The sequence below is a fragment of the Atopomonas hussainii genome, assembly GCF_900109735.1.
Taxonomy (GTDB): domain Bacteria; phylum Pseudomonadota; class Gammaproteobacteria; order Pseudomonadales; family Pseudomonadaceae; genus Atopomonas; species Atopomonas hussainii.
Genome location: NZ_FOAS01000002.1, coordinates 169,474 through 227,144, shown reverse-complemented (window position 1 = coordinate 227,144; position 57,671 = coordinate 169,474). Strand labels below are relative to the sequence as shown.

46 protein-coding genes, 4 tRNA genes, 1 other RNA gene and 1 pseudogene (2 of these 52 only partly in view) are annotated in these 57,671 nt (G+C 58.6%); 19 read left to right on the top strand and 33 right to left on the bottom strand.

Annotated elements, in window-relative coordinates:
• Positions 1-80 carry the 3' portion of a D-alanyl-D-alanine carboxypeptidase/D-alanyl-D-alanine endopeptidase gene (gene dacB, locus BMX80_RS02730; protein WP_074864802.1) on the top strand. 1,363 nt of this gene lie to the left of the window's left edge, so only the last 80 of its 1,443 coding nucleotides appear in the window; the start codon falls outside the window, past its left edge; it ends in the stop codon at positions 78-80.
• Between the two features lie 212 nt (positions 81-292).
• Here dacB and rlmKL read toward each other — a convergent pair whose 3' ends face one another.
• The gene (gene rlmKL, locus BMX80_RS02725; protein ID WP_074864799.1) at positions 293-2,461 is read right to left on the bottom strand and encodes a bifunctional 23S rRNA (guanine(2069)-N(7))-methyltransferase RlmK/23S rRNA (guanine(2445)-N(2))-methyltransferase RlmL; all 2,169 of its coding nucleotides are present in this window, start codon (positions 2,459-2,461) and stop codon (positions 293-295) included.
• A 312-nt stretch (positions 2,462-2,773) separates the two neighbouring features.
• Between rlmKL and rmf the strand changes: the two genes are divergently transcribed.
• Complete coding sequence (gene rmf, locus BMX80_RS02720) at positions 2,774-2,989, top strand: ribosome modulation factor (protein WP_071871118.1); 216 nt, start codon at positions 2,774-2,776, stop codon at positions 2,987-2,989.
• Positions 2,990-3,083: 94 nt separating this feature from the next.
• On the opposite strand, the gene BMX80_RS02715 is transcribed toward rmf, so the two are convergent.
• The 3 genes from BMX80_RS02715 to BMX80_RS02705 form a co-directional block, all read right to left on the bottom strand.
• Complete coding sequence (locus BMX80_RS02715) at positions 3,084-4,103, bottom strand: quinone-dependent dihydroorotate dehydrogenase (RefSeq protein ID WP_074864797.1); 1,020 nt, start codon at positions 4,101-4,103, stop codon at positions 3,084-3,086.
• Between the two features lie 98 nt (positions 4,104-4,201).
• A complete protein-coding gene (locus BMX80_RS02710) occupies positions 4,202-4,426 on the bottom strand; it encodes a DUF2835 domain-containing protein (RefSeq protein ID WP_074864794.1) in 225 nt (74 codons plus the stop codon).
• A 101-nt stretch (positions 4,427-4,527) separates the two neighbouring features.
• Complete coding sequence (locus tag BMX80_RS02705) at positions 4,528-9,393, bottom strand: NAD-glutamate dehydrogenase (RefSeq protein ID WP_074864791.1); 4,866 nt, start codon at positions 9,391-9,393, stop codon at positions 4,528-4,530.
• 161 nt (positions 9,394-9,554) lie between these two features.
• Between BMX80_RS02705 and BMX80_RS02700 the strand changes: the two genes are divergently transcribed.
• Genes BMX80_RS02700 through BMX80_RS02675 form a run of 6 tightly spaced genes read left to right on the top strand, consistent with a single transcriptional unit; the run spans position 9,555 to position 16,420 of the window.
• Positions 9,555-10,514: an AAA family ATPase gene (locus BMX80_RS02700; protein WP_071871114.1), complete on the top strand. Its 960-nt coding sequence runs from the start codon at positions 9,555-9,557 to the stop codon at positions 10,512-10,514.
• Between the two features lie 7 nt (positions 10,515-10,521).
• A complete protein-coding gene (locus BMX80_RS02695) occupies positions 10,522-11,460 on the top strand; it encodes a DUF58 domain-containing protein (protein WP_071871113.1) in 939 nt (312 codons plus the stop codon).
• Positions 11,460-11,960: a DUF4381 domain-containing protein gene (locus BMX80_RS02690; RefSeq protein ID WP_071871112.1), complete on the top strand. Its 501-nt coding sequence runs from the start codon at positions 11,460-11,462 to the stop codon at positions 11,958-11,960. The genes BMX80_RS02695 and BMX80_RS02690 overlap by 1 nt, the downstream gene beginning before the upstream one ends.
• Positions 11,953-12,954 carry a vWA domain-containing protein gene (locus BMX80_RS02685; protein ID WP_074864790.1) on the top strand — a complete coding sequence of 334 codons (1,002 nt, stop codon included), beginning with the start codon at positions 11,953-11,955 and terminating at the stop codon, positions 12,952-12,954. Before BMX80_RS02690 ends, BMX80_RS02685 begins: the two co-directional genes overlap by 8 nt.
• Positions 12,954-14,780, top strand: a complete 1,827-nt coding sequence (locus BMX80_RS02680; RefSeq protein WP_456236474.1) for a VWA domain-containing protein — start codon at positions 12,954-12,956, stop codon at positions 14,778-14,780. The genes BMX80_RS02685 and BMX80_RS02680 overlap by 1 nt, the downstream gene beginning before the upstream one ends.
• On the top strand, positions 14,777-16,420 hold the full coding sequence (locus tag BMX80_RS02675; RefSeq protein WP_235821594.1) for a BatD family protein: 1,644 nt from the start codon (positions 14,777-14,779) through the stop codon (positions 16,418-16,420). The genes BMX80_RS02680 and BMX80_RS02675 overlap by 4 nt, the downstream gene beginning before the upstream one ends.
• Positions 16,421-16,495: 75 nt before the next feature.
• On the opposite strand, the gene BMX80_RS02670 is transcribed toward BMX80_RS02675, so the two are convergent.
• The 6 genes from BMX80_RS02670 to uvrB form a co-directional block, all read right to left on the bottom strand.
• Positions 16,496-16,571, bottom strand: a tRNA-Ala gene (locus BMX80_RS02670).
• A gap of 43 nt (positions 16,572-16,614) precedes the next feature.
• A tRNA-Glu gene (locus BMX80_RS02665) sits at positions 16,615-16,690 on the bottom strand.
• A gap of 56 nt (positions 16,691-16,746) precedes the next feature.
• A tRNA-Ala gene (locus tag BMX80_RS02660) sits at positions 16,747-16,822 on the bottom strand.
• A 164-nt stretch (positions 16,823-16,986) separates the two neighbouring features.
• Positions 16,987-18,468, bottom strand: coding sequence for a glutamate--tRNA ligase (gltX, locus tag BMX80_RS02655; RefSeq protein ID WP_074864786.1), 1,482 nt, complete (start codon positions 18,466-18,468; stop codon positions 16,987-16,989).
• 108 nt (positions 18,469-18,576) lie between these two features.
• Entirely contained in the window at positions 18,577-18,786 is a 210-nt protein-coding gene (locus BMX80_RS02650) for a DUF3079 domain-containing protein (RefSeq protein WP_074864783.1), read from the bottom strand.
• 74 nt (positions 18,787-18,860) lie between these two features.
• Entirely contained in the window at positions 18,861-20,870 is a 2,010-nt protein-coding gene (gene uvrB, locus BMX80_RS02645; RefSeq protein ID WP_071873510.1) for an excinuclease ABC subunit UvrB, read from the bottom strand.
• Between the two features lie 168 nt (positions 20,871-21,038).
• Between uvrB and BMX80_RS02640 the strand changes: the two genes are divergently transcribed.
• From BMX80_RS02640 to BMX80_RS02620, 5 genes and pseudogenes are all read left to right on the top strand, one after another.
• Complete coding sequence (locus tag BMX80_RS02640; protein ID WP_074864780.1) at positions 21,039-22,235, top strand: amino acid aminotransferase; 1,197 nt, start codon at positions 21,039-21,041, stop codon at positions 22,233-22,235.
• A 59-nt stretch (positions 22,236-22,294) separates the two neighbouring features.
• A tRNA-Asn gene (locus BMX80_RS02635) sits at positions 22,295-22,370 on the top strand.
• A gap of 67 nt (positions 22,371-22,437) precedes the next feature.
• Positions 22,438-22,668 (top strand): annotated as a pseudogene (locus BMX80_RS02630) (tyrosine-type recombinase/integrase); the annotation flags it as partial.
• A 61-nt stretch (positions 22,669-22,729) separates the two neighbouring features.
• A complete protein-coding gene (locus tag BMX80_RS02625) occupies positions 22,730-23,002 on the top strand; it encodes a type II toxin-antitoxin system TacA family antitoxin (RefSeq protein ID WP_074864777.1) in 273 nt (90 codons plus the stop codon).
• On the top strand, positions 22,999-23,493 hold the full coding sequence (locus tag BMX80_RS02620) for a GNAT family N-acetyltransferase (protein ID WP_074864774.1): 495 nt from the start codon (positions 22,999-23,001) through the stop codon (positions 23,491-23,493). Before BMX80_RS02625 ends, BMX80_RS02620 begins: the two co-directional genes overlap by 4 nt.
• A 130-nt stretch (positions 23,494-23,623) precedes the next feature.
• Here BMX80_RS02620 and ssrA read toward each other — a convergent pair.
• The 6 genes from ssrA to BMX80_RS02590 all read right to left on the bottom strand — a co-directional run bounded on the left by ssrA (position 23,624) and on the right by BMX80_RS02590 (position 30,004).
• Positions 23,624-23,975: a transfer-messenger RNA gene (gene ssrA, locus BMX80_RS02615) on the bottom strand.
• A gap of 67 nt (positions 23,976-24,042) precedes the next feature.
• The gene (locus BMX80_RS02610) at positions 24,043-24,285 is read right to left on the bottom strand and encodes a hypothetical protein (protein WP_071873500.1); all 243 of its coding nucleotides are present in this window, start codon (positions 24,283-24,285) and stop codon (positions 24,043-24,045) included.
• Positions 24,286-24,367: 82 nt separating this feature from the next.
• The gene (locus tag BMX80_RS02605; RefSeq protein WP_074864772.1) at positions 24,368-24,772 is read right to left on the bottom strand and encodes a phosphate ABC transporter substrate-binding protein; all 405 of its coding nucleotides are present in this window, start codon (positions 24,770-24,772) and stop codon (positions 24,368-24,370) included.
• A gap of 12 nt (positions 24,773-24,784) precedes the next feature.
• Positions 24,785-25,885, bottom strand: a complete 1,101-nt coding sequence (locus tag BMX80_RS02600; protein ID WP_074864769.1) for a porin — start codon at positions 25,883-25,885, stop codon at positions 24,785-24,787.
• A 26-nt stretch (positions 25,886-25,911) separates the two neighbouring features.
• Positions 25,912-27,534, bottom strand: coding sequence for a methyl-accepting chemotaxis protein (locus BMX80_RS02595; RefSeq protein ID WP_071873497.1), 1,623 nt, complete (start codon positions 27,532-27,534; stop codon positions 25,912-25,914).
• Between the two features lie 379 nt (positions 27,535-27,913).
• Positions 27,914-30,004 carry a molybdopterin oxidoreductase family protein gene (locus tag BMX80_RS02590; RefSeq protein ID WP_074864765.1) on the bottom strand — a complete coding sequence of 697 codons (2,091 nt, stop codon included), beginning with the start codon at positions 30,002-30,004 and terminating at the stop codon, positions 27,914-27,916.
• Positions 30,005-30,249: 245 nt separating this feature from the next.
• Between BMX80_RS02590 and argF the strand changes: the two genes are divergently transcribed.
• Both argF and BMX80_RS02580 read left to right on the top strand, forming a co-directional pair.
• Positions 30,250-31,170: an ornithine carbamoyltransferase gene (gene argF, locus BMX80_RS02585; RefSeq protein WP_071873495.1), complete on the top strand. Its 921-nt coding sequence runs from the start codon at positions 30,250-30,252 to the stop codon at positions 31,168-31,170.
• Positions 31,167-32,276: an ABC transporter ATP-binding protein gene (locus tag BMX80_RS02580; RefSeq protein ID WP_074864762.1), complete on the top strand. Its 1,110-nt coding sequence runs from the start codon at positions 31,167-31,169 to the stop codon at positions 32,274-32,276. Before argF ends, BMX80_RS02580 begins: the two co-directional genes overlap by 4 nt.
• A 1-nt stretch (position 32,277) precedes the next feature.
• On the opposite strand, the gene BMX80_RS02575 is transcribed toward BMX80_RS02580, so the two are convergent.
• Positions 32,278-33,348: a GGDEF domain-containing protein gene (locus BMX80_RS02575; RefSeq protein ID WP_074864758.1), complete on the bottom strand. Its 1,071-nt coding sequence runs from the start codon at positions 33,346-33,348 to the stop codon at positions 32,278-32,280.
• Between the two features lie 76 nt (positions 33,349-33,424).
• On the bottom strand, positions 33,425-34,210 hold the full coding sequence (locus tag BMX80_RS02570) for a class I SAM-dependent methyltransferase (protein ID WP_074864755.1): 786 nt from the start codon (positions 34,208-34,210) through the stop codon (positions 33,425-33,427).
• A 96-nt stretch (positions 34,211-34,306) separates the two neighbouring features.
• Here BMX80_RS02570 and BMX80_RS02565 point away from each other — a divergent pair, with 96 nt between their 5' ends.
• The gene (locus BMX80_RS02565; RefSeq protein WP_139213998.1) at positions 34,307-35,077 is read left to right on the top strand and encodes a hypothetical protein; all 771 of its coding nucleotides are present in this window, start codon (positions 34,307-34,309) and stop codon (positions 35,075-35,077) included.
• Positions 35,078-35,087: 10 nt separating this feature from the next.
• Here the strand turns inward: BMX80_RS02565 and BMX80_RS02560 are convergent, their stop codons facing one another.
• From BMX80_RS02560 to BMX80_RS02510, 11 genes are all read right to left on the bottom strand, one after another.
• Entirely contained in the window at positions 35,088-35,420 is a 333-nt protein-coding gene (locus BMX80_RS02560) for a hypothetical protein (RefSeq protein WP_074864752.1), read from the bottom strand.
• 64 nt (positions 35,421-35,484) lie between these two features.
• Positions 35,485-35,940 carry a ribosomal protein S18-alanine N-acetyltransferase gene (gene rimI, locus BMX80_RS02555; RefSeq protein ID WP_074864749.1) on the bottom strand — a complete coding sequence of 152 codons (456 nt, stop codon included), beginning with the start codon at positions 35,938-35,940 and terminating at the stop codon, positions 35,485-35,487.
• Complete coding sequence (locus BMX80_RS02550; protein WP_074864747.1) at positions 35,940-36,770, bottom strand: hypothetical protein; 831 nt, start codon at positions 36,768-36,770, stop codon at positions 35,940-35,942. The genes rimI and BMX80_RS02550 overlap by 1 nt, the downstream gene beginning before the upstream one ends.
• A gap of 3 nt (positions 36,771-36,773) precedes the next feature.
• The gene (locus BMX80_RS02545; RefSeq protein ID WP_071872142.1) at positions 36,774-38,318 is read right to left on the bottom strand and encodes a 2-isopropylmalate synthase; all 1,545 of its coding nucleotides are present in this window, start codon (positions 38,316-38,318) and stop codon (positions 36,774-36,776) included.
• 189 nt (positions 38,319-38,507) lie between these two features.
• Positions 38,508-39,749, bottom strand: coding sequence for a saccharopine dehydrogenase family protein (locus BMX80_RS02540; RefSeq protein ID WP_074864744.1), 1,242 nt, complete (start codon positions 39,747-39,749; stop codon positions 38,508-38,510).
• Between the two features lie 21 nt (positions 39,750-39,770).
• On the bottom strand, positions 39,771-40,868 hold the full coding sequence (locus BMX80_RS02535) for a carboxynorspermidine decarboxylase (RefSeq protein ID WP_074864741.1): 1,098 nt from the start codon (positions 40,866-40,868) through the stop codon (positions 39,771-39,773).
• 227 nt (positions 40,869-41,095) lie between these two features.
• Positions 41,096-43,447 carry a DUF6160 family protein gene (locus BMX80_RS02530; RefSeq protein WP_074864738.1) on the bottom strand — a complete coding sequence of 784 codons (2,352 nt, stop codon included), beginning with the start codon at positions 43,445-43,447 and terminating at the stop codon, positions 41,096-41,098.
• A gap of 11 nt (positions 43,448-43,458) precedes the next feature.
• Complete coding sequence (locus tag BMX80_RS02525; RefSeq protein WP_071872138.1) at positions 43,459-44,040, bottom strand: DUF6160 family protein; 582 nt, start codon at positions 44,038-44,040, stop codon at positions 43,459-43,461.
• On the bottom strand, positions 44,030-45,076 hold the full coding sequence (locus BMX80_RS02520; protein WP_074864735.1) for a hypothetical protein: 1,047 nt from the start codon (positions 45,074-45,076) through the stop codon (positions 44,030-44,032). The genes BMX80_RS02525 and BMX80_RS02520 overlap by 11 nt, the downstream gene beginning before the upstream one ends.
• Before the next feature lie 2 nt (positions 45,077-45,078).
• Complete coding sequence (locus tag BMX80_RS02515; RefSeq protein WP_074864733.1) at positions 45,079-46,110, bottom strand: hypothetical protein; 1,032 nt, start codon at positions 46,108-46,110, stop codon at positions 45,079-45,081.
• A gap of 159 nt (positions 46,111-46,269) precedes the next feature.
• Complete coding sequence (locus tag BMX80_RS02510) at positions 46,270-47,316, bottom strand: hypothetical protein (protein ID WP_074864730.1); 1,047 nt, start codon at positions 47,314-47,316, stop codon at positions 46,270-46,272.
• Between the two features lie 296 nt (positions 47,317-47,612).
• On the opposite strand from BMX80_RS02510, the gene mksB reads away from it, so the two are divergent.
• From mksB to BMX80_RS02495, 3 genes are read left to right on the top strand one after another with little or no spacing between them, the layout of a single operon-like run.
• Positions 47,613-48,863 carry an Mks condensin complex protein MksB gene (gene mksB, locus BMX80_RS02505; RefSeq protein ID WP_074864727.1) on the top strand — a complete coding sequence of 417 codons (1,251 nt, stop codon included), beginning with the start codon at positions 47,613-47,615 and terminating at the stop codon, positions 48,861-48,863.
• Positions 48,853-49,620 (top strand): condensin complex protein MksE, encoded by a 768-nt coding sequence (locus tag BMX80_RS02500; protein WP_074864724.1) that lies wholly within the window; start codon positions 48,853-48,855, stop codon positions 49,618-49,620. The genes mksB and BMX80_RS02500 overlap by 11 nt, the downstream gene beginning before the upstream one ends.
• Positions 49,617-52,451 carry a coiled-coil domain-containing protein gene (locus BMX80_RS02495; RefSeq protein ID WP_074864721.1) on the top strand — a complete coding sequence of 945 codons (2,835 nt, stop codon included), beginning with the start codon at positions 49,617-49,619 and terminating at the stop codon, positions 52,449-52,451. Before BMX80_RS02500 ends, BMX80_RS02495 begins: the two co-directional genes overlap by 4 nt.
• On the opposite strand, the gene BMX80_RS02490 is transcribed toward BMX80_RS02495, so the two are convergent.
• The 4 genes from BMX80_RS02490 to BMX80_RS02475 form a co-directional block, all read right to left on the bottom strand.
• The gene (locus tag BMX80_RS02490; RefSeq protein WP_074864718.1) at positions 52,452-52,961 is read right to left on the bottom strand and encodes a 2'-5' RNA ligase family protein; all 510 of its coding nucleotides are present in this window, start codon (positions 52,959-52,961) and stop codon (positions 52,452-52,454) included.
• 130 nt (positions 52,962-53,091) lie between these two features.
• On the bottom strand, positions 53,092-53,877 hold the full coding sequence (locus tag BMX80_RS02485; protein ID WP_074864715.1) for a hydroxypyruvate isomerase family protein: 786 nt from the start codon (positions 53,875-53,877) through the stop codon (positions 53,092-53,094).
• Between the two features lie 11 nt (positions 53,878-53,888).
• Positions 53,889-54,770 (bottom strand): NAD(P)-dependent oxidoreductase, encoded by an 882-nt coding sequence (locus BMX80_RS02480; protein ID WP_074864713.1) that lies wholly within the window; start codon positions 54,768-54,770, stop codon positions 53,889-53,891.
• Between the two features lie 82 nt (positions 54,771-54,852).
• Positions 54,853-57,671 carry the 3' portion of an efflux RND transporter permease subunit gene (locus BMX80_RS02475; RefSeq protein ID WP_074864712.1) on the bottom strand. 235 nt of this gene lie beyond the right edge of the window, so the window shows 2,819 of its 3,054 coding nt (coding positions 236-3,054); its start codon lies beyond the right edge, outside the window; its stop codon occupies positions 54,853-54,855.

Below are 57,671 nucleotides of genomic sequence, written 5' to 3'. Positions count from 1 at the left end.
TCATCAACCACCCGCGCCCGTGGGGTGCTAGCCAAATTTTGGATACTGTGGTGGAAGAAGTGCACCGTCAGGCACGTTAGGAAGCCCTGATTTAATGGCTGCACACCTCAATCACTTACGTTGCGCGGTGCTCGCAAGTTCGCCTACCCAACGGTATGTCTCACTTGCTGCGCTCCGTGCGCCTTGTGCTTGAGGCGTTCGCCGATCAAGTCAGCGCTTCCTTAAGCCGCCCTGCCGCACAAAAAAGGCCGTGAGCGTTACGCTTCACGGCCTTTGTGTTTCAACCCACTGTTTAAGCGGGACGGGTGAAACGCCAAGCGCGATGGATTTTCGGATTGCGCTTAAAGTCTTCGTCCAAGGTTTGCGCGCTGATGTCTTGCACCACATAGCGCTGGCTTAACGCGTCATCCAACTGGAACTTGCGGAAGTTGTTGGAGAAATACAGCACACCGCCTTTGGCCAAGCGGGCCATGGCCAGCTCTAGCAAGCGGGCGTGATCGCGCTGCACATCGAACACACCTTGCATGCGCTTAGAGTTAGAAAAGGTCGGCGGATCGATAAAGATCAAATCGTACTCGCCACGATCTTGCTCCAAGAACTGCACCACATCGCTTTGCACCAGCTTGTGCTTATCGGAGAAACCGTTCAGCGCCAGATTGCGCCGCGCCCAATCCAGATAGGTGCCGGACAAATCCACGCTGGTGGTGTTGCGCGCGCCGCCCACTGCCGCATGCACAGTGGCGGTGCCGGTGTAACAGAACAGGTTTAAGAACTGCTTACCGGCCGCCTCGCGGGCAATGCGCAAGCGCATGGGGCGGTGATCGAGGAACAAACCCGTATCGAGGTAATCGGTCAGATTAATCAGCAAGCGCGCTTGGCCTTCCTGCACCTCAATAAAATTGCCGCTGCTGTCTTGCTTCTCGTACTGGCGCTTACCGCTTTGCCGCTCACGGCGCTTCATGTACACCTTATTAGGGTTAACCCCTAAGGTCGGCGGAATGGCGGTGAGCGCATCGGTTAAGCGCTGCTGCGCTTTGGCTTCATCCACGCTCTTAGGCGCGGCATATTCCTGCACATGGATTTGCTCGCCATACACGTCCACCGCCAGTGCGTATTCCGGCATGTCGGCGTCATACAGGCGGTAGCAGCTGATGTTTTCGCGCTTGGCCCACTTGCCCAAAGTGCGCTGGTTCTTTTTCAGGCGGTTGGCGAACATCTGCGCGCCTTCGCTCAGGGCTGCGGCGGTCGGCGCTTCGGCGCTGCTGCTGTCGGCTTTGCGCTCGAGCACATAACGCTCGGGGGTTAAGTCCATCAGCACCAACTTGCACGGCAGCGGGCCGTTAAACAGCGCGTACTGCTTATGGCTGCGAATGCCCATGCGCTTACACAGCTCTGGCGCGCCGGTGAAAATCGCCGCCTGCCAGCCCTCGCATCCAGCGCGCAGGCGCTCGCCTAAGTGTTGGTACAAGTACACGAGGCTCGCGGTATCGCCCAAGCGCTCGCCATAGGGCGGGTTACACACCACCAAGCCGGTTTGGTTTTTATCCGGACTGGGCGCAAAGCTGGCAAGTTCGCCTTGGTAGACCTTGATCCAATCCACTAAGCCGGCGCGCTCGATGTTGGCGCGGGCGGGGCCAATCAAGCGTGGATCGGCTTCGTAGCCACGAATCCACAGCGGCTCTTGTAAGCGACCGGCTTGCGCACGAGCTTGGGCCTCTTCATGCAAACGCTGCCACAGCGCCGGCACATGGCCGAGCCAGCCAGAAAAACCCCAATGGGTGCGTTTTAAGTTGGGCGCCATGTCGGCCGCCATCATGGCTGCCTCAATCAAGAAGGTGGCCGAGCCGCACATGGGGTCGACCAGTGCTTTGCCCTCTTTGGCCATCGCCGGCCAGTTGCTGCGCAGCAAAATAGCCGCGGCGAGGTTTTCTTTCAGCGGCGCGGCACCCTGCTGCAAACGATAGCCGCGCTGATGCAAGCTATGCCCGGATAAATCCAACGACACCGAGGCTTGGCCGCGCTCCAAGTGCACATGCACACGCAAATCCGGCTGCTGCTTATTCACCGACGGACGCTTGCCGACTTTGGCGCGGAAGCGATCGACGATGGCGTCTTTAACTTTGAGTGCGCCGAAGTGAGTGTTATCGAAGCCGCTGCCACCGCCGGTGAACTCCACGGCGATGCTGCCGCCGCCATCGACATGCTCTTCCCACGGCATCTCGCGCAGTTGCAGGTACAGGTCTTCTGGATTACTCACACTCAAGCGGTTGAGCACCATCAACACGCGGTTGGCTAGGCGTGACCACAGACACAGTCGATACGCCACTTCCAGCGAGCCCTGCCCCGCCACCCCAGCCAAGCGGCCTTGCGTGGCGCTTAGGCCAAGCTCAGCGGCTTCGGCCTCTAGCAGGTGTTCTAGGCCCTTGGGGCAAGTGAGATACAGCTCGAGAGTGTCTTGCATGGTTACCACGTCAGCGAAAACTTGATGGCCTGACCAACGGTCAGCCCGAGAGAATCAATGGAAACAGCCACAACAGGCGGATGAGCGCTGTCTTATGCCTGAATCAGATAAAAATGACCGTGTTATGACAAATGGATCATTCACAGCCCCGGCCTTCTTGGTTACACCTAAATCCAGCTGCAGGACATGCAGTACAGGCTGCCGGCCATGGCCTGTTCTGAGCCTAGCTCTGGCTCAGATAAACCCCAAGCGCAGGGGTTGCTAAGGATACCAGTTACACCGCGTAGACATGACAAAAGAGGATGCAACTCTATGAAGAGACTCAAGCGCGATCCACAGGAGCGAGCTTTTGTGCGTGGTTACCAAAACGGTTTACAGGGGAAATCCAAAGAACTCTGCCCTTTTGATCAGGGCACCAACCGGCAAGCCTGGATGAACGGCTGGCGCGAGGGACGAAGCGACAACTGGGATGGCTTGGCGGGTGCGTCAGCAGTGCACCGCCTCAATGCAGTGCACGCCGTAGGTTAAAACTCACTTTTACGTTACCCACTTCTAGCACGCCCCAATCGGGCGGCGGGCGCAAGCCCAGGGGCTCCACTACGGAGCCCCTTTTATTTGCGGGTTATTTTTTTAGCGCAGCGATGGCATCGACCGACTCTTTAATCAGCGCAGGTCCTCGGTAGATAAAGCCCGAATACACCTGCACCAGCGAGGCACCGGCGGCAATCAACTCCGCCGCATGCTGCCCTTCGGTGATGCCGCCCACACCGATAATCGGTAAGCGGCCACCGAGCACCTCGGCCAGAACCTTGACCCGTGCCAGCGACTTGTCGCGCACCGGCGCGCCGGACAAACCACCGGCCTCTTCGGCAAACGGTAAGCCTTCAACGCCTTCACGGCCGATGGTGGTGTTGGTAGCAATCACGCAATCCATGCCTGCTTGTTCGATGGTGTTGGCCACCAGCGCGGTTTCTTCATCGTTCATATCAGGGGCAATTTTGATCGCCAGCGGTACACGCTTGCCGTACTCACTGATCAAGCCCTCGCGGCGCTCAGCCAACGCATCCAGCAGACTTTTCAGCTGATCGCCAAACTGCAAAGTGCGCAGGCCCGGGGTATTAGGTGAAGAGATATTCGCGGTGATGTAGTCAGCGTGCTGATAGACCTTCTCAAGGCAAATCAGATAGTCGTCATTGGCGCGCTCAACCGGGGTGTCGAAGTTCTTGCCGATATTGATGCCCAAAACGCCATTAAAACGCGCCTTTTCGACGCGGCTAATCAGGTAATCGACGCCTTTGTTGTTAAAGCCCATACGGTTGATCACCGCCTGCGCCTGCGGCAAGCGGAACAAGCGCGGCTTAGGGTTACCCGGCTGCGGGCGCGGGGTAATAGTGCCGATCTCGACAAAGCCAAAACCCAGCTGACCTAAGCCGTCGATGGCATCGCCGTTTTTATCCAGCCCAGCGGCTAAGCCAAACGGGTTGGCGAAGTTCAAACCCATCACCTGCACTGGCAGCTGCGGGGTGTTGCAGATCAACCCCGGCAAACCTAAACGGCCACCTACACCGAGCATGTCGATGGTCAGTTCGTGAGCGGTTTCTGGGGTGAGTTTGAACAGTAATTCGCGGGCGATGGTGTACATGGCGGGGCTCCTTGATCAGCGGGCGAATTATACGCAGGCGGGCCACATTGCTCTAATCACTAGCAACGCTTTGTTACCGTTGCGCACATAAACAGCGCTTAACGCGCCAGCAGGTTGAGCGAGATCAACTTACCGTCGGCTTGATAGAGCAGCTCGAAACGTCCGTGTACGCCGTCGGCCTGCAAATACGGACGCAATAAGTTAGCCGGCAGGCTAATCCGCTGGCCATCCGCCGCTGTTACCAACACACGACTGGCGGTGCCACGGTAATAGGCGGCAAACGCATCGGCGGACACATCAATCTGCAAAATCACCCGCGGCACTGCTAACTCCTGCAATAAAAAACGCCGGCGCTAGTGTCGCACTAGTGCCGGCGTGCTTGAACGCACATTAGCCTTCTAAGAAGAACTAACGCCGTGCCTGTTTAAGGAATACAAACGCCGTGCTGGCCGCTCTGCGCTAAATCCAATAGCTCCCGATTCGCCACAGCGTACATGGCGTAATCGTCGGTGTTGGCCGCACGTAGCTCGCTGAGCATGCTGCGCCAGCGTTTGACCAAGGGCTTTTGCTGCTCCAGCCACTCGCCCAAGGGCTTGTCGAGGTCATCGCCTTTGCCGGCTTGCATCAGCACCGACACAGTAATGGCCCGCTGCTGCCAATCCAGATCATCGCGATAGGCTTCACGCGCCAACGCCTGCCAGTTGTTTTCCACTTTCAGGTCGTTGATTTGCAAGCCGTACCAGTCCAGATCCAGCTCGTCGGCCACCTTGTAGTACACATGCCCAACACGCTCCGGTGCTTGGCCGCTGGCCTCACCGGCTTCGATGATTGGCAGCAAGGTGTACAAGTGACTGGTGCCAGCCACCACACGGGCGACAGCTTCTGGCACGCCAACGTGGGTGTACTTATCAAAGCGCTTGGCCCAGTCTTGCTTCGCTGCACCGCCGAGCAGTTGCTCTAAGCGACCCGACAGCTCGGCCACGCGCGGGGCAAAGTAAGCCACGTCTTTAGCGGCATCCAGCTCGCTGCGGCGATTGCGCAAGAACCAACGGGTGGCACGACGACCTAAGCGCATCAGCTCTTCCATCAGCGCCAGCTGCAAATCGGCGGGCATTTTGTAATCCAGCGCTTCAATCGCTGCCCACCAGCCGTGCAGGTTGAACACATCACGCGCCACCACATAGGCCTTGGCCACTTGCGCAGCACTGGCCCCGGTGGACTCTTTCAAACGCTGCACGAAGGTACAGCCCATGTGATTGACCAAGTCGTTAGCAATCTGCGTGGCGACAATCTCGCGCTTCAGACGGTGACGCGGCAGCACCTCGGGGAATTTCTTCACCAACTGCGCGGGGAAGGCCGTTTTCATCTCCTGCGCCAGATAGTCGTCATCCGGCACGTTGGACTTGAGCAGCTCTTCTTTGAGGTCGATCTTGCTGTACGACACCAGCACCGACAGCTCTGGGCGGGTTAAGCCCTTGCCTTGTGCGGTGCGCTCATTGAGCTGCTCATCGGTGGGTAAAAACTCCAACGCGCGGTCGAGCTTGCCGGCGCTTTCTAGCGCATTCATTAAGCGGCGGTACTCGCCCAAGCGACCCAAGGCGCCGCGCTGGGCCAGCGACAGGGCTTGAGTTTGCTTGTAGTTATTGCCGAGCACTAAGTGGCCGACGTCATCGGTCATCTTGGCCAGCAAGGTGTTGCGCTGCTTCTCGGTCATGTCGCCGGCCGACAGCACTTCGTTGAGGAGAATCTTAATGTTCACCTCATGGTCGGAGCAGTCTACGCCGCCAGCGTTATCGATAAAGTCGGTATTACCCGCACCGCCTTTTAAGCCAAATTCGACACGGCCCAGCTGGGTCATGCCCAAGTTACCGCCTTCGCCAAACACTTTGGCGCGCAGCTCGTTACCGTTTACGCGCAGGCCATCGTTGGCTTTGTCGCCCACATCGGTGTGGGTTTCGCTGCTGGCTTTAACGTAAGTGCCGATACCGCCGTTCCAAATCAAATCGACCGGTGCTTTAAGCAGCGCATGAATCAACTCAGTGGGGTTAAGTTTGTCGGCTTTGATATCAAAGCGCGCTTTCATTTCTGGGCTAATGGCGATGCTCTTCAAGCTACGCTCGAATACCCCGCCGCCTTTGGAGATCAGCTTGGCGTTGTAATCGGACCAGCTAGAGCGCGGCAGTTCGAACAAGCGCTTACGCTCAGCAAAGCTCGCGGCCACATCGGGGTTGGGGTCGATAAAGATGTGCATGTGGTTAAACGCCGCCACCACGGCGAGTTTTTCCGACAGCAGCATGCCGTTACCGAACACGTCACCGGCCATGTCACCGATACCGATCACGGTCACGGTGTCTTCCTGCACATTAATGCCCTTCTCGCGGAAGTGGCGCTGCACGCTCACCCAGCCGCCTTTAGCGGTGATGCCCATGCCTTTGTGGTCGTAACCGGCTGAGCCGCCCGAGGCGAACGCATCGCCAAGCCAGAAGTTGTAATCCTTAGCGATGCCGTTGGCGATATCCGAGAAGGTCGCTGTGCCTTTGTCCGCCGCGACCACCAAATACGGGTCATCGGGGTCGTGACGCACCACGTTGGTCGGCGGAATCACCGCGCCTTCTTTTAGGTTGTCGGTGATATCCAAAAGGCCCGAGATAAAGATGCGGTAGCAGGCAATCGCCTCCGATTGAATCTCATCGCGCGTTCCGCCCACGGGCAGACGACGCGGAATAAAGCCGCCTTTAGCGCCCACCGGTACGATCACCGCGTTCTTCACCTGCTGGGCTTTCACGAGGCCCAGCACTTCGGTGCGGTAGTCTTCCTCACGGTCTGACCAACGCAAGCCACCGCGCGCTACTTTGCCGCCGCGCAGGTGCACACCTTCCACGCGTGGGCTGTAGACGAAGATTTCGAACATCGGCACCGGACGCGGAATATCCGGAATCGCCCGTGGGGTGAGCTTAAAGCTGAAGTAACGCTTGGGCTCGCCGTTGGCTTGGGTTTGGTAAAAGTTGGTGCGCTGGGTGGCTTTGATCAAGTCCATGTAGCGGCGCAGGATGCGGTCTTCGTTGAGCACGGCGACGTTATCCAGCGCATCGAGAATGGCCTGTTCCAGCTTCTCTTGCTTGTCGGCCATATCTTGCTTGCTCATCTTGCGCGCCAGATAAAAACGCGTTTTGAACAAGCGCACCAGCTCCTTGGCGATGTCCACATGGTTGACCAAGGTATTGGCGATGTAGGCCAGATCAAAACCCAAGCGGATTTGCTTCAAGTAGCGGGCGTAGGCACGCAACAGCGCCACTTCGCGCCACGGCATACCGGCCATGAGTACCAGGCGGTTAAACGCATCGTTCTCCGCTTGGCCGGTGCTGATGTGGATAAAGGCATCCTGATAGACGCTGTTCAGCGCTTGGATATCCACCTCCACGCCTTGCGGCTTGGTGAAGGCGAAATCGTGAATCCAGAACTCTTTGCCATCGGCGCGGCGCAGGCGATAGGGGAATTCACCCACCACGCGCAGGCCTAAGTTTTCCAGAATCGGCAACACGTCCGACAACTGTAACGGCGAGTCCGCGTGATACAGCTTGCAGTGCAACAGGTCGTCGCCCTGTTGCAGCGGCTGGTAGAAGCTCATCACCAGCGGCGTTTCATCGCCTAGGCTCATCAGGTGGCGCATATCCACCACGGCCGAGTGCGGCATAAAGCGCTCGCGATAGCCCGCCGGGAAGCCATTGGGGAAGTCAGCGAGCAACTCCGTGCCTTTGGCCTCACCGAAGTTTTCCACGGTTAAGCCGGCGAAGTCGTCTTGCCAGCTGCGGCAAGCCTGCACCACTTCGCGCTCCAACTGGGCCACATCGACGGTCATCGGCTTGTCGCTGTCCAAGCGCAGAATAAACTGCACCCGCGCCAGCACCGACTCGGAGAAGAAGGTCCAGAACTCGCAATCCTGCGCTTGCATGCGCTCCATCAGCACCTGCTGAATTTTCTTGCGAATTTCCGTGGAGTACATGTCGCGCGGCACGTACACCAAACAGTAAGCAAAACGGCTGTACGGGTCTTTACGCAGGAACAGGCGCACTTTGTGGCGCTCTTGAATCTGCACAATACTCAAGGTGGTGTTGAACAGTTCATCCACCGGGGTTTGGAATAAATCATCACGCGGCAGCACTTCGAGTACTTGGCTCATTTCTTTGCCTAAGTGCGAGTGCTGGTCGAAGGTGCACTTGGCTTTGACCGCCTCGACCTTCTGCCGAATGTAAGGAATCTCTTTAACGCTGATGCTGTACACCATCGATGTGTACAAGCCCATAAAGCGGCACTCTTTAACCACTTCGCCCTTGGCGTTGATCTCGCGGATCGACACATAATCTGGGTAGGTCGGGCGGTGCACTTTGGATGGGGTCGCGGCTTTGGCAAAGCTCAGCAACAGCGGCTCGCGCAGATAGCTGACCGCTGCCTCGCTCACCGCTGCGTCGGCAGGCTTTAGGTTGGCGCGCATCGACTTGCTCAAGCCCAGCGAAGCCTCGGCGTTGTACTCAACCGCTGCTTGGCCATTCTTGGCGGTTTTCAGGGTGAACTCTTCGTAACCCAAGAAGGTGAAGTGGTCATTGGCCAGCCACTCCAAGAATTGCTTGGCTTCGGCCAGTTCTGCTTTGGCGACGGGCAGTTTGGCTTTGCCCATCCAGCCAATCAGCTCAACGACCTTGGCTTTCATGGCAGTGAAATCGCTGACGGCCAGCTCTACATCGGCCAGTGCCGCATGCAGGCTTTTCTCCAGCGCTTTCATCTCGCCGGTGGTGGCGCAGCGGTCGATCTCGATATGAATGATCGCCTCGCCAACGCTGTTTTTGCTCGACTCACCCGGCGCGTGCAGTGTGGTGACTTTGCCCTGCTTGTTGCGCTCGACCTGCCACACCGAGTTTTGCAGGGTGTGCAGGTTGTAGCCCTGCTGGGTTAGCTCCATGCGCACGGAGTCCACCAAGAACGGCATGTCGCGTTGCAGCACCTCGACCACCGTGTGGGTCGACTGCCAGCCATGCTTCTCGTAGTCGGGGTTAAATACCCGCACCTTGGGCTTGCCGCCATCGAACTGATCGACAAACTGCCACGATGACACTGTGCTGCCAACCAAGTCGGCAAAGCGCCGTTGGGTTAATTCGTCTAACGAGATAATGCCGAAGAAATGCTCGGCGAAGCGACTCACTTTTGGTAAGTCGGCCTCGCTCAAGTGCTGCGCGAGCGCCGACTGCAGTTGATGCTGAAAATCGGTTTTGCTGGCCGCGGTGAAGAACGCCATGCTTGGGTCACTCCATTGCTGGGATCATTGTTCTTTGCTGTGATGTAAAACGAGCTTCTGCCAAGCAAGATTAGTCGAAGCTGGCAGAGATGCTTTAAAGTGACGCCGGCTAATAACAATCCGCTACGACCAGCCAGTCACTTTTAAGGTTGAGCTTACTGATGGATCACCGCGAAGCGCTTGTATCGCTGCGACAATTTCTTTCAAGTCAGATCATCGGCCAGGAACGTTTAGTCGAACGCCTGCTGATTACCCTGCTGGCTGACGGCCATTTATTGGTGGAAGGCGCGCCGGGGCTTGCCAAGACGCGCGCCATTAAAGAGTTGGCCGACGGCATGGAGGCGGACTTCCACCGCATCCAGTTCACCCCTGACTTGCTCCCAGCGGATATCACCGGCACCGAGATCTTCCGCCCGGAAACCGGCAGTTTTCAGTTCCAACGCGGCCCGATCTTTCACCACCTGGTGCTGGCTGACGAGATCAACCGCGCACCGGCCAAAGTGCAATCGGCGCTGCTGGAAGCCATGGGCGAGCGGCAGATCAGCGTGGGCTTAGAAACCTACCCGCTGCCGCCGCTGTTTATGGTGATGGCCACGCAAAACCCTATCGAACAAGAAGGCACTTACCCGCTGCCCGAAGCGCAGCTCGACCGTTTTCTCATGCACGTAAAAATCGGCTTCCCGGATGCGCAAGTCGAGCGGCGCATTCTGCAACTGGCCCGTGGTGAAGCCTTGCACGGCGAAGCGCCGCCGACTCAGCCGGTGTCGCAAGAAGCGATTTTTATCGCCCGCCGCGAAGTGCTGGGCCTGTACATGGCCGATGCGGTGGAGGAATACCTGGTGCAGCTGATCGTCGCCACCCGCACCCCGGCGCGCTTTGATGCCGAGCTGGCGGACTGGATCAGCTATGGCGCCAGCCCGCGTGGCTCGATTGCGCTGGATCGCTGCGCGCGTGCCCATGCGTGGCTCGCCGGGCGCGACTTTGTTAGCCCCGAGGATATTCAAGCCGTGCTGCCCGATGTACTGCGCCACCGGCTGATTTTGTCGTTCGAGGCCGAAGCCGCCGGCATCGACCAAGACCGGGTGATCCAGCGTCTGCTCGACGTGGTCGCCGTCGCCTGAGGCCGCTATGAGTCTGGGACTGGCCCCACTGCCCGGCGTGCGCGTCAGCCTGAACGAGCTGGTCGCGCTGCGCCACCATATTCGCGAGTTCCAGCTGTTCTCCACCGCCAGCCGGCGCAGCCCATTGGTGGGCCTGCACCATTCGCGCCTGCGTGGCCGTGGCGTGGACTTCGACCAAGTGCGCGCCTATTTACCCGGCGACGACGTGCGCTCCATCGACTGGCGCGTTACCGCACGCACCCAAGAGCCGCACACTAAGCTGTATCACGAAGAACGCGAGCGCCCGGTGTTTATTCTCGTGGAGCAAAGCCGGCGCACCTTCTTTGGCTCTGGCGAACGTTTAAAGTCGGTGCTTGCCGCCGAGTTAGCCAGCCTGATCGGCTGGGCCGCACTGGCGCATAACGACCGTGTGGGCGGCTTGGTATTTAGCGATCGCGAGTGGCACGAAATCCGCCCACGGCGCCGCAAGCAAAGCCTGCTGCAGTTTTTAAACCGCTTAAGCCACGCCAATCAGCTGCTCTCTAGCGAGCATTGGTCGCCGGGGCAAGAGCCTTTCACCATCGCCCTGCGCCGTAGTCGCGAAGTGCTGCGCCCCGGCAGTTTGCTGTTCATCATTTGCGATGAGCGTGCGCTGGGCGATCAGTCCGAAGCGCAGCTAAGCCTGCTGGCGCGGCATAACGATCTTGTCCTGATGCCGCTCTCCGATCCGCTGGATCATCACCTGCCACAAACTGGCCGCCTGCGTTTTGCGCAAAGCGGCCGCGAGCTGCGCTTAGACACCGACCTACCCAGCCTGCAAAGCGGCTACGACCAAATCGCCGAAAAACGCCAACAACGTTGGCGCAACTTAGCGCAACGTTTGGCCGTGCCACTGCTGCCGTTAGACACCCGACAAACCGGGCTGCAACAACTGGTGCAGCACCTACAACCCTTGAGCGGCCGCTAATGAACCCGCTCGACGCCCTAAAACCTAACCTACTGCCCGAGGCCATTGCCTGGTGGCCCCCGGCGCCCGGCTGGTGGCTGCTCGCGGCCTTCGCCCTCGCCTTGCCGTGGCTGGCGGTCTGGGCATGGCGCAAGCGGCCACAGAAGCAAAAAACCCAAAAGCCCAAAGTCGGCCAAGCCCTCGACCCGCTACAACTCGCCGCACTGCGCGAACTACAACAACTACCACTGCCCGACGAGCAAGACAGCGCCGGCCCGTGGCTGCAAGCGCTCAATCAGCTACTCAAGCGCCTGTGTTTAGTGCGCTACCCCGATGCGCACTGCCAAACCTTGTCGGGCCGCGCTTGGCTGCTGTTTTTAGATGGCCGTTGCACCGCCGCTGGCTTATCGCGCTTTATGGTGTTGGTCGAAGGCCAGTACAAAGCCGATATCCGCTTACCGCTGGCCACCAGCAACCGCCTGCGCCAAGCGGTGGATACCTGGATTCGCCAACATGCTTGAGTTGGCGTGGCCGTGGGCCTTTCTCCTCCTGCCGCTGCCGTGGTTACTGCGCCAATGGCTACCGCCGGCGCGTGGCGATGAGGCCGCGCTGCAAATCAGCTTTATGGACGAGCTGGAACAGCTCAGCCAGCGCCGCGCCCTGCGCCCGCTGCCGCCATGGCGCCGCCAGCTAGCGCCGGCCGGCCTGTGGCTATTGTTAGTGCTGGCCTTAGCCCGCCCAGAATGGGTCGGCTCGCCCCTGCCGCTAAGTGCCTCGGGGCGCGATTTGCTGTTGGCGGTGGATGTATCTGGCTCGATGCAGCACACCGACATGCGCTGGCAAAAAGAAGAAGTCACTCGCCTTCAATTGGTGAAAAACCTGTTTACCCCGTTTATTGAAAGCCGCATCGGTGATCGCGTCGGGCTGATCTTGTTCGGCTCGCAAGCCTATCTGCAGGCGCCGCTGACCTTCGACCGCAAAACCGTCAGCACTTGGTTAGATGAAAGCGTGGTTAATATCGCCGGCCCCGACACCGCGATCGGTGATGCCATCGGCCTTGGCATCAAGCGCCTGCGTTTGCGCCCCGCGCAAGCACGCGTGCTGGTGCTGATTACCGACGGCGCCAACACCGCCGGACAAGTCATGCCCATGACCGCCGCGCGTCTGGCCCGCGAAGAAGGCATTCGCATCTACACCATCGGCATTGGCAGCGATGCCAGCGAATCGCCGCTTTTGGGCATGCTCGGCATTCAGCCGGGTATTGATCTGGATGAGCCGACCCTGCAAGCGATTGCCGAAACCACCGGCGGCGAATACTTCCGTGCCCGCAATGCTGACGAGCTAGAAGGCATCGCGCAAACCCTCGACCGCTTAGAGCCGGTCAACCAAAAAGCCAATCAAGTGCGCCCGGTGCAGCCGCTGTACTTTATTCCGCTGCTGATCGTGCTACTCAGTAGTTTATGGTTGGCGCGCCCAGATAACTGGCGCTTGTTGTTACCGCGGAGATGGCGCTGATGTGGCCGCACTTTGAACGCCCTTACCTATTGCTGCTGTTGATCCCCGTGGCACTGATCGGCTGGTATCAATGGCGCCATGCTAAGCGCTTAGGTCAGTGGCAAAGCCTGCTGCCGGTTGCGCTGCACCCATGGCTATTGAGCGGTCGCGACGTGCGTCCCAGCCGTTTACCCAAAGCGCTGTTGGCAATCGCGTGGCTGCTGGCCGTACTCGCCTTGAGCGGCCCCAGCTGGGAAAAACTCGAACAGCCCAGCTATCGCAGTAGCGATGCTTTGGTCATCGTCTTGGATGCCAGCCAGTTCATGCTCGCCAGCGATGTGCAGCCCAACCGCTTAGCGCATGCCAAACGCAAAATCATGGACCTGCTGGAAAGCCGCGACGACGCCCTGACCGGCATTGTGGTGTACGCCGGCAGCAGCCACACCTTAGTGCCGCTGTCGAATGACCTCGGCACCGCGCGCAATCTGCTGGATGCCGTCAAGCCCGACATCATGCCGCTGGCAGGCCAACGCGCCGATTTGGGCGTCGCCCGCGCCGTAAAGCTGCTGGAGCAAGGCGGGCGCCCACAAGGGCGCATTCTGCTGCTGACCAGCGCGATTAGCGCCGATGCCGAGCAAGCCCTTAGCGAGCAAACAGACAGCTATGCCGGACGCCTGTCGATACTCGGCTTTGGTACTGCCGAAGGCGCGCCGATCCCGTTAAGCGACGGCAGTCTGCTGAAAGACCAACAAGGGCGCATCGTCTTGCCGCGTACCGACAGCGCACAATTAGCCCAACAAGCCACTGCCATCGACGCCGGCTTTAGCATGGCCACCTTAGATAACCGCGATATTGACGCGCTGGGCCTCAACCAGCGCCAGCTTGGTTATCAACGCAGCCAAGAACAACGCCTTAACCGCTGGCACGATCAAGGCTACTGGCTCTTGCTGCCGCTGGTCTTGCTCGCCGCCAGCGCCGCCCGGCGCGGCTGGTTAATGGCGCTCTTGCTGTGCTTCACCCTGCCCCTGCCCCAGCAGGCCAATGCATTTGGCTGGGACGATTTATGGCTGCGCCCCGATCAGCAAGGCGAGCGCCTGCTCAATCAACAACAAGCGGCGGCCGCTGCCAGCACCTTTGCCGACTTAGCCTGGCGCGCCGAAGCCCTCTACCAAGCCGGCGATTACCAAGCGGCAGCCAAACTGTGGGCCCGCCAAGATGGCGCCAATGCCGACTACAACCGCGGCAACGCGCTGGCTAAAGCCGGCGAGCTAAGCGCCGCACTGGCCGCCTATGACGAAGCGCTGGATCTTGACCCTGGCTTAAGCCAAGCCGCTGACAATCGCGCCTTAGTGGAGGCCCTGCTCAAACAACAAGAGCAGCAACAAAAAGAGCAAAACGGGCAAAACGACGCACAAGGCGAGCAGCAGCAAGCTGGGCAAAACGCTGACGACAGCCAGCAAGGCCAATCCGCCAACCCACAAGGTCAGCCCCAGCCAGAAGCCGGCAACCAAAGCCCCAGCAGCGGCAATAGCGGCACCCCGAGCGAGCAACAAGGTGCCGGCGCCAGCACAGGCGGCGAGGCCAATACCGCCAACGACAGCCCCGCACCGGCCGAGTCTTCTAGTGCAACGGAGTCAACCGATAACAAGGCGACCACCGCGCCAGAAAGCTCCTCCAGCGAAGCCGCCGACCCCAGCGCCGACATTGGCCTAGCCGGTATCGAAGCTCTGCCCGACTTCGAGCGCGAAGCCGCCCTTGAACTATGGCTAAAACAAATCCCCGACGAGCCCAGCGAGCTGCTACGGCGCAAGTTCTGGTATCAGCAACAACAGGAGTCCCAGCCGTGACGTTCTTTCTGCGCCTGTGCGCCAGCATATTTCTGCTCGCCAGTTGGCTCAGCACGCCAGCCTGGGCGTTAACCGCCAGCGTCGATCGCGCGATTATTTATGAGGGCGAAAGCTTCGAGCTGAGCCTAGAAAGCGCCGACAACAGCTTCACATCGCCAGATTGGGAGCCGCTTAAGCATGATTTCATTATTCTCGGCACCCGCCAGGTCAAACGCTTCAGCAGCGACGGCCAACAAAGCGCTACCACCACGCAATGGCTGGTTAGCCTGCAAGCCCGGCGCATTGGCCGACTGACCATTCCGCCGCTTAGCCTAGGCAGCCAGCAGAGCGCCGCCATCGAGCTACAAGTACGCCCGCAAAGCGCCCGCGAAGAGCAAGCGCAAGAGCGCATCGCCCCGGTGTTTATTGACGCGCAGCTATCCCACGACCGCGTCTACCTGCAGGCACAAACCATCCTCACCTTGCGTATTTACCACTCGGTATCGCTGTACAACGACAGCAGCTTAAGCCCGCTGGAAATGGAGCAAGCGCGGGTCGAAGTACTCGGCCAGCCGCGCACCTACGAGAGCACCATTAACGGTGTGCGCCACGGCGTGATCGAAGTGCGCTATGCGATTTTTCCGCTAGAAAGCGGCACGCTAGAAATTCCCGCCCAGGCCTTCAGCGCCACCCTGGTTGATCGCGACCAGCAAAACTTCTTGGGCTTTGGCAATCGTCCCGGCAAGCGCGTGCAAGTGCGCTCGCCGAAAATCCCCCTCACTGTGCTGCCCAAGCCCGACAGCTACCCCAAAGATGAGCCGTGGCTACCCGCCGCCTCGGTGAGCCTAAGCCAGCAATGGTCGCAAGGTGATGAAGCGCTGCCGCTGGGCGAATCACTGACCCGCACCCTGCAGCTGAGTGTCGAAGGCGTCAGCACCGCACAACTGTCCAACCTGCGCAGCCAAGACGTTGACGGCGTGCGCCGCTATGCCGACCAGCCACAGTCCAGCCAAACCATCAACGACAATGGCCTAACCGCCACACGGCAAGAAAGCGAAGCCTTAGTGCCCCTGCAAGCAGGCACCTACGCGCTGCCACCCGTGCGCTTAACGTGGTGGAACACCAAAACCGCACAAGTCGAAGTCTCGGAGCTGCCGGGCCGCACGCTCAGCGTGAGCGCCCCGCAGGGTGCCAACAACAGCGCCACCCCGCGCCTGCCAGAGCCACGGCAAAACAAAGCGCTGCTGTGGCCATGGCAGCTGGCCAGCGGCGTGTTGCTGCTCGGTAACGTGCTGTTGTTAATCCTGTGGCTACGCGCCCGCCGTGCACCGAGCAGCAACAAAACCGCCGCCAGCGGGCCCAGCACGCGCACCCTGCTGGACGAACTAAAACGCACCTGCCTAGCCAACGACCCACAGCAAACCCGCCAAGCACTAGATGCCTGGGCGCGCAGCAAAACCGAAACCTTGGCGCAAATGGGTAGCCGCCATGCACCGCTGGCCGACGCGCTGGATCAGCTCAACAGCGCGCTGTACAGCGAAACGGGTCAACAGTGGCAAGGGCAAGAATTGTTCGAAGCCGTACGCAGCCTACCCGCGCAGGACAAAAAAGAAGAGCACGCCGACAGCGCCTTGCCGCCGCTCTACCCGCGCAGCGGATAAGCCTTGGCGCAGGTTCGCCGACCTTTACGCCGCACAAACAAAAAGGCCTGTCTTGCGACAGGCCTTTTGGCGTTTTGGTGGAGCTAGACGGGATCGAACCGTCGACCTCTTGCATGCCATGCAAGCGCTCTCCCAGCTGAGCTATAGCCCCATACGGCGTTAGCCGCGCAACCCATGGGGAGAGTTGCATTAAATGGCGTCCCCTAGGGGACTCGAACCCCTGTTACCGCCGTGAAAGGGCGGTGTCCTAGGCCACTAGACGAAGGGGACGTAAACCTTCGTGACATGCGGTTTTAAGCGTAGCAGAAAACCACATGCTGGTAATTTGGTGGAGCTAGACGGGATCGAACCGTCGACCTCTTGCATGCCATGCAAGCGCTCTCCCAGCTGAGCTATAGCCCCGTCTTGACGACGGGGCGCATATTAAGAGGGCACCCTATTACTGTCAACCCACTTTTGCATCGCAAGGCAAAAAAAATGCACGTTAGAACAAATACTTAGGTTTTAAGCCAGAAAAACAAACCCGCGCTCAAGGCGCGGGCTGTGTTTTCAGCTTAGCGAGGCGCTCAGGCAATCTGCGCGAGACGCTTCTCCCACTCTTTGTTTTCTTTCTTCGACACCCCACCGAGCACTTCCAGCGCTTGGCGCAAACGGAAGCGCGACAAGTCCGGCCCCAGCAGCTCCATGGCATCCAACACCGATACCGAACTGCTCTGCCCGGTAATCGCCGGGAAGATCAACGGCATGATGTCGCGCAGCTTGATCTCCAAGTGCGCCGCCACGGCGTTAATGATCGCGGTGATGTTGTCTTTGTTCCACTGCCGCAGACCTTCGAGCTTCCACAGCACCAGCTGCAGCACCAAGCGCACGTCATCGGCGGAAAGCTTCTTGTGCTGGAACAGCTCGGCGCTTGGCGCCACGCCGCCAGACAGGAAGAACCCAGCCAACTGCGGCAGCTGACTTAACGTTTCGACGCGCTGCTGCACCAAAGGAATGATCGGCATCAGGTACTGTGGGTTCAGCGCCCATTGCATGGTGGCCTCGGCAAACTGCTCTGGCGACAGCGCACGTAGCCACAGGCCATTCAGCCACGAGAGCTTTTCGATATCAAAAATCGGCCCGCCGAGGGACACGCGCTGAATATCGAAGTGCTCAATCATCTCAGCCAAAGTGAACTGCTCGCGCTCATCCGGCATCGACCAGCCCATGCGGCCCAAGTAGTTGAGCATGGCCTCTGGCAGATAACCCATGCGCTCATAGAAGGTCACGCTGGTGGGGTTCTTGCGCTTGGACAGTTTGCTCTTGTCCGGGTTACGCAGCAGCGGCATGTAGCACAGCTGCGGCTGCTCCCAGCCAAAGTATTCGTACAGTTTGATCAGCTTGGGCGCCGACGGCAGCCACTCTTCACCACGCAGCACATGGGTGATGCCCATCAGGTGGTCATCCACCACGTTGGCCAAGAAGTAGGTCGGCAGACCGTCTGCCTTCATCAGCACCTGCATGTCCATGCGATCCCACGGAATCTCCACGGTGCCACGCAGCATGTCCGGCACCTCACAGATGCCTTCACTCGGCACTTTCATGCGGATCACATGCGACTCGCCCGCTGCCACGCGGCGCTGCGTCTCTTCCGGGGCGATGTGCATGCAGTGGCCGTCGTAACGCGGGGTTTCTTTATTAGCTTGCTGCTCGGCGCGCACTTGATCTAAGCGTTCGGCGCTACAGAAGCACGGAAAGGCATGGCCTTTGTCGACCAGCTCGGCGGAGTATTTCTGGTAAATCTCGCGGCGTTCGCTCTGCCGATACGGGCCATGCGGGCCACCAACATCTGGGCCTTCGTCCCACTCCAGACCCAACCAGCGCAGCGCATCGAAAATCTGCTGTTCCGATTCGCGGCTAGAGCGCACTTGGTCGGTGTCTTCGATGCGCAGAATGAACTGGCCGCCGTGTTGGCGCGCGAAACACAGATTGAACAAGGCGATATAGGCGGTGCCTACGTGCGGGTCACCGGTGGGCGACGGCGCGATTCGGGTACGGACGGTGGTCATAGCAACTCTCAGGCAGATAGCCGGCAGACGCCGACAGCAAACAGAAAGGTGCGATGTTAACAGGCGGGCCGCTGCTCGCTCCAGCTAAGGCGCCGGAGCGCATACGGATTAGTTTTGCGGGACCCGCGCAGCATTGAGTAATTGGTTTTCCAGCTCGGTGAAATCCTGTTGATACCAATCGGGGCCTAACACTTCCACCGGGTGCTGGGTGCGCGACGCACCGTTACCGCAAGCCATATTGCTGGATGGGCAATATTGATCACAGCCCCAACACACGCGCTCGGGATGCGCCGGGTTTAACGGAAAGCGCTTAGCCATAACCACCTCTGGTTTTTGTTTAAGCTCCACTCTACCCATTGCCTGTCCCGCCACGTTGACTTAGGGCAAGGCTTTTACAGCTGTTTCAATTGCTCGCGCAGTTTTTGAATTTCATCACGCAGCGCGGCGGCCTTTTCGAACTCCAAGTCGCGGGCGAACTGGAACATTTGCTCCTCCAACTCACGAATCCGCTTGGCCACCTCATTGGCGCTACGCGGCGCGGCATAGTTGCCGGCAGCCTCGGCGGCTTTGGCGCGCTCGCGGCGTTTGCTTTTCGAGCCCGGCACCGTGGCGCCTTCGAGGATATCCGCCACCGCTTTCTGCACCCCACGCGGGGTGATGTTGTGCTCTGCGTTAAAGGCCAGCTGCTTGGCGCGACGCCGCTCGGTTTCATCCATGGCGCGCTGCATCGAGCCCGTTACCCGGTCGGCATACAGAATCGCCCTGCCCTTCAGGTTGCGCGCAGCACGGCCAATGGTCTGAATCAGCGAGCGCTCGCTGCGCAAGAAGCCTTCTTTATCGGCATCGAGAATCGCCACCAAGGCCACTTCAGGCATATCCAAGCCTTCACGCAGCAGGTTGATGCCCACCAGCACATCGAACACGCCCGCACGTAAGTCGCGGATGATTTCGACCCGCTCCACGGTGTCGATGTCCGAGTGCAAATAGCGCACGCGGATGTCGTGATCGAGCAGGTAATCGGTCAAGTCTTCGGCCATGCGCTTAGTTAACGTGGTGACCAACACGCGATCGCCTTCGGCCACGGTTTTGTGGATCTCCGACAGCAGGTCATCCACCTGCGTCGAAGCTGGGCGCACTTCCAAGGTCGGGTCGACCAAGCCCGTGGGGCGCACCACCTGCTCCACCACTTGGCCGGCATGTTCGGCCTCGTAATTGCCGGGCGTGGCAGAGACAAAAATGGTCTGCGGACTAACGCCCTCCCACTCCTCAAAACGCAGCGGGCGGTTATCCAGCGCCGATGGCAGGCGGAAGCCGTATTCCACCAAGGTTTCTTTGCGCGAGCGGTCGCCTTTATACATAGCGCCGACTTGCGGCACGGTGACGTGCGACTCGTCGATCACCAGCAGCGCGCCGCTGGGCAGATAATCATACAGGGTTGGCGGCGGTTCGCCCGGCGCACGGCCAGAGAGATAGCGCGAGTAGTTCTCGATGCCGTTGCAGTAACCCAGCTCGAGAATCATCTCCAGATCAAAGCGGGTGCGCTGCTCCAAGCGCTGCGCCTCAACCAGCTTGTCGTGCTCGCGCAGCCATGTGAGGCGCTCGGCCAGCTCGACTTTGATGTGCTCCACCGCCTCCAGCAGCTTTTCGCGCGGGGTCACGTAGTGGCTCTTGGGGTACAAGGTGTAGCGCGGCAGCTTGCGCAGCACTTCGCCGGTCAGTGGATCGAACGCCGATAACTGCTCGATTTCATCGTCGAATAACTCAATGCGGATCGCCTCGAAATCCGATTCCGCTGGGTACACGTCGATCACATCGCCGCGCACTCGGAAGGTCGCGCGGGCAAATTCCATATCGTTGCGGGTGTATTGCAACTCGGCCAAACGGCGCAACAAAGTGCGCTGATCGAGCTTATCGCCACGATCTAAGTGCACCACCATGCGCAGGTACGAGGCCGGATCACCCAAGCCGTAAATCGACGACACCGTGGCGACGATAATCGCATCCGAGCGCTCCAGCAGCGCCTTGGTGGCCGACAAGCGCATCTGCTCGATGTGATCGTTGATCGACGCGTCTTTCTCAATAAAAGTATCTGACGACGGCACATACGCTTCAGGCTGGTAGTAGTCGTAGTACGAAACGAAATACTCCACCGCGTTGTGCGGGAAAAACTCCTTAAACTCGCCATACAACTGCGCCGCCAAGGTTTTGTTGTGCGCCAAAATCAGCGTAGGGCGCTGCACCTGAGCAATCACGTTGGCAATGGTGTAGGTCTTACCTGAGCCCGTCACCCCCAACAGGGTTTGATGCGCCAAGCCCGCTTCCAAGCCCTGCACCAGCCCGGCAATCGCCGTTGGCTGATCGCCCGCAGGGGCAAAGCGTGTCGACAACGTGAAACTGCTCATCAATCGTGACTCCTACCAGTGACGCAAAACCCTATCACGACGTCGCTAAAAAAAGCGGCAAAAGCCGCGCACAACGCTGGCGACACCGGGGCGTGCCGGTATAATACCGCCCCGCCAGTTACCCGGCATCCGCCGGTCACCCTCACCTGCTGCTGCAAGAGTTCGAACATGAGCCTGTTCTCTGCCATCGAAATGGCACCGCGCGACCCCATTTTGGGCCTCAACGAAGCCTTCAACGCCGATCCGCGTGACACCAAGGTCAACTTGGGCGTGGGCGTGTATTACACCGAAGAAGGTCGAATTCCTCTGCTCAAAGCCGTTGAGGAAGCCGAGAAAGCTCGCTTGGCGGCCAAAGCCCCGCGTGGCTATTTGCCTATCGAAGGCATTGCCGCCTACGACCGCAGCGTGCAAGAGCTGCTGTTCGGCGCCGATTCAGCCCTGCTGGCCGAAGGCCGCGTAGTAACAGCTCAAGCCCTTGGCGGCACCGGCGCCCTCAATATTGGCGCCCTATTTATCCAGCGTTTGCTCAACGGCCGCGTGGTGGCCATCAGCAACCCCAGCTGGGAAAACCACCAAGCGCTGTTCCAAAACGCCGGTTTTGAGGTGAAGAACTACCGCTATTACGACGCCGCCAGCCATGGCGTCGATATCGCTGGCATGCTCGACGACCTGCGCGCCCTACCCGCTGGCGCCGTGGTGCTGCTGCACGCCTGCTGTCACAACCCGACCGGCGTCGACCTAAACGCCGGCCAGTGGCAGCAAGTGCTCGAGGTGATTCGCGAGCGCAACCTGCTGCCGTTCCTCGACATTGCCTATCAAGGCTTTGGCGCCGGCATCCATGAAGATGCACACGCTGTGCGCCTGTTTGCTGACTCGGGCCTGCCGTTCTTTATCGCCAGCTCGTTCTCCAAGTCGTTCTCGCTGTATGGCGAGCGTGTTGGCGCGCTGTCGATAGTCACCGCCAACCGCGAAGAAGCCGGTCGCGTGCTGTCACAACTCAAGCGCGTGATCCGCACCAGCTACTCCAACCCGCCGACCCACGGCGCCAGCGTGGTTGCTGCCGTACTGCAAAGCCCCGAGCTGCGCGCCCTGTGGGAAGCCGAACTGGGCGAAATGCGCCAGCGCATTCGCGGCATGCGTGAAGCCATGGTGCAGCAACTGGCCGAACTCGCCCCGCAACGCGACTTCAGCTTTGTGGCCCAGCAAAACGGCATGTTCTCTTACTCCGGCCTAACCGCCGCGCAAGTGGATCGCCTGAAAGACGAATTTGGCATCTACGCCGTCAGCACCGGACGCATCTGCGTCGCCGCGCTAAACCAGAAAAACCTCGGCGCCGTGGTTAACGCGATTGCCCGCGTGATCTAAAAAACGCAAGCGCAACCTATTGACTTCGTTAAAGAAATCCGTAGGATGCGCTTCACCGATCCGCGATAGCTCAGTCGGTAGAGCAAATGACTGTTAATCATTGGGTCCCTGGTTCGAGTCCAGGTCGCGGAGCCAAATTAAAAGCCCCAGACGCAAGTCTGGGGCTTTTTTATTTGTGCCCATCACACTGCCGACCATTAGAGACAGCATCAAGCTACCCAAAGGCCAAGCCACCCATGTTTTACGGCATAGCTTCGCCAGCCATTTCATGCAAAACGACGGCAAAGTTCTAACCCTGCAAAAGATACTCGGCCACTCCAGCTTAGCGATGACCATGCGCTATGCCCACTTAGCCCCTGAACACCTAGCCGACGCACTCAAATACGGGCCACTGTCGGATAAGCACAGTACACGCCCCACTCCACCGTATTGACAATAGATACACACCCCCCTAATTTTGTATATCTATCGCATCTACAAATAGGATCATCGCCATGCGTGATGCCGCCATCAATCTGCGAGCACGGCCCGAACAACGAGACTTGATTGATCAAGCCGCCAGCCTGCTCGGTAAAAACCGTTCTGATTTCATGCTGGAAGCGGCCTGTGAGCGTGCACAAGCGGTACTACTTGATCAGGTTTTCTTTGCTCTGGATGCGGAAAAGTTTCAGCAATTCACTGCCCTACTGGATGAAGCCCCCAGCAGCAATGAAGGCCTTGAGCGGCTTATGGCTGTCAAAGCACCATGGGACAGCAATAATCCATGACCCTAAAGCTATCCGCCCCGCAGCCATTGGATTCAACGCACCAGTTAAGTGCATTCGTTTGCGGCGAGCCCAGCCTAGATGAATGGCTAAAACGGCGAGCGATGAACAATCAGCTAACCGGAGCCAGCCGAACCTTTGTCGTTGTCGATCAAAACAGTCAGGTTCGTGGCTTTTACGCTATGGCTGCTGGAGCTGTAACGCATCAGCTCGCCACAAGCGCTGTACGCCGTAACATGCCCGACCCTGTGCCGGCCATGGTGCTTGGGCGTCTCGCTGTAGATCAGCAAGCCCAAGGCATAAAGCTTGGTGCGGCCATGCTCAGGGATGCGGTAAACCGCGCTATCGTGGTATCGCACAACACTGGCGTTAGAGCCCTACTCGTCCACTCTATCAGCGAACAAGCCAAGCTGTTCTATATGCACTACGGCTTTCAAGAGTCGCCACTGAACCCGATGACCTTGATGCTGCGCTTAAACACGGTCAAGGCTTGAGGCTTTCACAGACAAGCAAGGCGACTAACAAGGGAATATTTGGAGAAAAAGGTTTTCGACACTTTTTCGGCACTTTTCGCCAGCCAAATAAAAAGCCCTTGAAAAACTCTTTATTTTTCAAGGGCTTATCTGGTGGAGCCGGGGGGATTTGAACCCCCGTCCGTCAGCACTCTGCTATCGGTTCTACATGCTTAGCCATCTCTACTAAGTTAACTCCTCGCGGCCCGAGTGGCAGGGCGCTTAGAGCGAGCTGTATGAGTTTTAGCCGTTACGTCTACAGCAAACTTGGCGGCGATCCTGTTCTGTCTGACAGTCTGTTTGGGTTTACAGGCATCCCCTAGAGACTGCTAGCGCATTAAGCGGCTAGAGCGTAGTTGTCGTCGTTGGCAACTATAAAGTTGTGGCAGCGGATTTACGAGAACTGTCACCTACTCGGCATGCCCCTCAAGTTTTGTCACCGGCGTCGAATCCTAATCGGCCCCAAAACTGATGGTCAGTTGTAGGACGCCAGTCTACGGGAAAGGTTCCCGAGGGCCAAGAAAAAGCTTTTTATTCAGCGCGTTGCAGTAAATCTAAGGCCTGCTGAAGCAAACTGACTGCCTGCTCATGCTGGCCTTTGTCATGCGCTTGCTTGCCTTGATTGCGTAACTCGCGCACCTGCGCTTCAAGGGTTTTGTCGGTCGGTGGGTTTTGCGCCAACAATCGGTCGAGGGTGGCTATCTGCCCCGGGCACTGATGCGCCCAAGCCGGGCAACTCGCCAACAGCGCAATGCTTAAGATCAACACTTTCATAGCCACACCTCTGCTTGCTTGGTACTCAGTATAGCCAGCAGGAAAAAGCCACCCGAAGGTGGCTTTACTCAGGCAAACGCCACTAAGGCAAGGTAAACAATACCTTTACTGAGTCATTAACGGCGGCACTGTCGACGTAGCCAATGGCCTCGCCACTGCCCGCGACTTCGCCAACCACGGCGGCATCGGAGTCAACAGACTTAGGCGGCGTGCCCTTGCCGGTAAACACTAAGCCAGACCAGTACGACTTCAGCTGAGCTTCGTTTTTGCCCACCACATTGCTGTAGAAGGCGTCTTTGGCGGGCGTCCAGCTTTTCTGGTCGATCGGCTTAAGGCTTTTATCTTTACCGAGGAAGATATTCGCCACCGCGCCTTTGTCAGGGCTCGCGCCGCTGGATGCCGCAACAATCACGGCCACCTCGGCGCTTGCACTGAGACTGAACACACTCAGACCCGCGATCAGGGTCAGCTTTCGCAAAATACTCATGACTGCCCCCTGTTAGTAAACGAACTCAACGCCAAAGCTAACGATGTCGCCATCGTAGTTAGCGGTCGGCAAGCCCAAGGCATTACGCCCCGCCCGAGTAATCACTTCGCTACGCGTTTCAACAAACTGCCCTGCATAACCACCACTGGTATCCACCCGCTTGTACTCAGACTTGAGCACTACAGTGGGGGTGAGCTGGTAATTGAGACCGGCAATCCACGATGACTGACGCCCCGTGCCCTCTTCGTCCAATTGCGAATAGGTCAGGTGCGGCAGGAAGTCACCCAAGTGATAGCCCGACATCACATAGAAGGCGTCCAAGGTTGGGAAAGCCGTGCCTTCGATGACCCGCTTGGTAGCCTCGGCATTAACCACCACAGTGCCTTGGTCATACTGATAACCCAGCGAGGTGAACTTACCTTTATTGCCATCAAAGGGGCGCAGGTCAAAGCCATCTTTTAGGCTCGACTCGGCGTAGCCCACACGCACCATGCCATAGTCAGTGCTCAAGGCGATGTTGGCAGCGAAGACATCGTCGTAGTCGATGTCGTACTGGTCATCTGCGCTGAAGAGTTCACGGTCCTTCGCCTGCCCTACCGCCACTTGGAAGGTTAAGTTACCGAACGGCAAGCCACGGTTATAAACCATGTCGAAGCCTTCGTAGTTGGTCAGCTGAACTTGGCCATAAACCTCGTCTGGCAGGCGTAGCCACGGGTAGGTGTAACCCACATCTAGGGTTTCTGAGTACATATAGATGGGGGTGCGCAAGCGGCCAGCGCGGAACATCAGCTCATCCGTGGCTTGGTAGCTCAAGTACAGCCATTCCAGATTACCTTTCCAGGTGTCTTGGTCGGCTTTGGCGGTTAACTGCACGGTGACACCTAAGGTATCGGTCAAACCGTATTGCAGCTGAGCACCAAACTTAGACAGCTGATCGCCACGCCAGCTGTCGGTGGTTTGTCCTTCGATACCAAAGCTGCGGCCATCCTCTTCGCCGCCCAAATACGTTACACCGAGGGTGCCAAAGGCATTAAAACGGTGTTCACCCTGTTCCAAGGCCAAAGCCGGTGCACTGGCCAGCGCAATGGCCAATGCGAGGGTTGATTTCTTCATGTGTGGGCTCCTGTTGCGATCACTCATCAGACACGGAACTTGCCGGTCGCTTGTTTTAAGTTGTCCCCCATGCTGACTAGGGCTTCGCCCAGTCGCGCGGTTTCTCCGGCGCCCTTACGCGATACGCTGGCGTCTTCACTCAGGCCATTGGCGTTTTCTTGCATGGTGTGACTGAGGTGGAGTTGGTTCTGCGTCAGATCAGCAATACCGCTGTTGCTCTGGCTGATCTGCTGAATGCCGTCAACAATGGCCGCCAAGGCACTGGTCGCGTCACTGGTTTTCTCCAGACTGCTCTGTGCTTTGGTGCTATTGCTGTTCATGGTCTGCACCACACCTTGGGTGCTGCGTTGCAGACGCTGAATGATTTCCTGAATTTCTTCGGTGGATTTCTGCGTTTTAAACGCGAGGTTGCGCACCTCATCGGCCACCACGGCAAAGCCGCGCCCTTGTTCACCGGCACGCGCTGCTTCAATCGCCGCGTTCAACGCCAGCAAGTTGGTTTGCTCGGCGATCACTTTGATCACATCCAGCACCTTGCCAACTTCTTGCGTTTCGCCTTGCAGTTGGTGGATAGACTCCACGGTTTGCAGCACTTCGTTGGCGAGGTCTTGAATACTGCTGGTCAGGTCACCCAGGCTGGCTTGCGCATGATTGGCTTTTTTCGCCACATCACTGGCTGCACCGGCGGCCTGACCGGTACGGCTATTGATGTCTTGCACGCTGCTGACCATGTCTTGAATGTTATTGACGATGGACTGCGTGTGGGTGTGCTGCGAGCTGGCATTGCGCTCGACCGATTGGGTGAGCTGATACAGCTGGCTAGACACTTGATTGAGCGGCTCGGCGCTTTTAATCACCGAGCCAATAGTTTGCTGCAAGGTGTCGAGCAGGCCGTTGAAGTGGCCAATCATGGTGCCGATTTCGTCGCGGCTATCGTTTTTGATCCGCCGGGTAAGGTCGCCATCGCCTTTGGCAATATCCTGCAGCGACTCAATCACGTCATGCACGTTCTGCATGATCTGCCGAATAACCAGTAACGAACAAAGAATCACCACCGCCGACAGCACAATCACCAAAATTAAACCCACGCTGATGGTTGTGCTGTTATTGCTCAAGGCCAATTCAAGGCTGTCGTGAAAGTTGGCATAAACTGCTGCACGAAACTTATCGCCCAGTTCTTTAGAGGTTTGTAAGTCTTTGCTCATGCGTTCCAAGTTAGGACGCAAGTCATCAAACGAGGCGCTGCCGGTGATTATTTTTTCTGAGGAGTCGCGGGCATTTTGGTAATAGGTGCTGATCGACTCGGCCCACGCTTTAGCCGAAGCGGCTAAGTCACCTTCACCTTCGCTTAATTGTTTAACCGCGCTCAACTTGCTGTTGATATCCGCGATGGTGGCGTCTGCTTCCTTGATGATTTCTTGCTCGCCAGCAGCCACGGCGTTATTGAGCAAGTTAGGTAGGCGGGAGAAGTTAAAAATAATGCTGTCGGTCTGCTCCAACGCTGGATAATAACGCTGCTCTAACTTACTTAAACGTTCGTTATTGCTCGACAACAGGCTGTAGTTGTAAGCCAAGTACAACAGCAAGCCGAAAATAGCGATGCCTGGCAGTAAAAAAATCTTCAACGCGAGAGGCAAGTTTTTCAGCATGGACTCTGTCTCCAGAAATACGATCACTGGGGGCTATTTCGTCCGTTAGCCCTGTTTCTTGAGTCCTTTCACAAAACTTTACACTCGCTTGAGTTAAGCACATGGTGCACGGCTGTGCGTCAAGTAGGGGCAGGAAATAAACTCAGTCGCGCCGCAAACCGGCTGACCATGGCCGAAGGCGGCGTGGCGCCCCACCGAGTGGCGCCAACGCCCACGATGAAGGCAGCTAAGGCATCAGCCTTGCGCAGCAAGCCGCCGCGCGGCAGTGCATGGGCTTAGAAGTTGCTCAGCAATAAGTCAGCGATAAGAACGCTGCGCGCTGGTTTTGCCACTCTGCGAGGCATAGCGCGCAGCGCATTATTCCGTTAACCGTATTCAGTTAACCGTTGGCGGCCACCTCCACCGGCACACCGTTAAGGGCGGTATTGCCAGATAGGCGATCGAGCAGGCGCTCATCGGTGAGGTCGTTAGCGCTCACCCCGGTCAACTCACTTGCCTTCGCTAAGCGCACCGCGCCGCGCTGATGGCCGAAGCCGTGCGGCAGGCTGACCACGCCGGGCATCACTTCATCGCTACCCAGCACATCCACCGTGACCGCCCCCACCCGCGAACGCACCGTGACTTGCTGGCCGTCTTGCAGCTGGCGCGCTGCCATATCTTGCGGGTGCATCAACAGCTGATGACGTGGCTTGCCTTTAATCAGCCGGTGGTAGTTATGCATCCACGAGTTATTACTGCGCACATGCCGGCGCCCGATCAGCAGTAAGCCTTCTGGCGTGCGGCTTTGTGCAAAGCGCTCAAGCTCCGTCAGCAGCAGCTCTGGGGTGAGTTCGACTTGCTTAGACGGCGTTTTCAGGCGCTTGGCCAAACAGGGCTGTAGCGCGCCCAAATCGATGCCGTGCGACTGCTCCTGCAAGACTTTAAGCGATAGCTTGTGCTCGCTGCGGTCGCCGTAAGCGCCCATGCGCAGCGCCATATCGACCATCTGTGCCGGCTCGATTGCCTGCGGCTCGGCATTGCCCGCCAGCTTGGCGTAAGCGCGCGCAAGGCCCATAAAGATTTCCCAGTCGTGCAACGCGCCTGTTGGCTTATCCAGCACTGGCGCGTTGTAGCGGGTGACGTTGCGCACGGCGAGCATGTTGAAGCTCATGTCGTAGTGATCATGCTCCAGCGCCGAGGTGGGCGGCAGAATCAAGTCTGCATGCTGGGTGGTTTCGTTGAGGTAGAAGTCGATGCTGAGCATAAACTCCAGCCCCTGCAGCGCTTGCTCCAATTGACGGCCATTGGGGGTTGAAAGCACCGGGTTACCGGCTTGGGTAATCAGGGCACGGATTTGCCCCTCGCCCGGCGTGAGCATTTCTTCCGCTAATGCCGCCACGGGCAGCTCGCCGCCAAACTCAGGTAGCTGCGATACGCGGCTATGCCAGCGGCCGTAATTACCAGCGCTCATGCTGTGCAGCAAGTCCATGGCCGGCTCGGTAAACATCATGCCGCCCACGCTGTCGAGCTTGCCAGTGAGCAGGTTAATCAGCTGAATCAGCCATTGGCACAAGCTACCAAAGGCCTGCGTGGAAACGCCCATGCGGCCATAGCAAGCCGCGCGTGGCGTAGCAGAAAAGTCGCGTGCCAGCTGCTGGATAACGTGCAGCTCCACCCCGCAGCGATCCGCCAGCGCAGCCAAATCAAAACCAGCCAGTGCAGCCGTGAGCGGCGCTAAGTCACTGATAGGCAAGGGGCTAGGGGTGATTAACTGCTCGTCGAGCAAGGTACGCAGCAGCACTAACAAAAAGGCCGCGTCTTCGCCGGGGCGAATAAACAAATGCTGATCTGCCAGCGCGGCGGTTTCGCTGCGGCGTGGGTCTACCACCACCAAACGCCCCCGCGCCTTTAGGGCTTTAAGGCGTTTTTCAACATCCGGCACCGTCATAATGCTGCCGTTAGAGGCCAGCGGATTCGCCCCCAGCACCAGCATAAAGTCGCACTGATCGATATCCGGCACCGGCATCAACATTTGGTGGCCGTACATTAAATAGCCGATCAAGTGATGCGGCAGCTGATCGACCGAGGTCGCCGAAAAGCGGCTGCGGGTTTTCAGCTGCTTGTACAAATAATTCGCGTGGGTCATCAGCCCGTAGTTGTGCACGCTGGGGTTGCCGGCATACACCGCCACGCTGTCGCCACCGTGCGCCGTGGCAACGGCATGCAGACGCTCGGCCGCGTAGGCAAAAGCTTCATCCCAGCTGATCGCCTGCCACTGCCCCGCCACTTTACGCATGGGCTGACGCAGGCGATCAGGGTCTTCTTGCAGGTCTTGCAGGGCTACCGCCTTGGGGCAGATATGGCCACGGCTGAAGGGGTCGTCTTTATCGCCACGAATGCTGACGATCTGCTGGCCCTCGGTTTCAATCGCCAAGCCGCAGATGGCCTCGCACAGGTTACAAGCACGGTAATGGGTTTGCCGGGCGCTCATGGCGGCCTCCGTTATTATTGGTTTGCCTCACTGTAGGCACTGCGTAGCCCAGCGCCAAGCACCGCGACCAGCGGCTATAAGGCGGCATTAGCCAAGGCAATAGTCAGTACCCTGGGCGCGGCAAAACAGGTCAATTTGCAGGGGCTTTGGGTTTGCCTATACCATCGGCGTCTTTCCCTCAACGAACCCGGGCGCTGTCTGGGCTGGGCCACACGCCCGCCAAGCCGCCGGTTAGGTAATGATGTATGAGCACCGTACGCCACTTTCTTTCTCTGATGGACATGACGCCCGATGAGCTGCGCAGCCTGATTCGCCGCGCCAGCGAACTGAAGGACCTGCGCCAGCGAGGAGTGCTGTACGAGCCGCTGAAAAACCGCGTGCTGGGGATGATTTTTGAAAAGGCCTCGACGCGCACCCGCTTGTCGTTCGAAGCCGGCATGATCCAACTGGGCGGGCAGGCGATTTTCCTCTCGCCACGCGATACCCAATTGGGCCGTGGCGAACCGATTGCCGACAGCGCACGGGTGATGTCGCGCATGCTCGATGCGGTGATGATCCGCACCTTTGCGCACGCCACGCTGAAAAACTTTGCCGCCAACAGCCAAGTGCCGGTGATCAACGGTCTGTCGGATGATCTGCACCCCTGCCAATTGCTGGCAGACATGCAAACCTTCCACGAGCATCGCGGCAGCATTCAAGGCAAAACCGTGGCGTGGATTGGTGACGGCAATAACATGTGCAACACCTTTGCCCAGGCCGCCGAGCAGTTTGATTTCCAACTCAAGATTGCTTGCCCAGAAGGATTTGAGCCCAACGCCTTTTATCTGCAACAAGCCAAAGGCCGCGTGACCATTACTCGCGACCCGCTAGAGGCCGTTGCCGGTGCGCACTTGGTGAGCACCGATGTATGGGCCTCCATGGGCCAAGAAGACGAAGCCGAAGCGCGCATCGCCAAGTTCAAAGGCTTCCAAGTCACCCCAGCCATGATGGACAAAGCCGACCCCAGCGCTGTGTTCTTGCACTGCTTACCGGCCCATCGCGGCGAGGAAGTCAGTGTCGACATGATGAACGACCCGCGTAGCGTGGTATTCGATCAGGCCGAAAACCGCCTGCACGCGCAAAAAGCGCTGCTGGAAATGCTGGTCGAGCACGCCTACCCGGCATGAGTGACGCCCCCTTACTACAACTGCAAGCGCTGTCTTGCGGCTACGGCAAGCAAGCCATTGTTAATGGCTTGAGCTTGCACCTTAACCATGGCGAGATCGGCTGTCTGCTGGGTCCGTCTGGCTGTGGCAAGACCACCACTCTGCGCGCGATTGCCGGTTTTGAGCCAGTCACGGCGGGCAAGATTCTGCTGAGCGAGCAAGTACTGTCGCGACCGGGCTTTACCCTCGCCCCAGAAAAACGCCGCATCGGCATGGTGTTTCAGGACTATGCCTTGTTCCCGCACTTAAGCGTGGCGGACAACATCGCCTTTGGCGTGCGCGAACACAGCGATGCGCGCAAGATTACTGACGAGCTACTGGAGCTGGTGCACTTAACCCCGCTGGCTAAACGCTTCCCCCACGAGCTATCGGGCGGCCAACAGCAGCGTGTGGCCCTCGCCCGCGCCCTCGCCCCGCAGCCCGAGTTACTGCTGTTAGATGAGCCTTTCTCTAACCTCGATGGTGAGCTACGTCGGCGCTTAAGCCGCGAAGTTCGAGAAATCCTTAAGCTGCGCGGCACCAGCGCCATCTTGGTCACCCACGACCAAGAAGAAGCCTTCTCGGTGAGCGATCAGGTCGGGGTGTTCAATCAAGGCCATCTGGAGCAATGGGATAGCCCGTTCAACCTCTACCACGAGCCTTCTACTCCGTTTGTGGCGAGCTTTATTGGTCAGGGTTACTTCATTCGTGGTCAGCTGCTGTCGCCCGATACGGTGCAAACCGAGCTCGGCGTGATTCGCGGCAACCGCGCTTACACGTGGCCAGCCGGCAGTGCGGTGGATGTGCTGCTACGCCCGGACGACATCATTCCCGATGCACAGAGCAGCCTGAAGGCACGCATCAGCGGCAAGACCTTCTTAGGCGCGGCCACCTTGTATCGCTTGCAGTTACCCACCGGCACCCAGCTGGAGTCGCTGTTCCCCAGCCATGCCGACCACCCGCTCGGCAGCGAAGTGGGCATTCGCGTGGCGGCCGATCACTTAGTGGTATTCAGTGCCAGCGGCAGTGTCGCCGCCAAGGTCAGCTTGGGCGACAGCCACAAGCCGTTACGCCACAACGCGCTGTAACTTACACCTGCACTACGCGCTGCTGGCTGTCTTTGGCCAGATGCAGCGCGTCGCCGCTGCGCTTTAAGGTTTCTTCCCAGGTTTCGCCGCGCTTGGCTAAGGTTAGGCCAACCCGCACGTTGAGGCGGATTTGCCCCGTAGCACCAAAGCGATAGCCGGCAATCTTATCGGCCAAACGCTCGGCCACCACCTGCGCGCCGGGCAAGTCGGTGTAATTGAGCACCAGCAAAAACTCATCACCGCCCAAGCGCGCGACAAAATCGACGTCACGCAGCACAGTACGTAGTAGCTTAGCGACGCTGCGCAGCGCCTCGTCGCCCTCTTCTTCACCGTACTGGGCGTTGACCTTAGCCAGCTGCTGGATATCCACCAATGCCAGCACCGCGCTTTGCCCACCACGCGCCATCATCGCTTGCAGTTGATCTAAGTAGCGGTTTGCTTGTCGGCGGTTGTACAGCCCGGTTAGCGGATCGATCATCACTTGCTGCTGGGCCATCAGCAATTGGCTGCGTAAGTCATGCACCTCGGCATTCAAACGCGTTTGCTGGCGGCTGATCTCCCCGCCCATCAACGCCACCCAAAACACCAGCAAGACAAACGCCACGCCTTGTTCGAACTCTGTTGCCCACAGGCTCGGCTCTAAGTTTTGCAAGCGCCAACCGCTCACCGCGGCGAAGGCCACCACCATCAATAAAGCGATGCGCAAAATACCCAGCGGGCTTAGGCGAAACACGCCAAACAGCAGCACCATGACTGCCGATACCATGAGTAAAAAACGGAAGTCGCGCGCGAAAGCAGCCGTGGTGAAGATGGTCAAAATGCTCACGATCATCTGCGCTTGCGTCATGCTCGGGTCGCTAAAACGCAAGTTAATCCGCGTGCGCACCAGCAGCATAAAGCCGCCACAGCACAGGGCTACAAACAGCGTCAGCGCGAGCATGCCCAGCCAGGTTAACTCGAGGTGGTCAAAGTAAAACGCCAGCCAGCACAACGCGATGTAACAGGACGAGCCTAAGCTCGCCAGCCAAATGCGCTGGATACGCAGACGCTGCGCTTGGAAAGGGGTCAGCATGCGGGCTTCCTAAATCATCACACTTGCAGCATAGCTGCTCAGCACCAAGGCACTGAGCTAACCAGCACGGCGGGGATTAACGCGAGGAAAGACTTTTTAGCGGATAAATATCGTAACGACTGCTCTGCCCAGCCAGCACTTGCGAGGGCGCGCGCCCTTCAATCGCCGGCGCTTTGCGCGGCCGCTTAACCACCACACGATGGGTGGCCAATGCCAGCGCTACCTCTAGCAAAGCAGGCGCATCATCGTCATCGCCTACCAGCGGGCGAAATAAGCGCATCTCTTTTTTCACCAGCGCGCTTTTATCGCGGTGCGGAAACATCGGGTCGAGGTGAATCACCTGCGGCGGCTCGCCTTGCCAGTTGTTGATCAGTTCAATCGCATCGCCGGTCAATAAATGCATCTGCCCGGCGATGGCGGCCACGTCGGCATCGGCTTGCGCTCTCGCCAAACCATCGGCCAGCAAGGCCGCCACTACCGGCACGCGCTCGATCAAGGTGACCGAGCAACCTAAGGCCGCCATCACAAACGCATCGCGGCCTAGGCCTGCGGTAGCGTCGAGAATACTCGGTCGAATACTGCCTTTAATGCCGCACGCTTTCGCCACCATCTGCCCCGCGCCACCGCCAAACTGACGACGATGCGCATTGGCTCCGCCGACAAAATCAACCCACACCGGCCCCGGCGCGCCCTTGCCCAGCTCGCGCAGCCACAGACCATGCTCGCCGACTTCTAGCAGCATATCGCCTTCTTCCTCCGCCACCTGCGGCAAACACAAGTGCTCGGCCAGCGCCTGCGCGGCAGCGGTAAATTGCGGCGCTAGCGCACGCACCGCAAGGCTTAAGGTTTCAGGGTTCGACATGACAAACGGTACTCAACATCTGGGCCTTATGGCCGACAGCTTAAAAGATGCGGCATTTTGCCAGAGCGCGCCCAACCTGTCGCATCGGGAGCCGTTATGCACAGCGTTACCGGCAGCACAGACATTGAACACAGCCTGCACGCCAGCAAGCAGCAGTCGCTGAGCTTTCAAATTCTGCGCCGCACCTTAAATATTGAAGATAGCCCCGCCCCGCCTGAAACCACCGCCCCCAGCAGTGAGCCTGCCCCCAGCCCAACGCCAGCGGCCGTGCCAAGCACCGCCGTGGACTGGCAAGCGCAGCACCAACGCACTTTAGCGGCGCTGCAAAGCCAGCGCAGCAGCGAGCTAAATCTCACGGTAAATGCCGAGCCAGAGGTGAAAGACCCCCTAGTACTCGACTTAGCCGGCAACGGCTTTAGCACCCGTGGCCTTGCGCAAGCGGTGGAGTTTGACTTAGATGGCGACGGGCGCAGCGAACGCGTCAGCTTAAGCAATGGCGACGACGCCTTACTGGCGCTCGACCGCAACGGCAACGGCCGCATCGACAATGGCCGCGAGCTGTTTGGCGATCAAAACGGCGCCGCGCACGGTTTTGCCGAGCTAGCCCGCTACGACGACAATCGCGACGGACAAATCGACGCCAACGATGCCATCTATAACAACCTGCTGCTGGTGCAGTTCGACGCCCAAGGTCAGCAACAGATTCGCCGTTTAAGCGAGGTAGGCGTGGCGCAAATAAGCCTGAGCTACCGCGCGAGCCAACAAGCGATTAACACCTACGACCGTTTAGCGCAGGTGGGCGAATTTACTTGGCAGGATGGCCGCCGTGGGCAGGCAGCGGATGTGTTACTGGCAACGCAACGCTAGAGCAAGGCGACTAGGCGTAGAGATCGAGCCCCGCCAAGCGTGGCGCGTCGGCCTCGCCAGTGATTTGCGCTGTGCTGCCGTAGCTCGCCAAGGCTTGTGCGGCGCGATTAGACAGCGGGCGCTGTAAGGTGGCTTCACGCAGGGTTGTGGGCAGATTTTCTTGGTTTTTGCTCAAGGCATTGACGCGGCGCTGGATCTCCTGCGCGTCAAAACCTTGCTGTTGCTCGGCGGCTCCCGGTTGGCTGGCCCGCTCGCGCTGTTCTTCGGCGGCAGCATCACGCGGCTCGCTGCGCGGTGCAGAGCGAGGCTGGGCATAAGCGGAGGCAAAACCGTCAATTCTCATGGCGTCAAAAAAATTCTTCGTCTCAATGCAATCTAGCCAGAAGCGTGCCGACTGACAAATACCACTAGTCTAGAAGCATATAGGCCATGACCAGTGCATCTTCGCGGCCATCGCTACTGGGGTAGTAATCACGCCGGCGGCCAATTTCATTAAAACCAAAGCGCTCGTACAGACGATACGCGGCAGCGTTAGATTCGCGCACTTCGAGATAGCAAGTTTGGCAGTCTTGCTCTTGAGCGCACTGCATTAAGTGGCTGAGCAAAGCTAACCCTAAGCCGCGGCCTTGGTTTTCTGGCTTAACGGTGATGTTGAGCAGGTGCGCCTCATCGAGCACGCGGCTGATCACCCCGTGGCCGACTTGCTGCTCGCCTAAAAACATCAGCCAGCCTTGGTAGCCACTCTTTAGGCAGTCGGCAAAAATGCCGCGCGTCCACGGGTGGGAAAACGCGGCGAATTCGATGGCTACCACAGTGTCTAGATCCGCCTCACGCATGGGGCGGAAGGTCAGCGCATCGGTCATTAGTGAGCCTGCGAGTGAAAACGCTTAAGACTGTGCCAAGTGGCTTTTTTCAGCGCGGCATCGCCGAGCAAAGCTTCCAGCTCGGGCAAACATAACGCCGGCACGCCCAATAATTGGCTGCTGGCCAATAGCTCGCACGGTTCAGCCAAGGCCAGCTGCGGTGCGGCGCCGATCAGCCAAAGCTGGCTTAGCGGCTCACCCAAGTGACGGGTTTCGGTAAGAATGCTCAAGTAATCGCGCGCCGCCTTGGCGTCGCTGGGCAAATTGCCTTGCTTATCCAGCGGCCAATGCACGGTGTCGCGCTCCCACGCTGGCTTACCGGCAGCCACCGCCAAGAGCATATCGGCCAGCAAACGGTACACAGGGTCGCGCTCGCCCAAGGGCTCGCCCAGCGGCAAGCTAATCCACAACCCTAGCGCGCCTGCACGGGCAAACTGCACGGTAAAGCGCGGCATGGGCTCTGTACTGGCGACGGGCTCGGTAGGCTTTGCTGCTTCGGGCTTTGGCGCGTCGGGTGCATTTCTGACCGGGCGCACGGATGCCGGTGCCGATTCGGCTTGCAGCTCTTGGCGCACCGCGGCCAGCGGGTCGCTTCCAGCTACCGGAGCTGCGACAGGAGCCGCCACCGCATGCTCATGCTGGGCTTGGTTTTGCGCTGGTTCAGCTGCCGGGCTGGCCGCCGGTTTACGCGGTGCAGGCACTGCGCCGGCCTCGCTGACAAACGCCAGCACCTCGGGCGTGGACGGTGCCGCACCGGGGATTGCCCCGCGCGGCACCCAACTGGCGATATTTAGGGCTTGCAGATAAGCCTGACGCTGCGCTTCGTGCATCACTTAAACGTCGGCCACCTGCGGGTGGGCTTTTTCCAGCCCGGCCTGCATCAAGTTCAGGGCATTGATATAAGCCTTGGCCGAAGCGACCACGATATCGGTATCGGCCCCGTTACCGTTGACGATGCGCCCGCCTTTTTCCAAGCGCACAGTCACTTCGCCTTGCGAGTCGGTGCCTTGGGTAATCGCATTGACCGAGTACAACTGCAGCGTGGCGCCACTTTGCACCACCGATTCAATAGCGCGGAACGCTGCATCGACCGGGCCGCTGCCGTCGGACTCGGCTTTCACTTCAGCCCCGGCCACACTCAGCACCAGCTGGGCATGCGGTACTTCACCGGTCTTGGAGGCAACTTCCAGATAGGCCAGCTTGAAGTGCTCTTCCACTTCAGCCAGGGTGTCGGAGACCAACGCTTGCAGGTCTTCGTCAAAGATTTCGTGCTTTTTATCCGCCAGTTCTTTAAAGCGCGCGAAGGCGGCGTTCAGCTCGGCCTCACCGGCCAGCTGAATACCCAACTCTTCTAAGCGGGTGCGGAAGGCGTTACGCCCGGAGTGCTTGCCCATCACCATCTTGTTGGTGTGCCAGCCGACATCCTGCGCGCTCATGATCTCGTAAGTTTCGCGGTGTTTGAGCACGCCGTCTTGGTGAATACCCGACTCGTGCGCAAAGGCGTTGGCGCCGACGATGGCCTTATTCGGCTGCACCGGGAAGCCGGTGATACCGCTGACCAAACGCGAGGTGCTCAAGATATGCGGCGTGTCGATATTGGTGTGTACGCCGAGCAGGTCTTTACGGGTTTTGATCGCCATGACGATCTCTTCCAGCGAGGCATTACCAGCCCGCTCACCCAAGCCGTTAATAGTGCACTCCACCTGACGCGCACCGGCCACCACGGCAGCCAGCGAGTTGGCCACGGCCAAACCTAAGTCGTTATGGCAGTGCACCGAGAAGATCGCCTTGTCGGCATTGGGGATACGCGCCAGCAACTGCGCCATGGTTTCGGCGTATTGGTGCGGAATCGCATAGCCCACGGTATCGGGAATATTGATGGTGGTGGCGCCGGCGTCGATGGCGGCCTCGATGATGCGGCAGAGGAAATCCAGCTCGGAACGGCCGGCATCCTCACAGGAGAACTCGACGTTATCGGTATGGTTACGCGCACGCTTAACCGCATGGATTGCCTGAGCGACGACCTGATCCGGCTGCATACGCAGCTTGTACTGCATATGGATCGGGCTGGTGGCAATAAAAGTATGGATACGTCCGGAGTTGGCGTTTTTCAGCGCCTCGGCAGCGCGGTCGATATCGGCATCCACGGCGCGCGCCAACGAGCACACGGTGCTGTCTTTGATGGTATCGGCAATCGCTTTCACGGCCTCGAAGTCGCCGGGGCTGGCAATGGCAAAGCCGGCTTCGATCACGTCCACGCGCATGCGCTCTAGGGCTTTGGCAATGCGCAGCTTTTCTTCCTTGGTCATGGAAGCGCCGGGGCTTTGCTCACCGTCGCGCAGGGTGGTATCGAAAATAATGACGCGGTCGTTGCTCATGGAAACTCCTCACTGGCCAGGGGCACATCCTGACACTTTGTTATAGCCCGATTGTCGCGTGAATCTTCGCAGGGGTGAAGCCTGCCGAATAAATCCGGCGCAGAAAAAACAAACGGCCCCATCACTGGGGCCGTTGGCAGACGCTTAGCAAAACCGCGCTAGAGAGCCTCTGAGTTAATCAGCTGACGCTCAGAACTGATCCCACGGCAGATCCCGCTCGCCTTCTTTAATACGCGTGGGCAAGCCCATGGTATCCAGCAGCGCGAGGAACGGCTTGGCCGGCAGTTGCTCGACGTTTTGCATCTGCTGCGCATCCCAATCACCACGGGCCACCAACAGCGCAGCGGCAACCGGCGGCACACCGGCGGTGTAGGAGATCCCTTGGCTATCGGTCTCGGCGTAGGCCTCGGCGTGATCGGCCACGTTGTAGACAAACAGCTCACGCGGCTGGCCGTCTTTCTGGCCCTTGATCACATCACCGATACAGGTCTTGCCGCTGTAGCTCGGCGCCAGTGAGGCCGGGTCTGGCAGTACGGCTTTAACCACTTTCAGCGGCACCACTTCTAGCCCTTCGGCGGTTTTTACCGGCTTCTCAGACAGCAGGCCTAAGTTCTTCAGCACCGTGAACACATTGATGTAGTGCTCGCCGAAACCCATCCAGAAGCGCACGTTGGGCACATCCAGATGTTTGGACAGCGAATGCACTTCATCGTGACCAGTCAGGTACAGGCTCTGCTCGCCCACCACCGGCAGGTTATCGGTGCGTTTGACCTCGAACATAGTGTTCGGGGTCCATTCGCGGTTCTGCCAGCTCCACACGGTGCCGGTGAATTCGCGGAAGTTAATTTCCGGGTCGAAGTTGGTCGCAAAATATTTGCCGTGCGAGCCGGCATTCACATCGAGGATGTCGATCGACTCGATGCTGTCGAAATGTTCCTGTTGGGCCAATGCCGCATAGGCATTCACCACACCCGGATCAAAGCCCACGCCCAAAATGGCGGTGATGCCTTTGTCTTTACATTCGTCCAGGTGTTTCCACTCGTAGTTGGCGTACCACGGCGGGGTTTCGCAAATCTTGCTCGGGTCTTCGTGGATCGCGGTGTCCAGATACGCAGCACCGGTATCAATACAGGCACGCAGGACGGACATATTCAGGAAAGCCGAGCCTACGTTGATCACAATCTGTGATTCGGTCTCTTGGATCAGGGCTTTGGTCGCCTCGATATCCAGCGCATTGACGGCATACGCTTTAAGCTCGCCCGGCTGCTTTAAGCTGCCTTTGGCGTTAATACTGTCGATGATGGCCTGGCACTTGGAGATGTTACGCGACGCGATAGCAATACGACCCAACTCGTCGTTGTGCTGCGCGCACTTATGGGCCACCACCTTGGCGACACCTCCTGCACCAATGATAAGAACGTTCTTCTTCATTTATCTCCCCTGCTGTCAGCCTTAGGACAAGCTGGACAGGTAGTCGTTAAAGGTAAATTCACGCACCACTTCGACGCTGCCGTCGAGCTGACGCACCGCGATGGCCGGCATCTTCACACCGTTAAACCAGTTCTTTTTGACCATGGTGTAACCTGCCGCGTCGATAAACGACAGCCGATCGCCGATGGCCAGCGGACGATCAAAATTAAACTCACCGAAGATATCGCCGGCTAAGCACGACTTGCCGCACACCATGTAGCGGTGCTCGCCATCACACGGCGCCATCTTGGCGTCTTGGCGGTAAATCAACAGATCCAGCATGTGCGCTTCGATAGAGCTGTCCACCACGGCGAGGTTTTTGCCGTTGAACAGGGTGTCGAGCACAGTGACTTCCAGCGAGCTGCTTAGGGTGATGGCCGCCTCGCCGGGCTCTAAGTACACCTGCACACCGTACTGCTCGGAGAACTGCTTTAGGCGTGCACAGAACTTGTCCAGCGGATAGCCTTCGCCGGTGAAATGAATGCCGCCGCCCAAGCTCACCCAGCTGACTTTATGCAGCAGATGGCCAAAGCGTTCTTCGATGGTGTTGAGCATCTGGTCAAACAGGGCAAAGTCGCTGTTCTCGCAGTTGTTGTGGAACATAAAGCCGGAGATCTGTTCGATCACCGCTTCGATCTTGCTGGCATCCCACTCGCCCAAACGGCTAAACGGCCGTGCTGGGTCGGCGATGATGAATTCCGAGCTGGACACCTGTGGGTTTACCCGCAGGCCACGAATCTTGCCTTCGGTGGCGGCGGCATAACGCTGCAGCTGGCCGATGGTGTTGAAGATGATCTTGTCGCAGTTCTCGACCATCTCGTCGATTTCGTCATCGGCCCAGGCCACGCTGTAAGCATGGGTTTCGCCGGCGAACTTCTGGCGGCCCAGTTTCAGCTCGAACAACGAGCTGGAGGTAGTGCCGTCCATGTACTCCTGCATCAGGTCGAAGACCGACCACGTCGCAAAGCACTTCAGCGCCAGCAGCGCCTTGGCGCCGGACTGCTCACGCACCGTGCGGATGATTTCCAGATTGCACAGCAGCTTCTGCTTATCAATGAGGTAATACGGTGTTTTCAGCATCACAGCACCCTGTCGAAAGCGGCAAAACGAGGCAGGCAGGCCCACCCCGCAAATAAAGGGGCGAATTGTGCCTATCTTGCCGAGCTTGTGTAAGCCCTTGGGGCAAAATTTGGCGGTTTTTTAGCCAGCTTTGCCGCGCTACTGACTTTGCCTAAACAACAGACTGCCGCGCCAAAAACGACAATGCCAGCCATCAACGATGGCTGGCATTGTTCAGCAAGCAGATGTCAGTTGATCGGCGTGGCCGTCATGTTGGCGCTGATATCGGCGTTTTGCAGCTTCACGCCGTACATGGAGGTGACCGCTCCGCCGGTGGGATGCACGTTTTGCACGCGGTCGATATTGATTTCTTTAAAGTGCACGCGACCGTTTACCGCAAAGCCCAGCGGATCGGGGCTAACGTATTGACCCGTGGTTTTGTTGCGCACCTTGGTCGGCGCCACGTCGAGGTTCAGGTCGACGTTAAAGCCATAGGTGTTAGTGCCGTTAGTAGCGCCGGTGCCGTTGCCGCCATTGGCCACCGAGGCATTGCCGTCGCTGGTGTGCAGGTTATCCACCACGATCTGACTGCCGGTGCCATTACCGCCACTACGGTTGGTTTCCCAGATGATCTGGTTGCGCTTCTCGTCGGTCACCACAGTATTGGCGGTCGAAGTAGTGCCTTTAACCCAGACGTTTTTCAACTTAGCGGTGATGCCTTCGTTGCCGCGATCTTCCCAACGCCCGCCACTAGCGGCGCAGGTGCCCGAGTTAGTCCCTGTGCCGCCTACGCACAGCGCGCCAGCCCCACCGGAGCTAATCGCCAAGGTGGAGCCTTGCTCATAACGGCGTAGCACCAAACGACCGAGACTGGTGCCGGTGAGCTTGTTGCCCCAGCGCACATCACTGACATCCAGATTGGACCAGTACTCGCCCTTATTCAGCTCGATACCGTTGTTGGTGACATCCACCGAGCCATTGCGAAAGTGCATGTTGTAGCTGGTACCGGAGAGCCATAGGCCTTTGCCGGTTTCATCCACAGTGATCGCCGCACGCGCATCGGTGATGAACAGGTCGGCGTTATAGCGAATGCCGTCGCCGCTGCTACCGCCGGGCAATAAGGTGAAGTGACCGTTTAAGGTGAAGTCGTAGGCAGGGAAGATCTCCGCCAACACCAACAGCTCCGTACCGCCTTGCAGTGGCGCATTAGCGCTACCTACCCGCAAGCCGTCAAAGCTGTAGCTGCCCACCACATTATTAAAGCCAATGCGCAGGCCGTCGTAATGACCGTTGTAGTTGCCTTTGCTGGGGTCGGTAAAACCACTGGTGCCGGCATAGCAACCGGTGGTAACACCGCCGGTGCCGCAACCTTTGGTCATATCTAAGGTAAAGGTGCCGGTGCCGTTGGTTTTCAGGCCGCTGAACCACATGCTGTTGCCGTTATCGGTGACCACCGCCGAGCTGTTGGCCATGTTCCACGACACATCCGCCGTTACCCCTTGCGCGGCCGAGGTGCTGGCACCGCCCGGGCGCAGTTTCAGCCAGTTTTTCTGCGCGCCCTGATCAATAAAGTTCAGGTTCAACCCTAAGCTACCCAGCTTCTGATTGGTCGGGTTACCCATGATCAAGCCACCGAAGGTGGTGTTGATATTTAAGTCGGCAAAGGCCAGCTGCGCGTAGGGGCCGCGGGCATCGCTGTCCAAGTCCAAGGTGATGCCACTGGTGCTGGCGATGGTGCCGGAGAAATTCTCTGCACGCAGAATGCCGGCATCCTGATACTGAAACAGGCTGTTGCTGAAGGTGATGTTGGGCTTAATGCGCAAGCCATCGCCGCTGGCTCCGCCGCCGGCGATGCGAATGCTGCCGCCGAGGTTCAAGTCCATGCTCAGGCGACCAAAACTACGGTTGTAGTTAGGGTCACGGGTATCGGGCGTGCTCGGGGTGACGGATGAGCTTGGGTCGCCTTGCGCTAAGTCCATGCGCAGTCCATTGATTTGCCCCACAAAGCGCGAAGTGCCTAAGTTCAGCTGCACCTCACTGCCAGAGCCACCGTTGACGATGTCGATATAGGCCGCATTGAGATAAGCCTCTAGGCTGACACCATCAATAATCAGGTCGTGGCCGTTGTCGCGGTAGTACACCGTGGCATTGGTCAGGCTCAGGCGACTGCCGTCCAGATCAATCCCAGCCACGCCACTGGCGCCACCGCCCTTGAGTTTGAGCGTCGAACCCAAGGTGTAAAACGCATTCACGGCGCCAAAGCTATTGCTGCTGCCGGCCATGGTGATGCTCGCCACACTGGCTTTTTTCGCTGTGGATTGGCTCTCGACCACCACACGATCACCCACCACATCGACGGTCGTAGTGGTTTTACTGGTGCTACCAGCACGCGGATCGCTGCCCACCGCGACATTATTCATGTCGAGGCTTTTGCCATCTTGGCTATAACTGACTTTACCCGCCGTCCAGCCCGACGATACGGTTTCTAGGCTGATCCCCGCTTGCCCGCTAACATCGGCCAGCGCATCGTCATCCAATGCCTGCATGGCCTGTGCGGTGTTGGCCAACATAAGGGCGGCAGTCAGAGCAGTGATGCGCATAGGTCAGCCTCTTAGTTTTTCGGGAAGATCAGCACATTGCCCTGCATGCGCACGGTGCCGTCGATCTTGGCGGAAAAGATATTGGTCTGCTGGAAGCTCGGCGCGTAGGTCTTGTTGTTCTGCCAACCGCCCTGATTCGCCACGGCCACACTGAAGGCGGCGTTTTTGAACTTCATCTCATTGGGCAAGCCCAGCTCCAGCACATCCTGATTAAAGCCGGCGCCATCGCCATTGAAGCCGGAGTTGATCAGGCGGGTACGCAGGGTTAAGCCTTCGAAACTGAAAATGCCTTTGATGTTGTCCAGCACAAACCAACCACCACCGTTTTCGGTACGCACCGCGAGGCGTAAACCACAAACTTCTAAGTTGGTGGTACCGCAACCACGCTGACTGGCCGACCAAGTTGCCGGGTTCGCATTGGTCGGTGTCGACCACAGCACACCGCCATTCTTGTTAATACTGAACTCGCCAGACAGATACACCCCACCTTGGCCATCGACTTGGCTTAAGTCGCTGTCATCCAAGGCTTGCAGCTCGGCCCAAGCCGGCCCAGCGAGCAACGCAGCAAAAGCAATACAGAGCTTAGAGGTCATGGCTGGACACCTTCAGGTAGTTAAAGCTCATGCCGGAAATCTCATTGCGGCCAAAGTTATAGCCGCCGGTAGGCACCGCGGTGGGCGATGAGCGTGTGCCACCAAAATTGAGGTTATCGATAAGGATATTGGTGCGCGGCGCGTTGGCGTAAAAGTCCGCCGCGATCTGATTACGGGTAGTGGCATTGGTTACCCCAGCCACCGGGTTAGGCAGCTCCAGCACAAACTGGCCATTGGAGGTGACGTCAAACAGCAGCGGCTGCGACTTGCCATAGCCCAGTGCAAATTGCGCGTAAGTGTTAGTGAAATAAATCGTCCGCGCTGCTAGCTCTTGGGCTGTGTTACAACCTGCCGCCCCTGTCGCGCAGGAGAGAATTTCCAACGTCTTGGCATACAGGTTAATGCGTGCCTCACCGACCAACTGCTGGCGGCTATTGTCACCCCATAAGCGCAGGTACGAGCCGTCCATGGTCAGCTCGGTGAAGTCCATATTGATGACATCGGTGCGGCTACCGGTAACGCTGAAATCGAAGCGAATACCGGCATCCACCTTCTCGGTGCTGCGCATCGAGCAGTTGTTACCCGCTGCTGCATAACCGGAAATACACGGCTGGCCACCGGCGCCAAAAATCTTGTCTGGCGCGGCAAAGCTTAATATCGACAGGTTGGTCGGCACGGTTTGCACCAACTGACCGTCATCGCGCAGGGTTTTCAGGTTCTCACCCTTCACCAAATCGAGCGTCCACGGGTAGCTCAAACGGCCAATATTGACCGGCTGCAGGTTGCTGCCTTTATTACTGCCGGTGGCACCGACATAAAGCTCTTTAACAGCAATCGGTACGTTCTGCCCGCTACCGTTGGTGATGTCGTTAATAGTGATGGTGGCTTGGGTGCCGTCGTAGAGAAAATTCTCAATGACCATGCCAAAACCGGCGCCGGACACCGTGGCGAGTTTTTCATCATCCAGCGCTTGCAGTTCGGCATTAGCCAGCCCCGCTAAGCCACCTAACAAACTGGCCAAGAACAGTCGCTGCATACTCAGCACCCCTTGGTTTGCGGCCCCAAGCAGGTATCCACGCGCGGGATACCCTCGAAAGCCTCTTGGAAACTGGTTCGAATGGCCGCCGAGCCATCGGCATTACGCGGCAAATTCATAAAAGCCCCAGCCAACGCCTCAACAAACTTGGTGGCATCTTGCTGATCTCGCCATTGCACATTTTGCGTTTGCATCGACAAAAACACGCCTTTAGCTGAGTCGGTGAATTGCTGGGTGGCCGCATTAAACTGCCCGACTGGAAAAGAACCATAATTTGCTAGCGAAAAACACGTTGTGGTACCCAGCAGCGCACAGTTATTAGATGAGAAAAGTCCCAGCAAAAAATTATCGAAACCAGAACCAGAGGGAATACTCAGCTTCTGCCCATCCACCATACCGATAAACTGGGCGCGAACAGGGTCTGGGTCCCCTCCGGGACTAGTCACCAGTTGGGCCTGCGCGGCGAAGTCACTATTAGCGTAAGCACCACCAACGATCCCTTTTGCGCCATGACAAACTAGGTCATACCAAGCGCAGCTAATTTGCGAAGCCAGATAACTGCCCTTGCCATAGATATCAACCGGCACATTACCGGTGATCCTATTGATATCGCCTGAAAGATGCCCTTTAGCCTCACCAAACCCCATGCGCACCCCAACTACTTTGGTGCCCGAATAAGCGATCTCTAGATAGGGGTTCTTAATAGAAAATGGATTCACCTGCCCTGTCGCATCATTCACTGAGCCCAAGGCAAAATTATTGATCGAGATATCCGCCGTGCCTGCCGCCTCGCCAGCACGGGTGTAATTGCCCAGCTCGAGCTTCTTGATGTTCATCTGCGTCTCAATATCAACGCCAAGATTCAAGCGCGTGAAGGTCAAGCCATTGTGTGAATCCGTGGTCATGTTCATAAACGCCTGCCCTGTCACTTCAGAGAGTTTTTCATCTGACAGCGCTACCAGCTCAGCTTGCGCAGTAAAGTTCACGCCCAGCAGCAGGCTAAAACTCAATTGGGACAGGATTTTCTTGAACATTGGCCACCACACACATCGGTCAAAATTTGCTCACCCTGCCACGTTACTGAAGCGCGCCGCCCTTGGCTGCCAACTCTCGTTTAGCGCAGACCTCCACAGCCTACGCTAGCGACCAAACACAAAGACAAAGCGTTACCACCCTCCCCAGAGCAGTAACACTTAACAGCCGCCCTGCGCCGTGCTGCCATTCGACGCACCAAAGCAGGTGTCTTTACGCGGTATCCCGTTCAAGGCCTGGCCAAAGTCCAGCTGAATCGGCGCCTTAAGCTGACCGTTAGCATCCACATACTTAGGCAAATTCATGAAAGCGCCGACAATGGCGTTGACATCCGGCTGGCCACTGCTGCCCTTCCACGTCAACGACTCGGTTTGCATCGAGATAAACATGTCGCGCACGGCGCCATCCATGCCTGCGCGGCTCAAGTCTCCCACCGGCAGGGTTTGAAATTGATTCAAACCAAAACAAGTGGCGATACCCAAAATCGAGCAATTGTTGGAGGCAAACGCCCCCAGCAAGGCATCTGTCCAGCCACCCGCGCAGCCGCTCACGCATTCCATACCACTGCCATTAGGAATCCCCGAATGCGTCGCACGCACTGGGTCGACCTGTCCGCCGGGGGTTACCAGCTCGGCATTCGCCTCAATCTGGCTTGAGCGATATACCCCCGCCAAAAACAGCAAGAAGCGCTGACCGGCATCGGCTTTATCGTAAATGGCATTGGCTGTGCCTTTAATAAACACCGGCACATTACCCGTCAGCCGGTTGATCTCGCCGGACAGCTCGCCTTTGGCCTCACCAAAGCCCACGCGCACACCGACAATTTTGCTACCGCGATACGCCACTTCTAGATACGGGTCTTTGATGCGAAACGGATTCACCTGCCCCGTGGCGTCATTCACGGTACCCAAGGCAAAAGCATTGATATCCAAATCGGCGGTATTGCCCGCCTCACCGGCGCGATCGTACAAGCCCAGCTGCAACTTGCGCGCATTCATTTGAGTTTCGATATCAAGGCCGAGGTTAATGCGGGTGAAGTCCAAGCCACCGGCAGAGTGCGTGGTGAGATTGATGAACGCTTGACCATGCACATCGGCCAGGTCTTCATCAGCCAGCTCTTGCATGGCGGCATAGCTGGTAAACGGCGCACACGCGCCCATCCCCAACAGCAAAGCCCAAGCACGCGCCCGGACACTGAAACTGTTCATATAAGCAGCCCCTAGATTTCTTGTTCTTGTCTATGGGTGGCGCTGATTCCATCGGCACCTCGCTGGGAACTGCTTACTTCTCCCGTGCTGGCAGAGTGCCTAGGTGGGGCTTAGGGCAAAACCTGCCAATCGATCAGGCAAAAACATCACTCGGCGGTTTACTAATTAACTGAGCGTTACCTGACTACCCGTCAGTTGCCGCCGCGCAACAGCACTCAGCAGTTTGCAGACCGGCGTCGCTTGGCCTGCCGGCGCTTTGCAGTAGAATCGCCGCTTTGTGTTGTTAGGCGACTGCCATGATTGACCCCAAACGCGTGCTGCGCGCACTGGCTGAGCACTGGGCCTTGCTGGAGCCCCTGTGCGACCACTTTGATCAAGGCACCTTAAGCTTGGTCGAGCTGCGCACGCGCCTGGCCGAGCAGCTCAAAGACAGCGACCCACTGGCGGTCACCGCGCTGATCGACCAATGGCTCAAGCTGGATATTCTGATTCCGGTGGCCAAAAGCCCCAATCGCTTCGAGCTCAACGCGCAGATTCACGACTTTCTCGCCTACCTGCGTAAAGAACACCGCCTTGGCCTGTGTCTTGAGATCGAAGCCTACCTGCGCCACCTAGAGCGCCTTGGGCATTACATTGAAGACGCCTTTGCCGCACGCGATGCGCTGGAGCTCGCCCGCCAGCTGCGCCTGTTAGACATGCGCGTGCGCGATGTGCTGAAAAAACTCGCCAACGACGAACAAGCGCTGATCGGCGTAGCCGAGCGGGCGAAAACCAACGACCGGCAAATCCCCCTGCGCCAGCGTTATGCCGAAGTCTTGGCGACCTGGGATGAGTACGTCGAACCGATGATTCACTTGGTCAGCGCCAGCGGCCCCTTCGAGACCGGCATGCGCCAAGTGGAAAACACCTTGCTGCGTTTATATGGCGAGCAACAGCGCATCGGCAGTTTGGTGGAAGACGATCTGATTCTGCGCGCCCAAGCGCGGATTCTTGAGATGCAAGGCGCCGCCCAGCTGACCCTGCGCAAAGCCCGCGACTTGCTGCTGCCGCTGCGTGAAGAAGCCCGTCGGCATAACACGATCACCCGTGGCGCAGCGCTGGCCTTAGCAGCCATGCGCAAACGCGGGCTGGATGCCGTGCCGCAAGCGGCGCTACCGATTTTTACCCGCCCGCAGAGCACCTTTTTAGGCACCTCCAGCCAAGTGGAAAGCTATGTGTATGCCTTGGCGCGCTTTGAGAGCCGCCCGGCGCGCTTCCCCAGTGTGGAGCGCAAGCAAAGCCGTCCCGTTACTCGCGCACCGCTCACGGCAAAAGAAATGCTTAACCGCGCCGAAGCCGCGCTGCCGCTGCCCGATTTAATGCAATGGCTGATCGACCACGAACGCGAGGCCGCCAGCGATGAGCTGCTGTATTGGTTCTCGCGCTTAGCCCGCGATGCGCGCTTTAACCGTGCGCGCCTGCCGCGTGCCAGCTACCAAACCCGCGAGCACCAGATCAGCCTGTGCTCCTACCAGTTGACCGAAAGCGAGACACCTTATGTCCGTTGATATTGCCGAGCTGAGCCTGCTCGCGCCGATCTTCCGCGAGTTGTTTAAGGGCTACCACATCAGCCCGCGCGACCACGAGTTATACGCCCAGCTGAACAACCTGCAAGACAGCTACCGCAGCCTGTTTAAAACCTTGGGGTTTGAGCTGGTCTGCGACCATCGCGGCTTCTATTATTTTGTCCCCGAGCAGACCGGCGCGCAGGTGAATAAAACCGCGCAGCGCTTGGCCTTGTTCACCTTTATCGTGGTCGAGCACTTAGCCGACCAAAACCGCGACCCGCTGGCGGTACTGGATGGCGGCAGCTTGGGCCGCGATGAACTGCCGCCGCTATTCGACAAATACCGCGAGCTGTTCGTGCAGGCCGAAGTGCTGAGCTTGGAAGACTTGGACGACAAAATTCTCCGTCGCCTGGTGCAGCTGGGCTTTGCCCGCGAAGACAACGGCGTGTACCAGTTTTTACCGCCCATGCACCGCTTCTTAGATGTATGCCTGAGCGTACAACAAGACCGCGACTTGGCCGCCAGCCTCGCCAGCGATCTGCCCTTGCCTGCCCCAGTCTTGCCCGTCGAAGCAGATGAAGCAGATGAAGTGGATGCAGTCGATGAGGCAAGCGAAGCTGCAGTGCCCGAACGCATTGCGCCAGCCGTAGCAACAGCGCCGGCAGCAGACAACGAAGACGACGAACTGGCCCGCGCCATTGCCGAAGAACGCGCTGAAGCCGCGCTGCGCATTAGCGAAGAGGAGCACAACGCATGAGCACCCGCTACGGCATTCGCCGCTTTGCCCTGCTGAATACTGCGGGCTACAGCCTCGGCATCTTCCCGCTGGAAAAACCGCTGTCGATTTACGGCGCCAACAACTTGGGTAAATCGGCGTCGATTAACGCGCTGCAATTCCCCATTCTGGCGCGAATGTCGGACATGAGCTTTGGCAAATACAGCCTCGAACAGTCACGCAAGTTTTATTTCGCCAGCGACACCAGCTACATCCTCATTGAGCTAGAACTCGCCCACGGCCGCCATGTGATCGGCGTGGCCGGGCGCGGCCCCGGTGGCGGTTTTGGCCACCAGTTCTTTGTCTACCAAGGCGAGCTGGACCTGGCCCACTACCAGAAAAACGGCACCTGCCTGCGCCAGCGCGAACTGTTCGCCAACCTAGAGCGCGAAGGCATTCACGCCCACGAGGTAAAACCCGAAGAACTGCGCCGCTTATTGGTTGGCGGGCACACCTCGATTCCGCTCGACCTCACCCTGATCCCACTGCGCTCGACCAGCGAGCAGAGCCTGAAAACCTTCCGCGCGCTGTTTATCAACTTGCTGCACATGCGCGAAATCACCGCTGCCAAGCTTAAGCAGCTGTTCTTGGATGCCTTCGAGCACAGCCTGCGCTCGGGCAGCGTGGATTACATCGCCGCCTGCGAAGAAGCCTTCCGCGATGTGCGCCGCATGGAGCAGGACTACCACGCGCTGGTCGCCGCCGGCCCGTTGATTGACGCCCTGTCTGCCGGCGTCACCCAGCGCGATGTGCTGCGCGGCCGCTTGCATAAGCTGTCGCCGCTGCTCGACGTGCTACTCAGCAGCTGGCACGACTACGCCGACGCGCGCAAAGAAGAACTGCTCGGTCTGCACGAACATCACCGTCAGCAGCAAGACGGCCTGCAACAAGAACAGCGCGGCACCACCGCCGAACTGCTGCGCTTAGAGCGCGATATCGCCGCACTGGAAAAATGGCACAGCGAGCTGGACGAGCTGCGCCAGCGCTTTGCTTTAGTCACCGACACCGCGCAGCTGGAACAACAGCTACTCGCCGCCAAAGACGTTCACGATGACTTGGCCGGTGCGATTGCCCAGTCGCGGCAGTTCTCCAGCGCCGATCTGGATGCCCGCGTGCGCGACTTAGAAAAGCGCCTAAAAGACGTGCGCGGCAAGCTCGATCACGCCGACAACAACCTGTATTCCCGCCTGCGCGAAGAATTTACCCAAGCCGATGTAGAGCGCCTGATGCGCCTGTGCAACAGCGAGCTATTCAGCCTGCCGCTGGCCGACAAAGGCATCACACTGGACGGCGACGACTGGGTCACCAGCCTTGAGCAGTTGCTCGAGCGCTTCACCGGCAATGTGCTGAGCCTGCCGGGGCTGACCATCGACCTAAGCAGCATCGAGCCGCCACAGCTGCAAGCGCTGGCCGACCGCACCGCGCTGCGCGATCAGAAAGACCGCCTCGAGCGTGAGCTGAAACAACTGAAAACCCAGCAAGCGGTAGCCGCCGACATTGCCGCCAGCCGCGCCGAGGCCGACCGCCTCTATCAAGCCGTGCTGGAAGCGCAAAAAGCACTGGAAGACTACCGCCGCCTGCAAACCCTTGAGCAACAAGCCGCCGAGCAAGCCGCGCAGCTCGAGCAAGTCTCCGCCGCTCGCGAAGAACGCGCCCGCGCCAGCGATGCCTTTACCGAACGTGTGCAGCAGCTGTCCGGCAAAATTCAGCTATTAAGCCGCCAACTGGCTGACCTGGAAGCCAAAGAACGCACACTGGAGGACGCCCTGCGCCGCCGTCAGCTGTTGCCCAAAGACTTGCCCGAAGGCATCCGCTGTATCGACCCGGTGGACGACTCGCTGGACAACCTGCTGCCGCTGCTCAATGACTATCAAGACACGTGGCAGCAACTGATGCGCATCGACCAACAAATCGACGCGCTTTACGCCCAAGTGCGCCTCAAAGGCGTGGCCAAGTTCGATAACGAAGAAGACCCCGAGCGCCGCTTAAAGCTGCTGGTTAACGCCTATGCACACCGCGAAGAAGAAGCCGCCACGCTGGCCAAGGCGCGCCGCGCGGCGGTTACCGACATTGCTCGTACGCTGCGCAATATTCGTAACGACTACGACAATCTTGAGCACCAGCTGGGGCTGTTTAACCGCGAGATCAACCGTCGCCAGGTGTCTAACCTGGAAAGCTTCCGCATTGTGCTGGCCCCGCACCGCGAGGCGCTTAAGCACATCGACCAGATCATCCACAGCGCCAGCCAGTACGAAGAAGGTGAAACCCTGTCGGTGTTCGACTTAAAACCGAACCCCGACGAAGACGCGCGCAACGATGCCGCGCGAGATTTCCTCGCCAAGCTGGTGCAAGCCAACAACAACCAGTTGGGCCTGAAGGACTTGTTCGAGCTGGCCTTTGAGATCACCAAGGTCGGCGGTCAGCCGGTGCTGCACACCGATATCGACGGTGCGGCCTCCAACGGCACCACCATGACCATCAAGGCGCTGACCAACATGTATTTGTTGCTGCACCTGATGGACCGCGAGCAAGCCAGCCGCATTCGCCTGCCCTACTACCTCGACGAAGCCGCCGATATCGACGAGCGCAACCAAATGGCGCTGATCGAAACCAGCCAGCAGCTAGGCTTTGTGCCGATTCTTGCCTCGGTGAAACCGCAGGTCTCGGCCGCAGTGGCCATCGACTTGGAAGGCGGCAGCACGCCGCAGGGCATTTATCTGGACGAAGCCGACTGGAAGTTTATCGAGCGCCGCGAGACCAGCAGCACTGCGGATCAACCTGCCGAGCCGATTAGCGAAGACGCTGCCGTCTGATCACAGCAAACGGGTTAAGCGCCCGCAGAATTCTGCGGGCCGATACCCAAGTAACGCTAAGTCAGCGCTAAAGCTCAGCGGCGCTAGGTGATCTAACGCTTTTAAGCGCCGTTCAAGCGCCGGCAAGGCTAAGTGATAGCGATACACGCCTAAGGTGAGATGCGGGGTAAAGCGAAACTGATGTGCCGCCTCGCGATGCTCTGCGCCCAACAAAGTGCGCCACTGATTCACCAGCTCAGGCACTTCTACGGCCAAGAAAGGCGCATGGGCGAAGCTGCTTAAGTAACTCGTTCGGCACACCACCGGTTCATTATTTAAGCGCTTTAAAAGCTGCATTTGCTGGCGCAGCTCTGCCCAGCTGACTTCATCGGCCTGCTGCGCGCAACGCACAGGAAAACCGGCCACAGCCAAGGTGATATGCGCCTGACGGCGGTAATTCGGTGCAAGCCACGGCGCTAATCCGGCTTGTAAGCGCGCTAGGTGCGCCGCTACGGCGGGCTCACGCGGCACTAATGCCCATACGGCAAACCAAGGTCGGCCACGGTGCCACGCTGGGGCTGGGTCGTGTCGCCACGGTGTTACGCCGCCTTCGGCAACACGTGCCCGCCAGTGTGGACAGGCGGCTCTTAGTAACCCTGACTCAATCACGCGGCCAATCGGCCAGCCACGCCAAACTCGCTGCCGGGTCGCCGTGTGGGCGGTACTCGGCCGACAACCAGCCTCGGTAGCCCGCTGCGCTCAAGGCCGCGCGCACTTCGGCAAAATCCAACTTACCGCTGCCCGGCTGGGCGCGGCCAGGGTAGTCGGCAAATTGCACATGACCGATCAGGCCGGCCAGCTCAGCAATCGCCTCAGGCAGCTCAAAGCCTTGACGTGCCATGTGGTACAGGTCGAGCTGGGCTTTGGCATTGGGGTGATTCACTTGTTCGAGCAGCGCACGCAGCGCTTGCGGCGTGCTTACGGCAAAGCCCGGCAAGTCGAACGGGTTAATCGCTTCACAGACCACGCCAATACCCAGCGGCGCAAAAGCCTCGGCGGTTTTGCGCACGTTAGCGGCGAGGCAATCCAGCGCCGTGCTTTCTTCCACATTGGCGACAAAGCGCCCCGGCAGCACGTTGACCTGCTGCGGCTTAACCACCTCGGCATAGGCCAAGGCCTCGGCCAATGCGGCATCAAACTCGGCTTGGCAGTCTGGTACACACGCCAAGCCCGCGCCACCATCAAGTAAATCACCGGCGGGCAGGTTAATCAGCACCAGCGGCAGGCCTGCAGCGTCCAGCGCGGCTTTTAATTCAGCCGCTGGCACTGCGTAAGGGAACTGAATCTCTACCCCCGCGAAACCAGCTTGCTTGGCTGCGGCGATGCGCGCCGGCAATGGCAGCTCGGTAAATAACAGCGTGAGGTTGGCGCAAAGCGCGTTAGCCATGCGAGGTGTCCTTATTCGGTGAAATTAAGATGCAGCTGCACTAAGGTCGCAGGGTCTTGCTCGGCAAAACCGTTGGCGGCGTGCAGGCGCATCAGCTGCGCGGCTAAGCCGGCCATCGGCGTGCTACTGACGGCACTCTGACTGAGCTTAACGGCGGTGTCTAAGTCTTTTAGCAAAGTGCGCACATGCCACTTGATGGGCTCGAATTCACGCGCGGCCATTTGCGGGGCCAGTATCTGCAGCGGTTTGCTGTCGGCAAAGCCACCGGCCAGTGCCGGCGCCAGCTGCGCGGCATCCACGCCACTGCGCTCGGCCAGCGCAACCACTTCGGCAATCACCAGCGCGTTGCAGGCTACCAGCATTTGGTTACATACCTTGGTCACTTGCCCGGCGCCGACCTCGCCCATGCGCGTGACGCGCTGGCCTAAGTGCGCCAGCAAGGGCCGAATAGCATCGATATCTTGCGCGCGGCCACCGGCCATAATCGCCAAGCTGCCGTCTGCCGCGCCTTGCACACCGCCGGACACCGGCGCATCCACCCAGTACACGCCGCGCTCGGCTAATAAGCGCGCGGCCATCTCGCGCGTCGCAGCCGGCTCTAGGCTGGAGAAATCCACCAGCAGCTGGCCTGCGCGCAAGTGCTGCGCTAAACCGTGCTCACTAAACAGCAGGTCATGCACGGCGGCGGTGTCGGCTAAGCAAAGCATCAGCACATCACTACTAGCGGCCAGCGCTGCAAGATTGTCTGCCTGCTGCGCACCTTGCGCCAGCAGCGGCGCGCACTTACTGGCAGTGCGGTTATACACCGTCAGCGGCACGCCAGCGGCCAACAGGCGCTGACACATCGGCAGGCCCATCAAGCCAATACCGGCAAACCCTACGCGCATGCTCATGCACACTCCTCAAACCAACTTGCGGCGATTCTAAAACACAAACCCCGCCAAAGCGGGGTTTGTGTTTTACCTTGCGTGCCGATTAATGCTCGGGCTTGACCCTAAACCACGCGGCATACAAGGCCGGCAGGAACAACAAGGTCAGCGCCGTGGCGACAATCAAGCCGCCCATAATCGCCACGGCCATGGGGCCGAAGAACACGCTGCGTGACAGCGGGATCATCGCCAGTACCGCCGCCAAGGCCGTCAGCACGATGGGGCGGAAGCGCCGCACGGTGGCCTCGATGGTGGCTTGGTAGCGGCTTAGGCCGTCTTTCACGTCCTGCTCGATCTGGTCGACCAAGATCACCGAGTTACGCATGATCATGCCCGACAAGGCGATGGTGCCAAGCATGGCCACGAAGCCAAACGGCTGCTGGAACAACAACAAGAACAGCGTCACGCCGATCAAGCCCAGCGGCGCGGTGAGGAACACCATCAGCACGCGCGAGAAGCTCTTCAGCTGCATCATCAGCAAGGTCAGCACCACCACGATAAACAGCGGCACACCGGCGACGACCGAACCTTGGCCACGCTGCGAGTCTTCCACCGTGCCGCCCACCGTCAGCAGGTAACCGCTAGGCAGCTGCGCCTGCACATCGGCCAAGCGCGGCATGACTTCGTTCACCACAGTGGCCGGCTGCACTTCGCCATAGATGTCACCACGGATGGTCACGGTCGGCAGGCGGTTGCGGCGCCAGATAATGCCTTCTTCAAAGCCATATTCCAGCGTGGCGATTTGCCCCAGCGAGACGCTACGGTTGCTCTCGGTCGGAATCGCCAAGCTCGATAACAGCTCCAGCTCGCGACGTTCTTTCTCCGGGCCACGCAGCACGATATCGATCAGCTCATTGCCTTCACGGTACTGACTGACCGTGGCGCCGGTGATGGCGCTTTGCAGGAAGTTCGACAGGTTCTGCGTGCTCACACCCAAGGCACGGGCACGGTCTTGGTCGACGTTGAGGCGGATCACCTTGCTCGGCTCTTCCCAATCCAAGTGCACATTGCTGACGTGCGGGTTGTCACGCACCTTGTCAGCCACTTGGCGGGCCAGCGCACGCACGGTTTCGATATGTTCACCGGCCACGCGGAACTGCACCGGATAGCCTACCGGCGGGCCGTTTTCCAAACGGCTCACACGGGTGCGCACATCGGGGAACTCTTCACGCAAGGTTTCAATCAGCCACAAGCGCAAGCGTTCGCGACTCTCCAGCGAATCGGTTAGCACCACCACTTGGGCAAAGCTGGCTGCCGGCAGTTGTTGATCCAACGGCAGATAGAAGCGCGGCGAACCGGTACCCACGTAAGCCACATAGTTGTCGATGCCTTTTTGCTCTTTGAGCATGGCTTCGAGCTTATGCACCTGTTCTTCGGTGGCCTTCAGCGAGCTGCCTTCGCTGAGCTTAAGGTCAACCATCACCTCAAGGCGCGCCGAGGCGGGGAAGAACTGCTGCTGCACATACTTAAAGCCCACCACCGAAAGCACAAACAGGCCCACGGTAATCATGATCACCTTAAAGCGGTTTTCCACACACCAGCCCACCAAGCGGCGGAAGCGCTGATAAAACGGCGTGCCGTAGGGGTCGTGCTCTTTGCCGTCATGCAGTTTGGTCATATCCGGCAGCAGGCGGTCGCCCAAGTACGGCACGAACACCACGGCGGCAATCCACGAGACGATCAAGGCGATGGTCACCACTTGGAAGATCGAGCGAGTGTATTCGCCAGTGCCGGACTGCGCGGTGGCAATCGGCAAGAAGCCTGCGGCGGTAATCAAGGTGCCGGTGAGCATCGGGAAGGCCGTGCTGCTCCAGGCATAGCTGGCGGCTTTAAGACGACTAAAGCCTTGCTCCATTTTGATCGACATCATCTCCACGGCAATGATGGCGTCATCCACCAAGAGCCCGAGCGCCAGCACCAAGGCGCCGAGGGAGATTTTGTGCAGGCCGATGTTGAAGTAGTACATCAGCGCAAACGTCATCGCCAACACCAGTGGGATGGACAACGCCACCACCAAACCGGCGCGCTTACCGAGCGAGAAGAAGCTCACCAGCAGCACGATCGCCACTGCTTCAAACAGCACGCGAACGAACTCACCCACGCCGGTTTTTACCGCCGCCGGCTGGTCGGATACTTTGGCCAGCGTCATGCCCACCGGCAGGGTTTCTTGCAGACGGGCAAACTCGCCTTCCAGCGCTTCACCCAAGCGCAGGATGTCGCCGCCGTTTTTCATCGATACGGCAATGGCCAGCGCGTCCTCACCCATAAAGCGCACGCGCGGCGCTGGCGGATCGGCAAAGCCGCGGTACACCTTGGCAACATCGGCAATGCGGAAGGTGCGCTCGCCAAAGCGAATGGGGAACTGCTCGATTTCTTCCACCGAGGAGAAACGCCCCGACACGCGCAAGTGAATCCGGTCGCTGGGAGTTTCAAAGTAGCCCGATGAGGCCACGGCGTTTTGCTGCTCCAACGCTTGCTGCACGGCGGCCAGCGGCAGGCCTAAGGTGGCCATTTTCACGTTGGACAGTTCGATCCAGATTTTCTCGTCTTGCAGGCCAAGAATCTCGACCTTGCCGACATCTTTCACCCGCTGCAGGTGCAGCTGCAGACGGTCGGCGTAATCTTTCAGCACTGCGTAGTCGAAGCCTTCGCCACCCAAGGCGTAGATATTGCCGTAGGTGGTGCCGAACTCATCGTTAAAGAATGGCCCGACCGCCTCGCGCGGCAAAGTGTGCCGAATGTCATTAACCTTTTTGCGGATTTGGTACCAAAGCTCGGGAATGTCCCGCGAGTGCATATCGTCGCGGGCGATAAAGGTGACTTGCGACTCACCGGGGCGCGAAAAGGAAATGATCTTATCGAAGT

Excerpts from the sequence above, each read along its gene's own strand:
- mksB (WP_074864727.1), top strand. The coding sequence starts at position 47,613 with ATGATTGACCCCAAACGCGTGCTGCGCGCACTGGCTGAGCACTGGGCC.
- uvrB (WP_071873510.1), bottom strand. The coding sequence starts at position 20,870 with ATGAGCAGTTTCACGTTGTCGACACGCTTTGCCCCTGCGGGCGATCAG.
- BMX80_RS02480 (WP_074864713.1), bottom strand. The coding sequence starts at position 54,770 with ATGAGCATGCGCGTAGGGTTTGCCGGTATTGGCTTGATGGGCCTGCCG.
- BMX80_RS02550 (WP_074864747.1), bottom strand. The coding sequence starts at position 36,770 with ATGCACGAAGCGCAGCGTCAGGCTTATCTGCAAGCCCTAAATATCGCC.
- argF (WP_071873495.1), top strand. The coding sequence starts at position 30,250 with ATGAGCACCGTACGCCACTTTCTTTCTCTGATGGACATGACGCCCGAT.
- BMX80_RS02570 (WP_074864755.1), bottom strand. The coding sequence starts at position 34,210 with ATGTCGAACCCTGAAACCTTAAGCCTTGCGGTGCGTGCGCTAGCGCCG.
- BMX80_RS02485 (WP_074864715.1), bottom strand. The coding sequence starts at position 53,877 with ATGGCTAACGCGCTTTGCGCCAACCTCACGCTGTTATTTACCGAGCTG.
- rmf (WP_071871118.1), top strand. The coding sequence starts at position 2,774 with ATGAAGAGACTCAAGCGCGATCCACAGGAGCGAGCTTTTGTGCGTGGT.
- BMX80_RS02530 (WP_074864738.1), bottom strand. The coding sequence starts at position 43,447 with ATGCGCATCACTGCTCTGACTGCCGCCCTTATGTTGGCCAACACCGCA.
- BMX80_RS02610 (WP_071873500.1), bottom strand. The coding sequence starts at position 24,285 with ATGAAAGTGTTGATCTTAAGCATTGCGCTGTTGGCGAGTTGCCCGGCT.
- BMX80_RS02680 (WP_456236474.1), top strand. The coding sequence starts at position 12,954 with ATGTGGCCGCACTTTGAACGCCCTTACCTATTGCTGCTGTTGATCCCC.
- rimI (WP_074864749.1), bottom strand. The coding sequence starts at position 35,940 with ATGACCGATGCGCTGACCTTCCGCCCCATGCGTGAGGCGGATCTAGAC.
- BMX80_RS02590 (WP_074864765.1), bottom strand. The coding sequence starts at position 30,004 with ATGAGCGCCCGGCAAACCCATTACCGTGCTTGTAACCTGTGCGAGGCC.
- BMX80_RS02525 (WP_071872138.1), bottom strand. The coding sequence starts at position 44,040 with ATGACCTCTAAGCTCTGTATTGCTTTTGCTGCGTTGCTCGCTGGGCCG.
- BMX80_RS02580 (WP_074864762.1), top strand. The coding sequence starts at position 31,167 with ATGAGTGACGCCCCCTTACTACAACTGCAAGCGCTGTCTTGCGGCTAC.
- BMX80_RS02520 (WP_074864735.1), bottom strand. The coding sequence starts at position 45,076 with ATGCAGCGACTGTTCTTGGCCAGTTTGTTAGGTGGCTTAGCGGGGCTG.
- BMX80_RS02625 (WP_074864777.1), top strand. The coding sequence starts at position 22,730 with ATGCGTGATGCCGCCATCAATCTGCGAGCACGGCCCGAACAACGAGAC.
- BMX80_RS02605 (WP_074864772.1), bottom strand. The coding sequence starts at position 24,772 with ATGAGTATTTTGCGAAAGCTGACCCTGATCGCGGGTCTGAGTGTGTTC.
- BMX80_RS02540 (WP_074864744.1), bottom strand. The coding sequence starts at position 39,749 with ATGAAGAAGAACGTTCTTATCATTGGTGCAGGAGGTGTCGCCAAGGTG.
- BMX80_RS02565 (WP_139213998.1), top strand. The coding sequence starts at position 34,307 with ATGCACAGCGTTACCGGCAGCACAGACATTGAACACAGCCTGCACGCC.
- BMX80_RS02685 (WP_074864790.1), top strand. The coding sequence starts at position 11,953 with ATGCTTGAGTTGGCGTGGCCGTGGGCCTTTCTCCTCCTGCCGCTGCCG.
- BMX80_RS02575 (WP_074864758.1), bottom strand. The coding sequence starts at position 33,348 with ATGCTGACCCCTTTCCAAGCGCAGCGTCTGCGTATCCAGCGCATTTGG.
- BMX80_RS02560 (WP_074864752.1), bottom strand. The coding sequence starts at position 35,420 with ATGAGAATTGACGGTTTTGCCTCCGCTTATGCCCAGCCTCGCTCTGCA.
- BMX80_RS02695 (WP_071871113.1), top strand. The coding sequence starts at position 10,522 with ATGAGTCTGGGACTGGCCCCACTGCCCGGCGTGCGCGTCAGCCTGAAC.
- BMX80_RS02595 (WP_071873497.1), bottom strand. The coding sequence starts at position 27,534 with ATGCTGAAAAACTTGCCTCTCGCGTTGAAGATTTTTTTACTGCCAGGC.
- BMX80_RS02700 (WP_071871114.1), top strand. The coding sequence starts at position 9,555 with ATGGATCACCGCGAAGCGCTTGTATCGCTGCGACAATTTCTTTCAAGT.
- BMX80_RS02600 (WP_074864769.1), bottom strand. The coding sequence starts at position 25,885 with ATGAAGAAATCAACCCTCGCATTGGCCATTGCGCTGGCCAGTGCACCG.
- BMX80_RS02690 (WP_071871112.1), top strand. The coding sequence starts at position 11,460 with ATGAACCCGCTCGACGCCCTAAAACCTAACCTACTGCCCGAGGCCATT.
- BMX80_RS02500 (WP_074864724.1), top strand. The coding sequence starts at position 48,853 with ATGTCCGTTGATATTGCCGAGCTGAGCCTGCTCGCGCCGATCTTCCGC.
- BMX80_RS02495 (WP_074864721.1), top strand. The coding sequence starts at position 49,617 with ATGAGCACCCGCTACGGCATTCGCCGCTTTGCCCTGCTGAATACTGCG.
- BMX80_RS02650 (WP_074864783.1), bottom strand. The coding sequence starts at position 18,786 with ATGGCTAAGCGCTTTCCGTTAAACCCGGCGCATCCCGAGCGCGTGTGT.
- BMX80_RS02715 (WP_074864797.1), bottom strand. The coding sequence starts at position 4,103 with ATGTACACCATCGCCCGCGAATTACTGTTCAAACTCACCCCAGAAACC.
- BMX80_RS02545 (WP_071872142.1), bottom strand. The coding sequence starts at position 38,318 with ATGAGCAACGACCGCGTCATTATTTTCGATACCACCCTGCGCGACGGT.
- BMX80_RS02535 (WP_074864741.1), bottom strand. The coding sequence starts at position 40,868 with ATGCTGAAAACACCGTATTACCTCATTGATAAGCAGAAGCTGCTGTGC.
- BMX80_RS02510 (WP_074864730.1), bottom strand. The coding sequence starts at position 47,316 with ATGAACAGTTTCAGTGTCCGGGCGCGTGCTTGGGCTTTGCTGTTGGGG.
- BMX80_RS02705 (WP_074864791.1), bottom strand. The coding sequence starts at position 9,393 with ATGGCGTTCTTCACCGCGGCCAGCAAAACCGATTTTCAGCATCAACTG.
- BMX80_RS02620 (WP_074864774.1), top strand. The coding sequence starts at position 22,999 with ATGACCCTAAAGCTATCCGCCCCGCAGCCATTGGATTCAACGCACCAG.
- BMX80_RS02640 (WP_074864780.1), top strand. The coding sequence starts at position 21,039 with ATGAGCCTGTTCTCTGCCATCGAAATGGCACCGCGCGACCCCATTTTG.
- BMX80_RS02515 (WP_074864733.1), bottom strand. The coding sequence starts at position 46,110 with ATGTTCAAGAAAATCCTGTCCCAATTGAGTTTTAGCCTGCTGCTGGGC.
- rlmKL (WP_074864799.1), bottom strand. The coding sequence starts at position 2,461 with ATGCAAGACACTCTCGAGCTGTATCTCACTTGCCCCAAGGGCCTAGAA.
- gltX (WP_074864786.1), bottom strand. The coding sequence starts at position 18,468 with ATGACCACCGTCCGTACCCGAATCGCGCCGTCGCCCACCGGTGACCCG.